34 protein-coding genes are annotated in these 41,135 nt (G+C 69.6%); 18 read left to right on the plus strand and 16 right to left on the minus strand.

Going from position 1 to position 41,135, the window contains the following annotated elements; all coding sequences use genetic code 11:
• Positions 1-199: 199 nt before the first annotated feature.
• Together D5S19_RS23210 and D5S19_RS23215 are read left to right on the plus strand one after the other, a co-directional pair.
• Positions 200-598 (plus strand): hypothetical protein, encoded by a 399-nt coding sequence (locus tag D5S19_RS23210; RefSeq protein WP_147397494.1) that lies wholly within the window; start codon positions 200-202, stop codon positions 596-598.
• 14 nt (positions 599-612) lie between these two features.
• Positions 613-1,848 (plus strand): aminotransferase class I/II-fold pyridoxal phosphate-dependent enzyme, encoded by a 1,236-nt coding sequence (locus D5S19_RS23215; protein WP_120025523.1) that lies wholly within the window; start codon positions 613-615, stop codon positions 1,846-1,848.
• A gap of 151 nt (positions 1,849-1,999) precedes the next feature.
• Here the strand turns inward: D5S19_RS23215 and D5S19_RS31800 are convergent, their stop codons facing one another.
• Both D5S19_RS31800 and D5S19_RS23220 read right to left on the minus strand, forming a co-directional pair.
• Positions 2,000-2,227, minus strand: a complete 228-nt coding sequence (locus tag D5S19_RS31800) for a hypothetical protein (RefSeq protein ID WP_147397495.1) — start codon at positions 2,225-2,227, stop codon at positions 2,000-2,002.
• 470 nt (positions 2,228-2,697) lie between these two features.
• On the minus strand, positions 2,698-3,660 hold the full coding sequence (locus D5S19_RS23220) for a 2-hydroxyacid dehydrogenase (protein ID WP_120025524.1): 963 nt from the start codon (positions 3,658-3,660) through the stop codon (positions 2,698-2,700).
• A 221-nt stretch (positions 3,661-3,881) separates the two neighbouring features.
• On the opposite strand from D5S19_RS23220, the gene D5S19_RS23225 reads away from it, so the two are divergent.
• The 9 genes from D5S19_RS23225 to D5S19_RS23265 are packed head-to-tail and all read left to right on the plus strand — an operon-like array spanning position 3,882 to position 11,545.
• A complete protein-coding gene (locus tag D5S19_RS23225; RefSeq protein ID WP_120025525.1) occupies positions 3,882-4,625 on the plus strand; it encodes an SDR family oxidoreductase in 744 nt (247 codons plus the stop codon).
• A gap of 1 nt (position 4,626) precedes the next feature.
• A complete protein-coding gene (locus D5S19_RS23230) occupies positions 4,627-5,631 on the plus strand; it encodes a 2-hydroxyacid dehydrogenase (RefSeq protein ID WP_120025526.1) in 1,005 nt (334 codons plus the stop codon).
• Positions 5,628-6,377: an SDR family NAD(P)-dependent oxidoreductase gene (locus D5S19_RS23235; RefSeq protein ID WP_120025527.1), complete on the plus strand. Its 750-nt coding sequence runs from the start codon at positions 5,628-5,630 to the stop codon at positions 6,375-6,377. The genes D5S19_RS23230 and D5S19_RS23235 overlap by 4 nt, the downstream gene beginning before the upstream one ends.
• On the plus strand, positions 6,370-7,359 hold the full coding sequence (locus D5S19_RS23240) for a sugar phosphate isomerase/epimerase family protein (RefSeq protein WP_199730651.1): 990 nt from the start codon (positions 6,370-6,372) through the stop codon (positions 7,357-7,359). The genes D5S19_RS23235 and D5S19_RS23240 overlap by 8 nt, the downstream gene beginning before the upstream one ends.
• 10 nt (positions 7,360-7,369) lie before the next feature.
• Positions 7,370-8,149, plus strand: coding sequence for an SDR family NAD(P)-dependent oxidoreductase (locus tag D5S19_RS23245; RefSeq protein WP_120025528.1), 780 nt, complete (start codon positions 7,370-7,372; stop codon positions 8,147-8,149).
• Between the two features lie 9 nt (positions 8,150-8,158).
• A complete protein-coding gene (locus D5S19_RS23250) occupies positions 8,159-8,926 on the plus strand; it encodes an SDR family NAD(P)-dependent oxidoreductase (RefSeq protein ID WP_233574109.1) in 768 nt (255 codons plus the stop codon).
• 25 nt (positions 8,927-8,951) lie between these two features.
• Positions 8,952-9,986: an alcohol dehydrogenase catalytic domain-containing protein gene (locus tag D5S19_RS23255; protein WP_120025529.1), complete on the plus strand. Its 1,035-nt coding sequence runs from the start codon at positions 8,952-8,954 to the stop codon at positions 9,984-9,986.
• Positions 9,987-9,995: 9 nt separating this feature from the next.
• The gene (locus D5S19_RS23260; RefSeq protein WP_120025530.1) at positions 9,996-10,673 is read left to right on the plus strand and encodes a 4-carboxy-4-hydroxy-2-oxoadipate aldolase/oxaloacetate decarboxylase; all 678 of its coding nucleotides are present in this window, start codon (positions 9,996-9,998) and stop codon (positions 10,671-10,673) included.
• Positions 10,670-11,545 (plus strand): NAD(P)-dependent oxidoreductase, encoded by an 876-nt coding sequence (locus D5S19_RS23265; RefSeq protein ID WP_147397496.1) that lies wholly within the window; start codon positions 10,670-10,672, stop codon positions 11,543-11,545. Before D5S19_RS23260 ends, D5S19_RS23265 begins: the two co-directional genes overlap by 4 nt.
• Before the next feature lie 490 nt (positions 11,546-12,035).
• On the opposite strand, the gene D5S19_RS31805 is transcribed toward D5S19_RS23265, so the two are convergent.
• Positions 12,036-12,980 carry a LysR substrate-binding domain-containing protein gene (locus tag D5S19_RS31805; protein WP_158605621.1) on the minus strand — a complete coding sequence of 315 codons (945 nt, stop codon included), beginning with the start codon at positions 12,978-12,980 and terminating at the stop codon, positions 12,036-12,038.
• 133 nt (positions 12,981-13,113) lie between these two features.
• Between D5S19_RS31805 and D5S19_RS23280 the strand changes: the two genes are divergently transcribed.
• From D5S19_RS23280 to D5S19_RS23310, 7 genes are all read left to right on the plus strand, one after another.
• On the plus strand, positions 13,114-13,896 hold the full coding sequence (locus tag D5S19_RS23280; protein ID WP_120025532.1) for a LamB/YcsF family protein: 783 nt from the start codon (positions 13,114-13,116) through the stop codon (positions 13,894-13,896).
• The gene (locus D5S19_RS23285; RefSeq protein ID WP_120025533.1) at positions 13,893-14,615 is read left to right on the plus strand and encodes a 5-oxoprolinase subunit B family protein; all 723 of its coding nucleotides are present in this window, start codon (positions 13,893-13,895) and stop codon (positions 14,613-14,615) included. The genes D5S19_RS23280 and D5S19_RS23285 overlap by 4 nt, the downstream gene beginning before the upstream one ends.
• Positions 14,608-15,594, plus strand: coding sequence for a 5-oxoprolinase subunit C family protein (locus tag D5S19_RS23290; protein WP_199730652.1), 987 nt, complete (start codon positions 14,608-14,610; stop codon positions 15,592-15,594). Before D5S19_RS23285 ends, D5S19_RS23290 begins: the two co-directional genes overlap by 8 nt.
• 3 nt (positions 15,595-15,597) lie before the next feature.
• Complete coding sequence (locus tag D5S19_RS23295; protein ID WP_120025535.1) at positions 15,598-16,821, plus strand: aminotransferase class I/II-fold pyridoxal phosphate-dependent enzyme; 1,224 nt, start codon at positions 15,598-15,600, stop codon at positions 16,819-16,821.
• A gap of 208 nt (positions 16,822-17,029) precedes the next feature.
• On the plus strand, positions 17,030-18,340 hold the full coding sequence (locus tag D5S19_RS23300; protein ID WP_199730653.1) for an MFS transporter: 1,311 nt from the start codon (positions 17,030-17,032) through the stop codon (positions 18,338-18,340).
• A gap of 30 nt (positions 18,341-18,370) precedes the next feature.
• The gene (locus tag D5S19_RS23305; RefSeq protein ID WP_120025536.1) at positions 18,371-19,348 is read left to right on the plus strand and encodes a M24 family metallopeptidase; all 978 of its coding nucleotides are present in this window, start codon (positions 18,371-18,373) and stop codon (positions 19,346-19,348) included.
• A gap of 35 nt (positions 19,349-19,383) precedes the next feature.
• Complete coding sequence (locus tag D5S19_RS23310; RefSeq protein ID WP_199730654.1) at positions 19,384-20,181, plus strand: aldo/keto reductase; 798 nt, start codon at positions 19,384-19,386, stop codon at positions 20,179-20,181.
• Between the two features lie 14 nt (positions 20,182-20,195).
• Here the strand turns inward: D5S19_RS23310 and argS are convergent, their stop codons facing one another.
• The 13 genes from argS to D5S19_RS23375 form a co-directional block, all read right to left on the minus strand.
• A complete protein-coding gene (gene argS, locus D5S19_RS23315; protein ID WP_120025537.1) occupies positions 20,196-21,971 on the minus strand; it encodes an arginine--tRNA ligase in 1,776 nt (591 codons plus the stop codon).
• Entirely contained in the window at positions 21,964-23,487 is a 1,524-nt protein-coding gene (locus tag D5S19_RS23320) for an MFS transporter (RefSeq protein ID WP_120025538.1), read from the minus strand. The genes argS and D5S19_RS23320 overlap by 8 nt, the downstream gene beginning before the upstream one ends.
• A gap of 7 nt (positions 23,488-23,494) precedes the next feature.
• A complete protein-coding gene (locus D5S19_RS23325; RefSeq protein ID WP_120025643.1) occupies positions 23,495-23,938 on the minus strand; it encodes an FAS1-like dehydratase domain-containing protein in 444 nt (147 codons plus the stop codon).
• Complete coding sequence (gene gntA / locus D5S19_RS23330) at positions 23,935-24,720, minus strand: guanitoxin biosynthesis heme-dependent pre-guanitoxin N-hydroxylase GntA (RefSeq protein ID WP_120025539.1); 786 nt, start codon at positions 24,718-24,720, stop codon at positions 23,935-23,937. The genes D5S19_RS23325 and gntA overlap by 4 nt, the downstream gene beginning before the upstream one ends.
• 86 nt (positions 24,721-24,806) lie before the next feature.
• The gene (locus D5S19_RS23335; RefSeq protein ID WP_120025540.1) at positions 24,807-25,052 is read right to left on the minus strand and encodes an acyl carrier protein; all 246 of its coding nucleotides are present in this window, start codon (positions 25,050-25,052) and stop codon (positions 24,807-24,809) included.
• Positions 25,053-25,099: 47 nt separating this feature from the next.
• Positions 25,100-26,359 (minus strand): beta-ketoacyl-ACP synthase II, encoded by a 1,260-nt coding sequence (fabF, locus tag D5S19_RS23340; RefSeq protein ID WP_120025541.1) that lies wholly within the window; start codon positions 26,357-26,359, stop codon positions 25,100-25,102.
• Positions 26,349-28,091, minus strand: a complete 1,743-nt coding sequence (locus D5S19_RS23345) for a thiamine pyrophosphate-binding protein (RefSeq protein ID WP_120025542.1) — start codon at positions 28,089-28,091, stop codon at positions 26,349-26,351. Before D5S19_RS23345 ends, fabF begins: the two co-directional genes overlap by 11 nt.
• Positions 28,088-30,736, minus strand: coding sequence for an aldehyde dehydrogenase family protein (locus tag D5S19_RS23350; protein ID WP_120025543.1), 2,649 nt, complete (start codon positions 30,734-30,736; stop codon positions 28,088-28,090). The genes D5S19_RS23345 and D5S19_RS23350 overlap by 4 nt, the downstream gene beginning before the upstream one ends.
• A 19-nt stretch (positions 30,737-30,755) precedes the next feature.
• Positions 30,756-32,975, minus strand: a complete 2,220-nt coding sequence (locus tag D5S19_RS23355) for an MMPL family transporter (RefSeq protein WP_120025544.1) — start codon at positions 32,973-32,975, stop codon at positions 30,756-30,758.
• A 46-nt stretch (positions 32,976-33,021) separates the two neighbouring features.
• Entirely contained in the window at positions 33,022-37,371 is a 4,350-nt protein-coding gene (locus tag D5S19_RS23360) for a type I polyketide synthase (protein ID WP_199730655.1), read from the minus strand.
• Positions 37,372-38,158: 787 nt separating this feature from the next.
• Positions 38,159-38,926, minus strand: a complete 768-nt coding sequence (gene fabI / locus D5S19_RS23365) for an enoyl-ACP reductase FabI (protein ID WP_199730656.1) — start codon at positions 38,924-38,926, stop codon at positions 38,159-38,161.
• The gene (fabG, locus tag D5S19_RS23370; protein ID WP_120025547.1) at positions 38,923-39,630 is read right to left on the minus strand and encodes a 3-oxoacyl-ACP reductase FabG; all 708 of its coding nucleotides are present in this window, start codon (positions 39,628-39,630) and stop codon (positions 38,923-38,925) included. The genes fabI and fabG overlap by 4 nt, the downstream gene beginning before the upstream one ends.
• Positions 39,631-40,304: 674 nt before the next feature.
• Positions 40,305-40,844 (minus strand): putative immunity protein, encoded by a 540-nt coding sequence (locus D5S19_RS23375; protein WP_120025548.1) that lies wholly within the window; start codon positions 40,842-40,844, stop codon positions 40,305-40,307.
• Positions 40,845-41,135 lie beyond the last annotated feature (291 nt).

Genomic DNA, 41,135 nt, shown 5'->3' on the forward strand with positions numbered 1-41,135 from the left:
AAAGTCGGTGTAGAGGTCTGTGAAGGGACCCTTCACGGACTCTGAGTCTGTGAAGGGTCCCTTCACAGACCCGAAACCGGTCCGGCGCACGCCACGAGGTGGTCGCACACACCTCCGCATCGCCCACCGCCGGGTCCCCGACCAACTTTGCCGACACCCTGGGGGGCTCACCCCGGCACAGATTGGCTTCGTTACGGCCATGGAATGTGCGGCAGCGGGGGCGCGGCTGTTGTCCGGGCTACCCATCCGGCTGGCCGGTCGGGTGGCCGCCTTCGTGCTCGTTGGCGTCGCGGTCCCGGCGGCGTCCCCCTTCCTGATGTCGACGCTGTTGCCGCGGCGGCAGATCGAGGCTGAGGCGCGAGCTGATCCGTCGGCTCCTCTCCGATTGTCGTCTCGTCGCTACGCCAATGTGTGGCCTGCTATTTTTCTGGTAGTGCTCGTTACCGCCTTCGGTCTGTTGGAAACGATGATTGCTCTCGGACTGATGGTTGGTTCCGTCGGCGCGGGGGCGCTGCTCAATAATTTTGGAAACCAGTGGCACTTTGTTGTCGCAGTCTGCGTGCTGGTTTCCATGAGATTTTTCGACGTTCCAAATTGAAAGGAAGAAACGAAGTGGCGTTATCGTTGACAGGCTCGGCTTTGGCCAAGTGGGGATTCTCTGAATGGGTTGAATCCAGCGTACAGAGCAACGAGTTGTATGACCCTCCTGTGCTCAACGGCGCCAATGACGCCATCGTCGACGTCGAGGGACGGGAGCTGGTCAACTTCAGCGGGATCGGTATCCTCGGCTGGCAGCGCGAGCCGGACGTGCTCGCCAACTTCACTGCGGCCGCTGCCGAATACGGCCTGGTTACCGGCGGGTCGAGGATGACAGCAGGCGTGTCTCACCCACACCGTGACCTCGAGTCGTTGCTGTGTGAGATCACTGGCAAAGAGCGAGCGCTGACCTTCGCATCGGGCCTGCTGGCCAACTTCGGTTTCGTCAACGCCATGAGCGCGCGCTTCTCGTTCGCCGGTGGCGTTGGGGTGGACAACTCCGACATGGTGTTCGTGCTCGACCGCAGCAGCCATTGGAGCATGTGGAAGGCGGCCGAGAAGTTCAACCTGGGACGCAACCTGCTGACCTTCCGGCATAATGATACGGATCATCTGCGTAAAGTGCTGGAGAAGGTTCGCGGCAGGCGAGTCGTCGTCGGCTTCGAGGTGGTCTACTCCGATGACGGCACGGTCGCGCCGGTGGGTGAGATCCTCGACCTGTGCGAGGAGTTCAATGCGGTCAGCTACGTCGATGATGCCACCGGATTCATGGTTTATGGCAACAGCCAGCGCCGTTTTGCGCAAGAATACGAGGACCTGCGCAGGGTCACGTTCCTGATGATGTCGTTCGCGAAGTCGGTCGGACTCGAGGGTGGTGCCTTGGTCGGCCCCGCCGACGCCATGCAAGCATTCGAGATGCTTTCCGGTTACTCGATTTTCACTGCGGCTATCCAGCCGCCGACGGCCAGTGCGATTGCCTACGTCTTGCGCCGGATGCTGCAGAATCCCACGGTGATCAACGACTACCTCGACCGTGTCGACTGGTTGCGCACGCAGTTGACCAGGATCGGCTGCACCATCAACGCGACACCGTCGTACGTCACCTCCATCGTGATCGGCTCCGACGAGGTCGCCGCTCAGTTGCGCGTGGACTTCGCCGAGCGTGGCTACCTGGTTCCGATTTTCCGCTACCCTGCGATGAAGAAGAATCACGCCGTCATCCGGCTGCTGCTCAACGCCAGGTCGTCCCGGGAACATCTGGACGGCTTCATCGAGACACTTGCCGAGCTCAAGAGAAAGTACGGCTTCTGATCCTGCGGTGCAGGGGTCCCGGTAGTGCTTACGTACATAGCGAATATGCGGGTCGACGACAACCTCATCGCCCAATGTCCCCTCGGGCGCGCTGATTGAGGCAGCGACCCGGCAGTCCGCTGAGGACTTCGCCATTTTGCTACCGGGACCTCTACGCGTGGATCATCGTGTCCGGTGCGGCGAACTCCGGCGCTGTGAACGCGGCTTTGTGTTCGTGGCGCAAGACAGTGGTGAGGGTGCGCTGCTGAAGATCCTTTGTGGACAGTCGGTGGCGCGATCCCTCTGCGGAAACGGGGACGGTCCTGGCCCGGGTAGGCGGTGAAGTAGACGTCAGCTGGGCGACCAGCTTTCCGTCCAGGTCGTAGCGGTATGCTTTCATCCCGAACGCTCGGACAGCAGGCACTGCGCGACGGATGACAACGCACCGGCCGGCTCCTGGCCCGGTTGTCGTAGCGGCCGAGCAGGGTCCGGAGGTGGTGGAAGATCTCGGTCCCCTCGCGAACAAGCGAGCTCGCAGGTCTGCGCGCCCGGCGAATTCCGCAGCTCGGCCCAGCGCGGCTGCTCCTGGTCGCATGACGTAACGCTAGTAGAAGTCGGCGTTTACGTAAAACTAAACGGTGGACATAGTCGACTGGAAGACGGCGCCGGGCCGTTCGGCACTGTCTTCCTGGGAAGGGGATCCCGATGACCACGCACTCGGCGCGGTGCCGGGCACGCCGGCCTGCGCAACCTCCACTGTGGACTCAAGCCGCTGCGTGCAGGCTTCGAATTCCCTGACAGGCGCTGGGAATACGATGTGGACGAGTGCCCGGGATTGCCAGGGTGGTGAGGGTCGTGGCGCGAGGAAGATCAGCCGGGTAGCGGAGTGCGGGCCGGTTCGCCGGCGAGTACGGCCAGCAGGTTGGCCACGGCGAGGTCGACCATGGCGGCGCGGGTCGCCTCGGTGGCCGAGCCGACGTGGGGGAGAGCCACCAGCCGGGACGCCGCGATCAGGTCCGCTACGTCCTCGCCGCGCGGCTCCTGTGCGAAGACGTCCAGGCCCGCGGAGTGCAGTGTGCCGTCGCGCAGTGCGGTGAGCAGGGCTGCTTCGTCGACGACGCCGCCGCGAGAGGTGTTGACGAGGGTTGCGGTCGGCTTCATCGCGCGGAGTTCCTTTGCGCCGATGAGGTGGCGGGTCGTGTCCGTAAGCGGTACGTGTAGCGACACGATGTCCGACTGGGCAAGCAGGGACTCGAAGCCGACCGGTTCGGCGAGGCCGTCTGCGGGAGCCGAGTACGGGTCGTGGCGCAGTACGCGCACGCCGAAGCCCGTGGCCCGCCGGGCGACGGCGCGGCCGATCTGCCCGTAGCCGACGAGGCCGAGTGTCGCCCCGTGCACGTCGAGGCCCAGGTGGTCGTCCATGCGGAAGGTGGCCCAGGTGCCGGCGTGGAGCCGGTCCCTAGCGGCGCCGAGACGGCGGCGGGCCATGAGGATCAGGGACCACGCGAGGTCGGCGGTGGTTTCCGCGAGCACGCCCGGGGTGTGCGTGACGACGACGCCGCGTTCGGCTGCCGCGGTCTGATCCACTGCGTCGAAGCCGGCGCTGGCGAGGCTGACGACCTGCAGTTGCGGTCCGGCCGCGTCCAGGAGCGCGGCATCGACGACGTCGTTGCCGAGACAGAGGATGCCCGCCGCGCCGGTGGCGAGTGCGTGCAGCTGCTCGGGCGTGGGCTTCTCGTCGGTGGGTCCCCTGACCAGGTCGACATAGCCGGCAAGCCGATCCAGGCCCGCGCCCGGCAGGGTCCCGCGGGTACTCAGCACGCGCTTTCCCATGGTGCTCCTCCTCGTGCGCCGGAACCGTGCGCGGGCACGGTATCCGGGCCGGAGGGCGGCGGGCCAACAGTGAATCGTGCTGGCGCCATCGGTGTTCCGGATGACGGCCGGTGACCGGCGGACATAAGCAGATCCGATGGCTCCAGCGGGAAACGCTGTTTGCCGGGCCGGTCCGCGGCGGCTTAGGTTCGGCCGGAGCCCGCCGAAAGGAGCCGCACACCATGCCCTTCTCCGACTACCGCACCGCCCTGGTCACCGGCGCGTCGACCGGGATCGGCGCCGTGGTCGTCGAGCGGCTGGCCGCGCGCGGGCTGCAGGTGCACGCGGTGGCCCGCGACGCCGAGCGCCTCGCGGAGCTGGCGGAGGCCACCGGCTGCCAGGCGCACGCGCTCGACCTCACCCAGACCGGTGCGCTCACCGATCTGGTGGCCGGGCTGGAGATCGACGTGCTGGTCAACAACGCCGGCGTGTCGCGCACCGGGAACATCCTGACCGCCGACGAATTCGCGGTCGACGAGCAGATCGCGGTCAACCTCCGTGCCGTGCTGCACCTCGTGCGGCTGGTCATGCCGGGCATGGTGGCACGCGACCTCGGGCACATCGTGAACATCAGTTCCATCGCCGGGGTCTACACCTTCGGCGGCAACACGATCTATCACGCGACCAAATCCGCGGTGCACACCCTTTCGCGGCAGTTGCGGGTCGACGGGTTCGGCAAGCGCATCCGGGTGACCGAGATCTGCCCCGGCCGGGTCGAAACGGAGATCTTCGGCCGGATCCTCGGTGATCCGGAGAAGGCCCGGCGCGAGTTGTTCGACGGGTACGAATCGCTCAAACCGGCCGACATCGCCGGCGCGATCGAGTTCGCCATCGAGTCGCCGCGGCACGTGAACGTCGGGCACATCGAGATCCTGCCGACCTTCCAGGTGCCCGGCGGTCTCGAATTCGAGCGGAGGGTGAGCTGACGTGTCCGGCTATCAGGTCGTGATCACCCGCGGCTACGCCGAACCCGACGGCAGCACCGTTTTCGGGGACATCGGGCTTTCCCGGCTCACCGAAGCAGGGTTGTCGTGGCGGGTACTCGACGACGCGGTGGAGGAGCTGCGCCCGGACCAGCTCGACGGCGCGGACGCGGTGCTGGTGCTGGGGCACGAGCGCGTCACCGCGGCGTCGATCCCGGCGTCCGGGCGGTTGCGTCATGTCGCACGGTTCGGTGCCGGGTTCGACGCGGTGGACGTCGACGCTTGCACACGGCGTGGCGTCGTCGTGACCACGACGCCGGAGGCGGTACGCGGGCCGGTCGCCGATTCGGTGGTCGCGCTGCTGTATGCGTTGTCGCACAACCTGGTCATGAAAGACCGGCTGGTTCGTGAGGGCCGTTGGGGCGAGCGAAGGGCGTGGCAGGGTTCTGGTCTCGAAGGCGCGACGGTGGGCATCGTCGGGCTGGGCGGGGTCGGGATGGAGACGGCGCGACGCGTGCGGGTGCTCGGGTTGCGCGTGCTCGGGTACAACCGCAGCGACCGCAGCCGGGCCGCGGCGGAGCTGGGCGTGGAGACGCTGCCGCTCGCGGATGTGCTGGGGCAGAGCGACTACGTCGTGGTCACTGTCGCCGGGAACCCCGGTACCAGGAACCTGATCGGTGAAGCGGAACTCGCGCTGATGCGACCGTCGGCGCGGCTGATCAACGTCGCGCGCGGGTCCGTGGTCGACGAGGAAGCGCTCATCGCACGGTTGCGGGACGGAAGGCTCGCGGGCGCGGGGCTCGACGTGTTCGCCGAGGAGCCGCTGAAACCCGGCAGCCCACTGACCACTTTGGACACTGTTGTGCTCGCCCCGCATTCCCTCTGCTGGACCGACCGGTTCAGCGCCGCGGTGTCCGCGAGCGCCCTGGACTCGCTCATCGCGGTCAGCCGCGGGCAGCGGCCGGGCACCGCGTTGAACACCCCGGAAAGCGAAAGGACCACACGATGACAGGCACCGCGATCATCACCGGCGCGGCGTCGGAACGCGGGATCGGCCGTGCCCTGGCGGAGCGCCTCGCCCCGGCCGGCTGGCACCTCGGGCTGCTCGACGTCGACCCGGCGGTCACGGACGTCGCGGCGGAGCTGGCCGCCCGCCACGGCGTCTCCGCGCGCGGGGCGACCGCCGACATCGCCGATCCCGAGGCCGTGGACGCGGCGGTGTCGGCGTTCGAAAGCGCGCTGCCGCCGATCACGGCGCTGGTCAACATCGCGGGCGTCAGCTCCCCGGTTTCCTTGCTGGAAGCGGATCTCGCGACGTGGGAGCGCGTCATGCGGATCAACACGACCGGTGTGTTCGTGGTGTGCAAGCGCATCATGCCCGGCCTGGTGGAACGCGGCTACGGCCGGGTGGTCAGCCTCGGCTCGACCGCCGCGCAGAACGGCGGCGGCACCTACAGCAAGTCGACCTACGCCGCGTCCAAGGGCGCGATCGAGGGCTTCAGCCGGGGGCTGGCGCTGGAGGTCGCGCCGAACGGGGTCACGGTCAACGTCATCGCCCCGGCCACGATCGACACCGACATCATGGGCGGCCGCATCACCGACGAGCGCAAACCCGCCTTCCTGGCGCAGCTGCCGGTGGGCCGGCTGGGCACCACGCGCGAGGTCGCCGCGCTCGCGGAGTTCCTGATCGGCGAGGACGCGGGCTACATCACCGGCGCGACCTACAACCTCAACGGAGGAATCCGCATTGGCTGAGCCCGTGACCGTGCACGAAGAACGGCCGTCGCTGGTCTGTTCCGGCGCCGTCGTGCCGCCGTATCCGCCCGAGGAATGGCCGATCGCAGCAGCCATGTTGCAGTTCCCGCCGCACCACGCGGACGGCACGCCCATGGCCGAGCTGAACCCGGCCGAGTGGCGGGCGCAGCTGCAGGCGGTGGTCGACGCCGGGTTCACGCACCTGGAACTGTCCACGGCGTGGCTGCCGCTCGGTGATCTCGAACCGGCGCGGCTGAAGGAACTGGCCGCGGTGCTGGACGACGCCGGGCTGTCCGTGCCGGGTGTCGGCGTGGTGCGGCAGAGCGTGATCCAGCCGGAGCGCGGGGAAGCGAATCTCGCGTTCACCCACCGCACTGTGGACGCGGCTGCGGAGCTGGGCGCGGGCGTCGTCTGCCTTGGCCTGCACGACGTCCTGACCTCGGAGCAACGGCGTGTCCTGTGGTTCTGGACCTTGCCGCAGGACGAGCGTCCGGCCGATCCCGAGGTCTACGCCTTGGCCGTGCGCCGGTTCCGCGAGCTGGGCGAGCACGCGGCGTCGCTCGGGCTGGAGATCTCGCTGGAGCTGTACGAGAACACCTACCTCGGCAGTGCCGACGAGGCGATCCGCTTCCTCGATGAGATCGGCCACGACGCGGTGGGGCTCAACCCCGACCTCGGAAACCTGATCCGGCAGCAGGGACCGGCGGACTCGTGGGAGTACCTCGTCTCGGTCACCGCGCCGCGCACGAACTATTGGCACGTCAAGAACTACGCTCGTCTGGAGGACCCGGCGACCGGCACCGTGCTCACGCATCCGACGTCGCTCGAACTCGGCGTCATCGACTATCGGGCGGCCGTGCGGTACGCGATCGTGCACGGCTTCCGTGGTGCGTTCGTCACCGAGCACTACGGCGGGGACGGGCTGAGCGTGGGCGCCACGAACGCCGCCTACCTCCGCCGGATTCTCCCGCGCACGAAGTGACAGGAGCACCATGAGCACGTCTGCCGCCGAATTCCCCCGCGACCGCACCGCGATCGTCACGGGGGCGGCGTCCGAACGCGGGATCGGCCGCGCGATCGCCGGTTCGCTCGTCGCCCAGGGCTGGTCGGTCGCGGTGTTCGACGTCGACCAGGGGGCGAGCGAGGACCTGGCCGCGCGGCTGCAGGAGGAACACGGCAGACCGTGCTTCGGCGCGGGAGTCGACATCCGCGACCGGGACGCCGTGTTCGCCGCCGTGGCGCAGGTCGAGCAGCAGTTGCCGCAGCTGACCGGGCTCGTGAACAACGCCGGTGTCAGCTCGCCTGTCCCGTTCCTGGAGGTCACCGACGAGGAGTGGCGTCGCGTGATCGAGGTGAACCTGCACGGCACCTTCCACGTCACGCAGGCCGCCGCGAGGGTGATGGCGCGCCACCGTGTGGGCCGGATCGTGCACATCTCGTCGACGTCGGCCGAGCGCGGCGGGGGAGTGTACGGCCGGGCCGCGTACTCGGCGGCGAAGGCGGCGCTGCTCGGCTTCGCCCGGACGCTGGCCCGTGAGCTGGGACCGGTCGGGATCACGGCGAATTCCGTCGCGCCGGGCTCGATCGACACCGACATCATGGGCGGGCGCCTGTCCGAGGAGCGGAAGGCCGTGTTGATCGAGGATCTGCCGGTCGGGCGGATCGGGACGGTGCACGACGTCGCCGCGGTGGTCTCGTTCCTGCTGAGCGAAGCCGCGGGCTACCTGACCGGCGTGACGTACGACGTCAACGGCGGATCGCACATCGCATGACCACCGAGCATGACCACCGAGCAGAAGGGCAGCACCGGCATGGCCGCTCCGTTCACCGCCGACCTGACCGGCAAGACCGCCGTGGTGACCGGGGCCAGCTCCGGCATCGGCCGCGCGATCGCCGAGGAGTACCTGCGCAACGGCGCCACGGTCGTCGGCCTGCATCGGCGCCCGGTCACCACGTTCGGCGGGAAGTACGTGCCGGTGCTGGCCGATCTCGGTGACCCGGCGCAGGTGCGGGCCGCGGCGGCGGGAGTGCTGCGTGCGCACCGGGTGGACATCCTGGTGAACAACGCGGGGCTCAATCTGCGGCACCCGTTCGAGGATTTTCCTTTCGAGGACTGGGATCGGGTGCAGCAGCTCAACGTCCGGACCGTGGTCGAGCTGACTCAGCTGTTCGGGCGCCCGATGCTGGAACGCGGGTCCGGGGTGATCGTGAACCTCGCTTCGATGCTCTCGTTCACCGGTGGGTTCACCGCGTCCGCGTACGCGGCTTCGAAGGGCGCGGTCGCCCAGTTCACCAAGTCCGTCGCGAACGAATGGGCGGGGAAGGGCGTGCGCGTCAATGCGATCGCGCCGGGATTCATCAGCACGGAGATGAACGTGGCGCTCGTGGCGGACGAGACCCGCAACCGCCAGATTCTCGAACGTATCCCCGCGGGCCGGTGGGGATGCGCCGAGGACATCGCCGGGGCCGCGCTCTTCCTCGCCTCGGACGCGGCGGGCTTCGTGCACGGCACGGTGCTGCCCGTCGACGGCGGCTATCTGGCCCGCTGAACTCCTTGCGAGAGAAGGGATTCCTGTGAAAGCAGTGGTCGTCCACGGCGCGAACGACCTGCGCGTCGACGAGGTGCCCGCCCCGCGTCCGGCGGACGATCGGGTCACGGTGCGCATCGTCTACGGCGGGATCTGCGGTTCCGACCTGCACTACGCGGCCGACGGGCAGAACGGTCCGTACCGCGTGCGTGAACCGCTGGTGCTCGGGCACGAAGTGGTCGGCGTCGTCGCCGAATCCGTCGCGGGCGCGCCGAAGGCCGGGACGCCGGTGGCGATTCACCCGGCGACCCCGTGCGCCGCCGCCGGGGCCGCCGAGCCGACCGGCCTGCACCTGCGGCCGGGAACCTACCTCGGCAGTGCTTCGACCGAGCCGCACACGCAGGGCGGTTTCGCGGAGATCCTGGCCGTCCAGCCCGCGCAGCTCCGCCCGTTGCCCGCAGGACTGCCGTTGCGACGGGCCGTGCTGGCCGAGCCGTTTTCGGTGGCACTGCACGGGATTCGGCGACTGGGGGAGCGGGTCCGCGGTGCGCGCGCGTTGGTCAGCGGCGCCGGGCCGATCGGCGCGCTCGCCGTCGCCGCGCTGCGGCACGCCGGGGCCGCCGAGATCGTGGCAGCCGACCTGCGGAGTTTCCCGCTGAAGGTCGCGGCCGCGGTCGGCGCGGGGACGACGGTCAACCTGGCCGAAGGTGGCGAGATCGAGGAATCCGCATTCGATGTCGTGGTCGAGGCAGCGGGCGCCGTCGCGTCCCTGGGCGCGGCCGCGACCGCCGCGCGGCCCGGCGGCGCGGTGCTGCAGCTGGGGATGCTGCCCAGCGGGCCGGTGCCGGTGGCGATGTCGTCGGTGATCGCCAAAGAGCTGACCGTGTTCGGCTCGCAGCGTTTCGACGTCGAGCTGGACGAGGCGATCGCGCTGCTGGCCGCCGACGAGTCGCTGGAAACCGTGGTGAGCCATGAATTCGCGCTGGACGACGCGGTGGCCGCGTTCGCGTGCGCGGCCGACTCGTCCCGTTCGTCGAAGACCGTGCTGCGCGTCTCCGCCGATCCGCAGCGTAAACCTTAGGGAGCACCGATGATCCACGTACGCACGAAGATCGACCGGCCGTCGCCCGAGGTGGTGGCCGCGCTGGGGCAGTTCTCCGCCGCCACCATCCACGAGGCGCAGGGCCGCAAGGGCGCGCTTTCGCACCGGTTGAAGCCGGTCGACCCGGCGATGTCGTTCTGCGGACCGGCGTTCACCGTCCAGGCACAGGCCGGGGACAACATCATGGTCCAGGTCGGGATCTCCTACGCGCGGCCCGGCGACGTCGTGATCGTCGCGGCCGGGGAGTTCGCGCAGGCCGGCGGCTTCGGGGACGTGCTCGCCACGGCGTGCCAGAGCAAGGGGCTGGCCGCGTTCGTCACCGACTCGGGGGTGCGGGACAGCGCGGACCTCAAAGCGCTCGGGTTCCCGGTGTTCTCCGGCTCGATCTGCATGGAGGGCACGGTGAAGGAGACCCTGGGGCCGATCAACCGGCCGCTCGCGGTCGGCGGGCAGATCGTGCGGCCCGGCGACATCCTGCGCGGTGATGCCGACGGCATCGTGGTGGTCGATCCCGCGGAGGCCGAGGACGTCGTCCGCCGTTGCCGGGAGCGCGAGGACCACGAGGCCGGAGTCCGCGCCGAGCACCGCCGCGGCGAGCGGACCCTGATCGAGGTGCACGGCCTCGTCGAGAAGCTCAAGGCGAAGGGCCTGGTCGTCGAAGAGTGAGCACACCCGTGGTGGGGGTGATCGGCCTCGGCCCGATGGGCGCGCCGGTCGCCGGGCACATCGCCCGAGCCGGATTCCCGGTGCGGGTGTGGAACCGCACCCGCGCGAAGGCCGCGGCGTTCGCCGCCGCCGACCACCCGGCGGACCTGAGCGCTGACGTGGTGCTGTCCGCCCTCCCGGACGTCGACCAGCTGGAACGGATCGCTCCCGACTCGGTCGTCGACACGTGGGCGAGCCGGGGCACCACGCATCTGGTGGTCCTGAGCACGACGTCCCCGGACAAGGTCCGCGACCTGGCGGCCCGGCTCGCCCGGTTTGGCATCGCGGTCCTCGACGCCCCGATGAGCGGCGGCGACACCGGGGCGCGTGCCGGCGCCCTGAGCCTGATGGTCGGCGGCGCCGCGGAGGATTTCGCCGCAGTGGAGCCGATTCTGCGGACGTTTTCGTCCACTGTGGAGCACATGGGGCCGGTCGGCGCGGGGACTGCGGCGAAGCTGTGCAACCAGATCATCGTGGCCACCACACTCGTGGGGCTCGCCGAATCGCTGGACCTGGCGCGGCGCGCGGGGCTTTCCGGGCCACAGCTGGTTCGCGTGCTCGAAGGCGGTCTGGCGTCGAGCGCGGTGCTGGACGCGAAGGCGGCGAAGATCCTGCACCGCGAGTACAGCCTGGGCGGGAGCACGGACAATCAGGTCAAGGACCTCCGCTACGCCCTCGCTCTGGCCGACCGCCTCGGCGCCCGGCTGACCCAGACCCGCGAGGTGGCGGCGCTGTTCGAGGAGACCGTCCGAAGTGGACTGGGTGGGGCTGATCACTCGGCGGTCTTCGAGACGGTGTCCGAGGATCGGTATCCGCGGACGTCGCCTTCCTGATCTCGGGTGAAAGTCCGAAGTGGACTCCGGGTGGTCGCTCTGTGGTCTAGGTGCGGCGGTCTGTGGACCCGCACCCGCGCTGCCCGCCTGGCCTGCGCGACGTCGGCTGGCTCTGCAGGGGCGGAGAACTGTCACCGCCACCGGCCGCCGGATGCGGTTTTCTCTTACCTCGCAACGTAACTCGACTCTCTCCCCCGGTCGCACCCTGGCACGAAGGGCTGTGAAGGGAACCTTCACGGACCCAGAGGCCAGGGTCCCGGCAAAGTTGGTCGAGGACCCGGCAGTGGGCGATGCGGAGGTGTGCGGCCACCTCGTGGGCGTGCGCCGGACCGGTTTCGGGTCTGTGAAGGGACCCTTCACAGACTCAGAGTCCGTGAAGGGTCCCTTCACGGACCTCTACACCGACTTTGCCGGAACCCTGGACCCAGAGGCCGTGAAGGTTCCCTTCACAGCCTTGTCCGAAGTGGACTCTGCGCGGCCGGTCCGCTGTCTACGAGCCGCCGTCCGTCGACCGGTACCCGCGCACGCCGCCCTCCGGAAGCTCGGCCACCAACCCGCGCATCACCCCCGCCACGACCTCCGCCGGTTCCGACAGGGGCTGCACCTCGGAGGTGCACAACGCCATCCCGGTCCGCATCCGCGCGTCGCTGAACCGGTACGCGCGCACCTCGTCCGGCGCGAAGTACGCCCGGACCGCCGACAGGGGCAGGATCGTCGCGCCCAGTCCGGCCACGACGGCTTCCCGCAGGACCATGCTCGGTTCGATCTCCGCGGCGATCGAGCAGTGCAGCCCGGCCGCGTGGAAGGCGGCGTCGGTGATCCGCCGCACGGTGTGCACCTCGCTGGGCAGCAGGAAGTCCAGCGCGGCCGCCTGCCGCAGCGTGACCTCGTCGCCCCGCGGCGTCACCCGTGGCGCCCGCGCGCCGGTGATCAGGTGGAAATCCTCCTCGACCATCCGCTCGAACGCGACGCCCTTCACGTGGCCGGGGTCGTAGATCAGGGCCATGTCGACCTGCCCCAGCAGCACGGCCTGGCTCATCACCACGGTCAGGTTCTGGATCAGCTGCAGCTGGATGGCCGGGAATTGCTCGCGCACCGCGCGCAGCAGCGGGATGGCCACGCCCGAGGCCATGCTGTAGGACGCGAGCCCGACCGTGACCAGCCCGGCCGGCGAGCCGCCGCCGTCGCGCAGGTCGATGCGCGCGGCCTTCTCCAGCCGCAGGATCCCTTGCGCGTAGCGGTAGAGCGACCGGCCGGGGCCGGTCACCGTGACGCCCCGCCCGGTGCGTTCGAGCAGGCGCGTCCGGAACTCGGTCTCCAGCCCGGAGATGTGCTGGCTCAGCGCGGACTGCGTGATGTGCAGCGATTCCGCGGCGCGGGTGATGTTCCCGATGTCGACCACCCGCACGAAGTAGCCGAGCCTGCGCGTGTCCATTGTCCCTCCCGGCGGAGATCCCATCGGCAAACCCGATGAGGCCATGGCCCTTCCTGATGAGGCTTCGCCCCGGTCCGCACCGGAACTACCGTCTCGCTGGAGAACATAACCCGTTACGGGGGAAGGAGTCCCGATGGTGCCTGCGGTCGATCTGGTGGCCGATCTCGGCGAGAGCTTCGGCGCGTACACCATGGGTGACGACGCCGCGCTGCTGGACCTGCTGACCTCCGCGAACGTCGCGTGCGGGTTCCACGCGGGCGATCCTCGCGTAATGGACACGACGGTACGCGCCTGCGTCGAGCGCGGCGTCCGGGTCGGCGCGCACCCGAGTTTCCCGGACCTCGCCGGCTTCGGCCGCCGGGCGATGGACCTGACGGAGAACGAGGTCCGCACGGACGTGCTGTACCAGCTCGGCGCGCTCTCGGCGTTCACCCGGGCGCACGGCACGCGCATCGCGCACCTCGCGCCGCACGGCAAGCTCGGCAACCTCGTGGTCACGCGGCGTGACTACGCCCGCGCGGTGGCCGACGCCGTGGAGGCGTTCGACCCGGAGATCGTGATCCTGCTGCAGGAGGGTGAGCTGGCGGTGGAGTGCCGTGCCCGCGGGCTGCGGATGGCGATGGTCGGCCTGGCCGACCGCGCTTACGAGGACGACGGCACGCTCGTGCCGCGCTCCGAGCCCGGCGCCGTCCTGTCCGACCCGGATGAGGTCACCGCCCGGACCGTCCGGATGGTCACCCAGGGCGTGCTGACCAGCCGGCACGGCCGTGACCTGCCGGTTCGTACCGATTGCGTGCAGCTGCACGGCGACGGGCCGGAGGCGCTGCGGCTGGCCACCCGCATCCGCGCCGAGCTGCAGGCGGCCGGGGTCCGGCTGGCGCCGCTGGACCAGGTGCTGGACGCACCCGCCGCATGACGGGTGTCCGGACCGCGGCGAAGCTCGACGTCTCTCCGTGCGGCGACGCGGCCGTCCGCATCACCGTTGACGGCGCGGGCACCGAGGAGGTGTGGGGCACCGTGCATCACCTCGCGCGACGCCTCAACGACGGCGAGGTGCCCGGAGTGCTCTCGGCCGTGCCCACCTACGACGCGATCCTGGTCGAGTTCGATCCGTGCGTGACCACCGCGGACACGGTGATGTTCCAGCTGTTGTCCTGGGAAGCACCCGACGCCCTCGCGGCGCTGCCGTCGCGAGGGCTCGACGTGCCGGTGCTCTTCGGAGGCGAGGCAGGGCCAGATCTGACGTGGGTCGCCGGGGTGGTTGGTCTCCCGGCGGCCCGCGTTGTCGAGCTGATGTGTGAGACGGAGCTGTTGATCCGCTGTCTCGGTGGCCCGGCCGCATCGGCGATGACCGACGGCCCGGACTTCGGCGAGCCCGTGCCACGCCTGGCCACGCCGCGGTTGCGCGTCCCGCCGGGCGCGGTGTCGCTGGCCGGGCGGCAGGCGGTGCTCGGCCCGGTCGCCGCGCCGAGCGGCTGGCGGCAGATCGGCCGGACCCCGCTCACGGTGCTGCAGACCGACACCGAGGCAGTCGTGCCCTACCGGCCCGGTGACCGGCTTCGCTACTACGCGATCGACGAAGCCACGTACGCGCGTCTGCGCGGTGAGCCGATGCGGTACCGGGCTGATGACTGAGCGTCCCTGCCTCCTCGTCGACGCTGCCCGCGCTTGCGTGGTCACCGACCTCGGCCGCACCGCGGGACCCGCCCGTGGCCTGGCGATCAACGGCGCGCTCGACCAGTTCGCGGCCCGCGCGGCCAACGCACTGGCCGCCAATTCCCCGAACGACCCGCTGCTTGAGGCCACCGGATTCGGCGTGACCTTCCGGCCCACCCACGACGTCCTGATCGCCGTCACCGGCGCGCCCGCACAGCCCTCGATCGACGGCCGCCCGCACTCCGCGTGGTCGCCGCTGTCGGTGCGCGCCGGGCAGACCGTGCACGTCGGGGTGTCCGAGGCCGGGCTGCGGGCGTATGTGGCTGTCCACGGCGGGTTCGCGGTGCCGAGCCTGCTGGGCAGCGTCGCCCCGGACTCGATGATCGGATTCGGCACCGAAGCCGTGCCCGGCGCCGGACTTCCGCTGCTGCGTTCCCGGCCGCCGCTGGTCAACCCGGTCTTCGGGGCCACGATCTTCCACTTCGGCGTGCCACGGCAGCCCCGGGTGCCGACCGTGCTGGACGTGATCGACGGACCGGACGCGGGCGAATTCGGCGACGAGCTGGATAAGCTGTTCGCCTCGCCCTACTGCGTCACCCCGCGGATCAACCACGTCGGCATGCGGGTGGCCGGTCCGGTGCCGCAGCGTTCGGTCACCGGGGAAGTGCTCTCCCGCGGCGTACCGGTCGGGGCTATCGAGGCGCCCGCCGGTGACGAGCTGCTGGTGCTGATGCGGGGCCGCGGAATCACCGCGGGGTACCCCGTGCTCGCCGTGCTCACCTCGGCCGCCCAGGACGTCGCCGGGCAGTTGCGGCCCGGCCAGCGGATCCGTTTCCGCCGCACCACGGCCGCCGCCGCGACGGCCGTCCATCTCGAACGACGGCGGCAGCTCGACCGGATCGCGACCCGCGCGCGTTCCGCCTTCGCCGCTCACGCATTTTTCACGAAAGGACGCTGAGCCATGACCGTTACCGAGACGCCGCTGCTGGCCGAGCGGATGTCGTGGATCGAGGAAAGTCCCAGCTCACGAGTCGCCGACCGGGTGCGTGCCTTCCAGGCGGCCGGAAAACCGGTGCTCCCGCTGACCATCGGCGAACCCGACTTCGACACCCCCGAGCACGTCAAGGAGGCCGCGATCGCGGCAATCCGGGCAGGGGAGACGAAATACACCTCGGCCACCGGCACACCCGCGTTGCAGACCGCGATCCGGGCGCGGTTGGCGCGCAAGACCGGGCAGTCCTACGGCCCCGGCGAGATCGCGCTGGGCGGTGGCGCGAAACAGCTGATCTTCCTGGCGTTCCTCGCCACGCTCGATGCCGGCGACGAGGTGATCGTGCCCGCCCCGCACTGGGTGTCCTATCCGGACATGGTGGCGCTCAACGGAGGCCGTCCCGTGCTCGTCGGGGCGGGCGCGGACACCGGGTACAAGCTCACCCCCGGGCTGCTGCGCGGCGCCGTCACGGACCGGACCAAGTGGCTCGTGCTCAACACCCCGAACAATCCGACCGGCGCCGTGTACAGCCGCGACGAACTGGCCGGGCTCGCCGAGGTGCTGCGCGAACATTCGCGGATTTCCGTGCTGTGCGACGAAATCTACGACGAGATCAACTTCGGCACCGAGCCCGTGCCCAGCCTGGTGTCCGTCGCGCCCGACCTGCGGGAGCGGATCTTCCTGGCCAACGGCGTGTCGAAGGCCTACGCGATGACCGGGTGGCGGATCGGCTACGCGGCCGGCCCGGCGACGCTGTGCGCGGCGATCTCCACGCTCCAGTCACAGAGTTCGTCGTGCCCGTCCTCGATCAGCCAGGCCGCCGCGGCCGCCGCCCTGGACGGGGACCAGTCGTTCATCACCGAAACCGTCGCGGTCTACGCCGAACGCCGGGACCTGCTCGTGTCCGGTCTCGCCGCGATCGACGGGCTTCGCCCGGTCCGTCCGGACGGCGGATTCTACGTCTGGACCGACGCGTCCCGCCTGATTGGCGCGATCACGCCCGGGGGACGGCGGATCGCCACCGACGCGGATCTGGCCGAGCATTTCCTGGAAACCTCCGGGGTCGTCGTGATCACCGGCGAGTCCTACGGCTGCCCCGGTCACTTCCGGGCGAGTTTCGCCCTGGATTCGGAGACCATTCGGAAAGCCGTTTCCGGGCTGGCTTCGGCGGTTTCCGCACTGCGTTTTGCATGATCCGTTCTTCGCCGGCGGCCCCGCGCGGCCCGCGGCGATAAGCATTTCCGATGGGGTGACCGGGAAAACCACTGGTGGTGGTAACCCGCGTGTCGTCCGAGGTAATGTCCCGGCAACAGCGGGGAGTCATCGTTGCGGCGGATCGGTGACCAGGCTCAGCGCAGCCCTTCCGGTGACGACGACGTCACCCGTGAGAAAGGTAGTCCTCGTGAACAGTGCTTCCTCCCCGGTCGTGGCGCACCCACCGGTCCGGGCCAAGAAGTCCTCCATCTTCGGCGGGCTCGTCGGCGTCTTCATCGAACTGTACGACAACGCCGTCTACGGTTTCGTGGCCGGCACCCTGGCCGTCGTGTTCTTCCCCGGCGACGAACCGGCCACCGGTGTATTGCTGACCTTCGTCGCGTTCGCGATCCCGTTCTTCTTCCGCCCGCTCGGTGCCGCCGTGGCCGGCTCGTGGGGCGACCGGTTCGGCCGCAAACGGGTCCTGCTCGGGCTCATCACGCTGATGACGCTGTCGACCGGGCTGGTCGGCGCGCTGCCCGGATACGGTGCGGCCGGGGTCTTCGCCCCGATCGCGCTGGTCGTGCTGCGCGTCCTGCAGGGGTTCGCGATGGGCGGCGAGCCGGGCAACGGCAATTCCTTCCTCGCCGAGCACGCCGGGGAGGGCCGTCGTGGCCGGGTGGTGAGCTACGCCAACGCCGCCACGTTCATCGCGATGCTGCTGGGCACGCTGTTCGCGGCGCTGCTCAACGCGACGCTGACGCAGGCGGCGATGGAGAGCTGGGGCTGGCGCCTGCCGTTCCTGCTCGCCCTGCCGATGGGCCTGATCGGGCTGGCCATCCGGCGTGCCGCCGACGAGTCCCCGGAGTTCACCGCCGCCGAGGTCGAGGGCGAGGTCACGCGCAGCCCCCTGCGCGAGGCGTTCGGTTCCCGCGAAACCGTGCGCGGCATGCTGATGGCGGTCGTGCTGCCGCTGTTCAACAGCTCCGGCTACTTCATCCTGTTCATCTACATGCCCTCATTCATGAAGAACGACATGCACTTCTCCACCGTGCAGGGCCTGATGGTCACCGGGATCATGCTCGCCGTAGGCACGTTCGGCGTGCTCTACGCGGGACGGCTTTCGGACCGGGTGGGCCGCAAGAAGATGCTCGCCACGTCGGCGTTCCTGATGGTGGCGCTCGGATTCCCGTGTTACTGGCTGCTCACCCAGGGTTCGTTCCTGCTCGCGACCCTCGGTGCCGTGGTGATGGCGCTGTGCTTCTCCGGGACCAACGGGGTCATGCAGGTGACGCTGGCGGAGCTGTTCCCCACGCGGGTCCGGACCGTGGCCTACGGCGTGGGCTACAACGTCGGCACCGCGATTTTCGGCGGCGCCGCGCCGCTGGTCGTCTCGGCGCTGATCGTGGCGACCGGCAGCACCTGGGTGCCCGCCTTCTACCTCGTGCTGACCTCGGTCGTCGCCGGTATCGCCGCGCTGCGCATCCGTGAGACCGCGTTCGCCCCGCTCAAGCGCTGAACTCCTGCGATCCTGAAAGGACGGTGCCCCATGACACGGACCGCCGCCGCACCGGCCGGGCCCGATCTCGACCGGCTCCGCGCCGCGATGACCGAAGCCGGTTTCGAAGCCTTGCTGCTCACCTCGGAGGCGGCCCGTGGCCACGTCCTCGGCGCCGAACACGCCGTCGTCGTGCTCACCGCGGCCGGCACGGTGGCCGGGGGATCCGATCCGGCCGGCGCCCTGCGTGCGGCCGGGGCGGGCACCGGACCGGCCGGGTTCGAGGACGACCTGCCGTGGGAGGTGTTCGGCCGCCTCTCGAACACCGGAATCACCCTTCGCCCCGCCGCCGACCTGATCTTCGGTGAGCTGATCCGGGGCGCGGACGCGGAATCGGCCGCCGAGCTGGCCGCGGTGGGCTATACGGCCGTGATGGACCACCTGCACGTCGGCATGGACGTCCGGGAGATCACCGCCAACGTCGACCGATCCCTCCGCCGTGCGGGCGGTCTGCTGGGCTGGTACCCGCCGGGCGCGGGCGTGGGTTCGGACCTGGTCACGATGCACGGGCACGACCCGCGCACCGCGCAGCTGAGGGCCACCAGCCCGCTCCGTTACACGCTGCATCCCGTGCTGGACGGGTGCCAGGGCTTCGCCACCGCCACCGCCGTGCTGAGCAAAGCCACGCCGGCGTTGCGTGACGCGGCGGAATCCTGTTCCACGGCAATGGAATCGCTCATCGCCGCAGTGCGCCCGGGCGCGCCGTTGCGGGACGGTCTCGCCGCTGCCGAGCGGGAATTCGGTGAACGGCCGGGGTCGAGCCGGATCCTCGCGTTGCGCGGCGGAAGCGCGCTGCCCCTCGGGCCGTCGAGTGAACTGCTCGGCGAGCCGGGCACCGTCCTCGGCGTGCGGGCAACAGTCGCGGCGCCCGAAGGGGGAGCGGTGGAGCTGGCCGAGACCGTCCTGATCACCGGCAGCGGACCACAGCGGCTCGTGAAGACGCCGCTGCGTCTCGTCGAGCTGTACTGACCATTGACCGCCACACCGCAGGAGGAGGACCTTTCGTGCCCGGACAGTCCGAAGTGGACCGAGTGCCCGTCGCCGATCTCGGTGGCCGCGCCATGCCGCTGCTCGGCTACGGTACCCACCCGATGCGCGGCGGGCAGGCCACCGAAGCGGTGCTCGCCGCGCTGGAGGTGGGCTACCGCCTCGTCGACACCGCCACGCGCTACCGCAACGAGGAAGCGATCGGCGCCGCACTCGCCCAGACCGCCGTTCCGCGCGGCGAGCTGTTCGTCACCACGAAGATGCCGCCCGACTGCGTCGGCATCGAGCGGCGCACGCTGGAGGAGAGCCTCACCGCGCTCGGCACCGATCACGTGGACCTCTGGCTGATCCACTGGCCGCCCGGCGGGTACCCGGGTGTCACCAGCTGGCGTGCGTTCGCCCAGGCGCGCGAGGAGGGGCTCGTGCGCGCGATCGGCGTCAGCAACTACTCGATCGAGCTGATCGACGCGCTGTACGAGGCCACTGGCGAGTATCCGGCGGTGAACCAGCGGCAGTGGGGTCCGGGGGATTACGACGCCGGATACGCCGGGGCGCTCGCGGCCCGCGGGATCGTGTTGAGTGCACACAGTCCGTTGCGCAGCACCGATTTGAACGACCCGGTGCTCGTGTCGGTCGCGCAGGCGCATGGTCGCAGCGTGCACGAGGTGGTCGTCGCCTGGAACCTGCACCACGGCGTTGCGGTGACGGTGAAGTCCGCCCACCGGGACCGGATGGTGCGCAACCTGTCCGCCGCGGGTCTCACGCTGACCGAGGAAGAGGTCGCGGCGATCGATCGGCTGGGCGCCGGTCTGTGACGTTCTCCAGGTGCCTACAGCCGTTCCGGCGCCTCGATCCCCAGCAGGGACAGCCCCAGCGTCAGCACCCTTGACGTGAGCAGGACCAGCACCAGCCGCGAGTCACGCAGGTCCGGCGCCGCCGTGAGGATCGGGCAGCTTTCGTAGAAGCCGGAGAAGGCTCGCGCCGTGTCGTACAGGTAGGTGCACAGCCGATGCGGCGCACGCTCGGTGACCGCTCGGTCGAAAGCCTGCGGGAACTGCAGAATCTTCAGCATCAGCCGACGTTCGGCAGGGTCGGCGAGCACCACCGGAGTCCCGGCGGGCGGGGCCGCTTTGCGCAGGATGGACCGGATCCGGGCGTTGGCGTACTGGAGATACACGGCGGTGTTGCCGTCCATCGCCAGCATCCGGTCCCAGTCGAAGGTGTAGTCCTTGCCGCGGTTGCCGGACAGGTCGGCGTACTTGACCGCGCCGATGCCGACCGCGCGGGCCACTTCGGCCGCATCGTCGCCGGCCAGTCCGCCGCGTTCGGCGACGAGGGCGGCGGCCCGTTCGACGGCTTCGCGGAGCAGATCGATCAGTTTCACCGAGCCGCCGGCCCTGGAGCGGATGGTTTTGCCGTCATCGCCGAGGATCGAGCCGAAGCCGATGTGCTCGGCCCGCTGGTCCTCGCTCAGCCACCCGGCTTCTCGCAGCAAGGTGAAGATCATCGCGAAGTGCTGTGCCTGAGGATTGCCGACCACGTAAAGCAATTCCTCGGCACCGCGGTTGTCGATCCAGTAGCGGGCGGTCGCCAGATCGGTGATCGCGTAGCCGTAACCGCCGCCACGTTTGCGCACGATCAGCGGCGACCGCTCGCCGTCCCGGTTGAAGAAGCCGGCCGGGAACGCGCAGATCGCGCCGTCGCTGGATTCGGTCAGCCCCTGCACGGTCAGATCACGGACGACACCGGCGAGATAGGGATGGTAGAAGCTTTCCCCATAGCTGTCGTCCGGGGTGAGGCCGACGCCGAGCAGGTCGTACACCTGCTCGAAATGCCGCGTGGACTCGTCGACGAGGAGCCGCCAGAACGCGGTCGACTGTTCGTCGCCGCCTTGGAGAAGGACGACGCGACGACGCGCGCGGAGGGCGAAATCCGGGTCGGCGTCGAACTTCTTGCGGGCTTCCAGGTAGAACCCGTCGAGGTCGACGATCGTGTGCCCGGCCGAGGCGGAGCCGGTCCAGCCCTCTTCGACCAGGTGCTCGATGAGCATGCCGAACGGCGTGCCCCAGTCGCCGAGGTGGTTGTGCGGAGTCACGTCGTGGCCGGCGAAGCGCAGCATCCGCGCGAGTGCGTCGCCGATGATCGACGAACGCAGATGCCCGACGTGCATTTGCTTGGCGACATTGGGGCTTGAGTAATCGATGGCGATCCGCCGGGGACGCTCCGCTGGTGCGACGCCGATCCGGGCGTCCTCCAGCAACGCGGTCGCGCGCTGTTCGAGCCATTCCCGGCGCAGCACCAGGTTGAGGAATCCGGGGCCGCCGATCTCGGGTGGTTCCAGGAGATCGGCGGTGTCCAGTTCGGCTGCGATCCCGGCCGCGATCTCCTGGGGGTCGCCGCCCTGCTCGCTCGCCAGGCTCAGCGCGATGGTGCTCTGGTAGTCGACGCCGGGGCGGCCGGAGACCCGGATCGCCACGTCTGCCGGGTCGCAGCCCACGGCCTGGGACGTTTCCACCGCGGCGGCGATCCGGCCCGCCAGCTCCCGACCGACATCACCGTGCACCACGTGGCCGACCTCCGTATTGAACGCTCGTCGTTCACGCATCGGCCACCTCGCCGACCGGAGCGGTCACGCGCCGCAGCATCACCAGCGCGATCAGGCCGAACCCGGCGGCCACCGCGGCACACGCGATGGTGGCGACCTCGATGCCGCTCACGAACGCCTCCTTCGCCGCCTGGCTGACCGCCGCCGCGGAGTCCGGCGGCAGCGACCGCGCCGCTTCCAACGCGCCGCCGAGCGATTCGCGGACCTGGACCGCGGTCGAGCCGGACAGTCCGTCCGGGGCGCCGAGCCGGGCGTGGTAAACGCCGCTGAGCACGCTCCCGATCACCGCGATCCCTGATGCGCCACCGAGTTCGAACGCGGTCTCCGAGATCGCGGCGGCCGATCCGGAGCGTTCCGTCGGGACACTCGCCAGGACCGTGTCGCTCGCGACCGTGACCGCGAGACCGGTGCCGAAGCCGAAAAGGACCATCGGCACCAGCAGCAGCTCGTAGCGGGCGGTCGTCTCCACCGTCGAGTACAGGAGACAGCCGAGCGCGATCAAGCCGAACCCGGAAGCGACGACGCGTGAACGCCCCCAGACGGCGGCCAGCGGAGCGGCGGCGAGTCCGCCCGCCACCGCCGCGATCGCGCCGGGCAGGCTCGCGGCTCCGGCGGCCAGCGGCGTCCATCCGAGCACCAGCTGGAAATACTGGGCGAAGATGAGGGAGATCGCGGTGGTCCCGAACATCGCGACGAGCGCGCCCCCGACCGACATCGAGAACTCGGCGCGACGGAACTGGCGGAAGTCGATGAGCGGTTCGGCCAGCCGGGCCTGCCGCCGCCCGAACAGGACCAGCCCGCCGATCCCGGCGACCGCGGCCACGATGACCGGTAGCCGGCCCGGTCCGCCGCGGATGCTTTCGGTGATCGCATAGATCGTGGAGACCAGGCCCACCACCGAAAGCGGAATGCTGAGCAGGTCGAGCCGCGCCGGACGGGGGTTGCGCGATTCGGGCAGCACCCGCAGGCCCGCCAGCACGATCAGCGCGGCCGCCGGCACGTTGATCAGGAAGACCGACCCCCACCAGAAATGGGCGAGCAGCGCACCGCCGATGAGCGGCCCGACCGCGAAACCGGCGGTGACAGTGCCGCTCCACAGACCGATCGCGGCCGCGCGCTCGCGCGGATCGGCGAAGACCTGCCGGATGATCGACAGCGTTGACGGCATCACCGTGGCGCCGGCGACTCCCAGTAACGCCCGGGCGGCGATCAACAGCTCCGGGTTCGGCGCGTACGCGGTCGCCAGCGAAAACAGGCCGAAGGCGGACAATCCGATGACCAGCAGCCGTTTCCGGCCGATGCGGTCGCCGACCGTGCCCATCGTGAGCAGCAAGCCGCCGAGGACGAAGCCGTAGACGTCGGCGATCCACAGCAGTTGACCGGCCGACGGGGCGAGCGCCTCGGTCAGCGCGGGAACGGCCAGGTGGAGCACCGTCAGGTCGATACCGAGCAGCAGCGACGCCAGGCAGCAGATCGCCAGCGTCGCCCAGCGCCGGCCGGTGGGGGACTCGTTCACCTCGCCCTCACTCGGCCCGCACGACGATGGTCGACCAGTCCGTCAGCACCGCTTCGCCCGCGACGGAGCGCACCTCGGTGCGCATCGTGATCTGGAGATTGCCGGCCAGCAGCTTGATGTTCTCGATCGCGACCGCGCAGGTCAGCCGGTCGCCCGCGCAGATCGGCCGCTGGTAGGTGAACCGCTGCCCGCCGTGCACGACCCGGCTGAAGTCGACGCCGACGTCCGGGTCGTCCACGACCTGCTGGGTCGCGGCGAAGGTGAACACGACCGGAAAGGTCGGCGGCGCAACGACATCCGGGTGCCCCAGTGCCCGCGCGGCTTCGGGCTGCCGGTAGACGGGAGAGTCGTCGCCGATGGCGTCGGCGAACGCCCGGATGTGCTCCCGGCCGACCTCGTACGGCGCGGTCGGCGGGTAGGTCCGGCCCACGAGGGCCTCGAAGCCGGTCACGGGTTCACCGGCGCGCCGGGCGCGATGTGCAGCGGGCATTTCCAGCCGTCCTCGGGCAGCCGTCCGGAATACATGACCGTCTCGGGATGGTCGCCGTCGAAATACCGCAGCGCCGGGTTCTCGTGTCCTTGCATTTCGCGATCACGCGCGCGGATCGCTCCGGTGATCGGCGCCATCCGGCCGGTCTCGCGGAGAATGTCGAACTGCTCGTGCGCATTGAAGACCAGGGTGGGCCGGGCGCCCCGGCGCGCCCAGCGGGAGGACGCCGGGTGCATGCCGACGACGAAGAAGGCGCGGCCGGAGAAGCTGAAGGAGAAGCCCTTCGCGTTGGGATCTGAGCCGACGCCGGAATTCCATTCGTGATGTTCCCGGTCGGCGTCGTGCATGAGCTGCAGATGGGACCAGAGCACCTGCTCGAACTGCGCCTCGTCCGCGCAGATCGGCCCGTCGAAGCTGGCGACGAACGAGGCGAAATGGTCCGCGCGGATGGGAAAGTCGTGGATGAACTGCCAGAGGTCGGCAGCGGCCGCTTGCGCGGCTTCCGCGCTGCCCAGAGCGGCGTAGGCGCCGAACCGGTAGTCGCCGCGGCGCAGCACGCCGCGGGAGACCAGGCAGGGATAAGGCTCGCTCAGCACCATCGCCCGGAAGGCCTCGTGGGCGAGCACCGCCGCCGGGGCCGGCGGACCGGCCTGCGGCCACAGCTTCGCGAACCGGCCGTCGTGCAGTCCGTGGTAGGAGCGCCCGGCTTCACCGGACGCCGGCGCAAAGGGGTTCTGCTCCATGACCTTCCTTCATCGATGACCGGGGGTTCGCGGGTGGAACGGGTGGGGCACCGCAGGCGGGGGAGGGAGGCGGTGCCCCACCCGGGTCATACGGCGGCGAGATTGCCCTGGATGAGCCCGACGATGTCGCCGACGGTGGTCACCTTCGCCAGGCTGTCCTCGGGAATGCTGACGCCGAACCGGTCTTCGGCGGCGACTACGACCTCCACCATCAGCAGCGAGTCGATGTCGAGTTCCTCGAACGAGCGTTCCATCGTGACCTCGTCCACGTCGGTGCCGGCGACCTCGTCGAGGATGGCGGCGAAACCGGTGCGGATCTCTTCGTCGTTCATGTGCTTCCCTTTCGTTTCAGGCGGATTCTTCGGGGGTGAGAGGAGGATCAGGGGCGCCAGGACCGGACGAGGGCGACCGCGTTGTGCCCGGCGAAGCCGAACGAATTGCTCATCGCGACCTCGACCCGGTGTTCCCGCGGGCGGTGCGGCACGTAGTCGAGTCCGGTGTCCTCGGGGTCGTCGCAGTTGATCGTCGGCGGGACGACCCCGTCGCGGATGGCGTGGATGCACGCGATCAGCTCGACCGAACCGGCGGCGCCGATCATGTGCCCGGTCATCGACTTGGTCGAGCTGATCGGGATCCGGGTCGCGTGCTCGCCGAGCACCTTGCGGATCGCGAGGGATTCGGTGCGGTCGTTGAGTTTCGTGCTGGTGCCGTGGGCGTTGACGTAATCCACAGTGGACGGATCGATCCCGGCGTCGGTGAGGGCGCCCTTGATGGCCAGCTCCGCGCCGAGACCTTCGGGATGCGGCGCGGTCGGGTGGTGGGCGTCGCTGCTCGCGCCGTACCCGATGAGTTCGGCGAGAATCGGCGCACCACGGCGCATCGCGCGTTCGGCTTCTTCCAGCACCAGCATCCCGGCGCCCTCGGCCATGACGAAGCCACTGCGCTCGTTGTCGAACGGCCGGGAGGCCTTCTCCGGCTCATCGTTGCGACGGGACAGCGCACGGGCGGAGCAGGCCGAGGCGATGTCCGATCCGGTCACCGAGGCGTCGGCGCCACCGGCGAGCACGACGTCGGCGTAGCCGTGCTGAATCCAGCGCATCGCCTCGCCGACGCTGGACGTGCCGCTCGCGCACGCCGTGCTGATCGCTCCGGAGGAACCCATGATCCCGAAGCGAAGCGCCACCTCGCCCGCGGCGTTGTCGATCGCCGACGCCGCCGCGGTGAACGGGCCGACCGCCCGGTGTCCTTTGTGCTCCAGCGTCAGGGACACGTGCGTCTGTGTCTGGCTCGCGCCGTAGCCGGACCCGATCAGCACCCCGGCCCGCGGCGCCAGCTCGTCGTCGATCGTCAGCTTCGCCGCTTCGACCGCCTCGATCGCGGCGGCCAGCGCGTACCGGGCGAACGGGTCGATCCGCCGGTGCACCCGCTTGGGCATGAACCGCTCGGGGTCGAACCCCCGGATCTCGCCGGCGATCCGGGTCGGCAGCTCGGTGGCGTCGAACGACTCGATCGGCGCCACACCGCTGCGGCCGGCGAGCAGGGACTGCCAGAAGTCCGCGGCGTTCAGGCCGACCGGCGAGATCACGCCACAGCCGGTGACCACGACCCGGCGCCGATGCGCCCGGTACTCAGCGCTCATGAGTGTCGGCTCCATTCTCCGTAACAGGGGTCGGCGGTGCGTTGACTGCGGCGCCGGGGAAGTCTCCGTCGAGTTCCTCGATGCCGGGCGGGACGTCGTCGATGGTCAGGGGGACTTCGAGCACGGCGACGCGGCCTTTCGAACTCTCCAGCAACCCCTGGCCGAGCGCCTCGGCGAAGCCGGCCTTCTCGGCGACGACCGTGTGCCAGACGGCCGGATGCGCAGGCACGGTCAGCGCGGCGTCCTGGCTCAGGAACCGGAACCGCGTCGCCGCGTCACCGTGCTGGTCCAGCTGGGACTGCAACCAGCCGTAGCCGCGGTTGCGCAGCACGATGTACAGCACTCCGACGCCGTGTTCGGCGAGCGTCGCCACGTCGGCGGCGACCATGGCGAACGCGCCGTCCCCGACGAACGCGACGACCGGACGTGCCCCGGCGGCCAGCTTGACCCCGCCGGCCGCGGCCGTGCCGAAGCCCAGCGTCGTCTGTTCCGAAGGCACGATCGATCCGGCGCCCGCGGGGATCGTCCAGTACGGGAAGAAGTAGGACCACATGTCCTGCAACCCGTTCTCCTGCACCAAAATCCGGTCCGGCGGCGCGGTCCGGTCCAGCGTGGCGAGGATCTCCGCGACGTGCAGCCGGCCCGATTCGGCCAGCTCGCCGAGCCGGTTCGCGACGGCCGTCTGCGCGCCGGTCCGGCAAGCGGCGACCGTGGTCCGCCATTCGGCGTTCGCCGGATCGGACCCCAGCGCGCGTTGCCAGCTCGCCACCACCGCGGCTCCTTCGCCGAGCACGGTGGCGCCGGGAAGGTCCGTCGACATTCCGGCCGCATCCAGGTTGACCTGCAGTACCGGCACTCCGGGGGAGGCGAAGCCACTGCCGTAGGTCGCGGTCTCTTCGAGGCGGCTGCCGACCGTGACCAGCAGGTCCGTGTTCCGCCAGACCGGCCCGGCTTCGGCCGGCGAGTACAGCCCGGCAAGCCCGCAGAACGCCGGGTGGTCCTCGTCGACGACGCCGCGGCCGGACGCGGTCGTGAAGATCGCCGCGCCGATCCGGTCGGCGAACGCTTCGAGCCGTCCGTCGGCATTGCGTCCGCGCATCCCGCCACCGACCAGCAGCACCGGCCGTCGCGACGCACGGAGCAACTCCAGCGCCTGGTCCGTGGCCTCCACTTCCGCAGCGACCTCCGGCATCGACGCCCAAGGGCGGTTGCGGACGATCTCGCCGCTGGTCAGCTCGTCCGGGATCTCCAGGTAGACCGGCCCCGGTGCGCCGCTGCCGGCCATCAGGAAAGCCTTCTCCAGCAACGGGATCAGCCGGTCCGGATGGTCGACCCGCGCCGCCCACTTGACCAGCGGCGTGACCAGAGGAAGCTGGTCGAGTTCCTGGAAAGCCGCGGCATCGCGGCGAGCGGCGGCAGTGCCGCCCGCCAGGACGACCACCGGTACCCCGGAGCTGCGTGCTTCCAGCAGACCGGTCAGCACGTTGGTCAGCGCCGGTCCCTTACCGACCACGCACACGCCGGTGGTGCCGGATTGCATGGCATATCCGGTCGCCATGAACATCGCGCCGCGCTGATCGCGGCACAGGATCATGCGCACGTCGGTGCTTTCGAGCGCATGAAGCAGGCCGAGATCGTCGCCGGGCAACCCGAACACCGTGCTTACCGCGCGGTGCACGAGCAACCCGACTGCTGCGTGCCAAGGGCTGGCGTACATTGTGGACACAGTCATACCCCGATGCCGAACTGGGCGACCGTCTTCGAGACCAGCAGCGGCTCGGCGACCCGGCGTCCCTGGTACGCCGCGTAGTTCGCCATGACCCCGCGCCCGCCGAACGGATGGTTGCCGCTGTCGGCCTCCAGAAGCGTGGAGTCGATCGTCACGGTGTGGCGTTTACGCAGCTTGTGCGCCAGCACATCGCCGGTGCCGTACAGCATCGCGGCCATCGCGCGTTCGGCGAAATACGGCGAGGCGAGTGCGTCGTTGAGCTGCTTCTCGTCTTCGTAGACCACGATGTTGAAGATCGGCGAGAAGAACTCGCTGATGTCGAGCGAGTCGCCGATATCGCGCACCAGGACCGTCGGCTGCACGTGTCCGGTGCGGAAATCGACCTCGCCGCCGGCCAGCACGTGTTCCCGGTTGCGCAGCAGGTACTCGGTCGCCGAGCGGAGCGCGGTGTCGTAGAACAGGGCGCCGTAGTCGGTGTCCGGGTCGGAATAGTCGCCGTAACGCTGTTCGGCGAGCCGCTTCATGACGCCGCGGACGAAACGTTCCCGCATCGAGCTGTGCACGAAGTACACGTCCGGGCCGAAGCAGTCCTGCCCGGAGTTGAGCAGCCGGATCCGGATGGCGTCCTCGATCGCGCGTTCACCGTCGGCGTCCGGGCCGACGACGAACGGGTTGATGCCCTGCCCGAAGAACAGCAGCAGCTGGTCCGGGCGCAGCTTGCCCCGCAGCTCTTCGGCGTTGGCATACGCCCCGGTGAACACCAGCACCTGGGCGTTCGCCGCCGGGCCGGTGACGAACGCCCGCTGGCCCGCCCGCGACATCTCCACCGGCAGGCCGTGCACCGGCGCGAGCAGCTCGTGCAGCCGATGGGTCTGCGCGGCCACCTGGCTGGAGGGCCGGGCCACGATCCGCTCGGTGAACAGCGACGGGACCAGCGCGTGCAGCACGTAGGAGTAGAGGATGATGTTCGAGGACATGAACACCGCGAGCTGCGAGATGCGCTTGGGCCGGTAGCGGTCGATCTCGTCGGCCGCGCCCTCCAGCGTGCGGATGGACGATTCGATCTCCTCGTCCACGGATCTGCGGATCGAGATCTCGGTGAGAATGTCGGCCACCTGGTCCGGCCGGTCCTTGAGGAATCCGATCACGTCGTGGATCGCGCGCAGCCGCTCGGGCAGCGGCACCGAGGTCAGCGCCAGCGCGGTGGTGGGCACCATCGGCCGGGCGGAGCCCTCGCCGAGGCGCTGCCGGGTGAGCCGGCGCAGCTCCACCATGTCCGGTTTCCCATTGCCGTTGAGCGGGAACTGCTCGACCACCAGCACCCGGTTCGGCTGCTCGTAGGCCGGCAGCAGCGCGTCGATCTCCCGCCGCCACAGCTGGGCGCTGGAGCCGTCCGGATCGGCGACCACGAACACCAGCTGGCAGCCGCGGCGCTCGTCCTCCAGCACGACGATCTTCACCGGCCGCCCGCACGCCTCGGCGCGGCGCTCGATCGCCTCGGGGTAGAGCGTGTGGCCGAGCCGGTGCACGGCGTACTTGCGGCCCACCACGTAGAGGTTGCCTTCGGTGTCCCAGTACCCGAGGTCGTCGGTCCGATACAGGTCGGACTCGATCGGCGCGATCGAACCGTCGTCGGCGAGGTAGCCGACCATCATCGCCGGGCTGCGCACCACGATCTCGCCGGTGCTGCCGATCGAGACCGGATTGCCGTCCGCGCCGACGATCGTGACCTCCACCCCGTCCAGCGGGCGGCCGGAGCCGACCGGGTTGTCCGGGGAGGCGAGCGCGATGTTGCCCGCTTCGTTGCTGCCGTAGCCGTCCAGCAGCGGGAGCCCGAACACCGACGCGAAGCGATCCGCGAAGGTGCTGCTCAGCGGCGCCCCGCCGACGCACCACATACGCACCGAGGACAGCTCCACCAGGTACTGCGGACGGCGCTCGGTCAGGTTCAGGATGCTGTGCAAAGTGGACGGTGTCGCGTCGACCACCGTCGCACCGGCCTCGGTCCCGACGCGCAACGCCTGGTCCAGCCGGCTGGTCGGCGTGACGACCAGGGTCGCGCCGATCCGCCACCAGATGAGCACCAGGGTGAGCCCGTAGAAGTGCGAGAGTGGCACGAGCGGGAGGAAGACGTCGCTGTCGCGGTAGCCCATCCGCGCCCGGGACCGTTCCAGATCGTCGGCCAGTACCTGCCCGGACCGGACGATGCCCTTGGGCAGCCCGGTCGAGCCCGAGGACCAGGTGATGAGCGCGTCCTGGCGCCGGTGCCAGGCGGTGAAGTCGAGTTCGGTCTCGTCGGCCGGGCCGGACAACCCGTCCGGCTCGTCCGTCGGAAGGTGGCGCACGCCTTCGGCCAGGTCGCCGTCCTGGCCGCCGAGCGCCCAGCGGGCCTTCGACACGACGGTGACGCGGGCGCATTCCTCGGCGGTCTGGCGGTCGTCGAGCAGGACGATCGACGCGTCGAGATGGATCAGCGCGAGCAGCGCGGTCACCGACTCCAGCGAGTTGTCCGCCTTGAGCAGGACGCGCTCGCCGGGGCGGAGCCCGGCCCGGCGCAACCGGCCGGCCAGGGCCAGCGCGTCGCGCGCCAGTTCCGTTCCGCTCCGGATCGCCGATCCGGTCACGAGCGTGGCATTCGGTGCATCCACTGGATCTCCTCAGTTCGGTTCAGCGATGGCCGACAGTCCCGGAAATGCGGTCGGTGAGCTTCTGCACCGCCGGCGGCACCCACCAGGCGGCGCGGCCGGCGATCTTCAGGAACGCGGGCACCAGCACCCCGCGGATCAGCAGGGCGTCCACCAGCACGGCGAGTCCGGTCCCGATCCCGAACAGCTTCGCCAGCGAGACGCCGGAAATGGCGGTGGAGAAAAAGGACACGGCGAGGATCGCGGCCGCGGCACTGATGATCGGGCCGCTCCCGCCGAGTCCTTTCCGGACCGACAGCACGGGATCGCCGGTCTCGTCGAAGCTCTCCTTGATGCGGGAGAGCAGGAACATCTCGTAGTCCATCGACAGCGCGTAGGCGATCACCAGCAAAAGCACCGGAATCGTCACCGCGATCGGCGCGGGCGTGACGCCGAACAGATCGGCCAGGTGGCCGTCCTGGAACACCCACACCATCGCGCCCAGCACCGCCAGCAGACCGAGGACGTTGCACACCACCGCCTTGATCGGCAGCAGGATGCTCCCGGTCGCGGCACCGAGCAGCAGGAACGTCAGCAGCGCGGCCAGCCCGACCCCCAGCGGCAGCCGGTCGCCGATCGACGCCGTGACATCGAGGTACTGGGCGGGCAGCCCGCCGACGGCCACTCGGTGATCGCCCGGCACCGGCACTGCGCGCACTGCCTGCACCAGCTGTTCGCCGTCGGTCGAGAACGGCTCCACGTCGTGGTTGACCTGCAACAACGTCGCTCCGCCCGAACTGGAGCCAGGCCCCGCCGGGCCGACCTGCCTGCCCTGTACGAACTGACCCGCGGCACTGGCGACGCCGGTCACGTGCGGCACTTCCGACAGCTTCGCCGCGTAACCGGCCAGATCGCCGGAGCCGCCCGGCCAATCCGGGCTGACCACCGACAGCGCAGCTTCGGTGTCGCCGGTGAACTGGGTCCGCACAACGTCGGTGACCACGCGGCTTTCCGTGCCCTGCGGCAGCGCACGCTCGTCGGGCACGCCGAACTGCGCGCCGAAGATCGGCACCGCCAGAACCGCGAGCAGCACGACCACGAGGAGCCCGAACAGTCCGGGGCGGCGCATCGTCGCACCGGCGATCCGGCCCCACATCCGGTCCTCCTCGGCCGGGCGCTCGGGCCGGGGCTTGGCAAACGACCACTTGTCGATCCGGTCGCCGAGCAGCAGAAGCGCGGCAGGCAAGGGGAAAAGCACGCACAGCAGGGTGATCGCCACGACCGCGACGCCCGCGTAGGCGAAGGAGCTGAGGAAGTACTGCCGGAACACCAGCAGCGTGGTCAGCACCGCGGCCACGATCACGCCGCTGAAGATCACCGTGCGCCCGGCGGTCCGCAAGGTCGCGAGGATCGCCTCCGGTCCTGCCAGCCCGCGACTTCGTTCCTCGCGGTACCGGGACACGATCAGCAGGCTGTAGTCGACCGCCAGCCCCAGGCCGAGCGCGGTGATCAGGTTGACGGAGAAGACCGACACCGAGATCGTCTGGCCGAGTCCGTAGAGGAAGGCCAGCGAACCGGAGATCGACAGCACGCCGACGAGCACCGGGAGCAGCGCCGCGATCAGTCCCCGGAAGACGAAGAACAGGAGGATCAGCGTCAACGGGAGCGCGATCAGTTCCGACAGCGCCACGTCGTTGTCGGTCTGCTCGGTCAGGTCGTTGTTGATCTGGGCCAGGCCACCGAAACGCACGGTGACCGGACCGTCGGCCTTGGCCAGCCGGTCGTGCAACCGGCTCGTCGTCCGGCCGACCGCGTCTTCGTCGCCCGCCGCGTGCACGAGCGTCAAGGCGCTGTGCCCGTCCTTGGACCGCAGGCTCGGATCGCCGCCGGCGAAGTAGCTGCCCACGAGCTGCGCGTCTCGTTCGCCGGCCAGCGTCGCCAGCACCCGGCGGCCGGTCTCCGCGGCCGTGTCGACCGGACCGTCGTCATTGCGTACCACCAGCACCAGATTCGGCTGTGCGGCAGGGAACTTCTGCGCGATCAGGTTCGCCGCGAAGGCGGAGTCCGAGTTCGGGTCGTCGAAACCGCCGTTCTTCAGCACCGACGACGCACCACCGGCCAGCGCACCGGTCACGATCAGGAACAACAGACCGAGCACCAGCACCCAGCGCGGGCGGCGCAGCGCGAACGGCAACCTCGGCGAGGGCCGGACGTCGTCCGGTTCGGACCCCGTGTCGGTGGCAGCGGTGGGTGGTGAAGACACAGAACGACTCCTGACAGTCTTTGGTGGATGCCGGGTGTTCGGGTGGTCAGTTCGCGCGCAGCCGCTGGAGTTCCTCGGCGACCACCGAAACCGTCCTGGTGATCTGCTCGGCGGTGTGCTCGGAGGTGATGAAGAACCGCAGGCGCGCTTCGTGCTCGGGCACCGCGGGGTACATGATCGGATTCACGCTGATCCCGCGCTCGAACAGCACTTCGGCCAGCCGCAGCGTCAGCGCGGAGTCGCCGACGACGCAGGGCACCACGGGCGATCCCTCGCTCGGCCCGGTGTTCAAACCCGCCTTGCGTGCCGCGTCGAGGAACAGCGCGGCGTTGCTGCGCAGGCGCGCCAGCCGCTCCGGTTCCTCGCGCAGGACACGGAGCGAGGCCAGGGCCGCCGCCGTGTTCGTCGGGGTCAATCCGACGCTGTAGACGAATCCGGGAACGCTGTACTTCAAGTACTGCACCACATTCGCCGAACCGGCGACGTACCCGCCACAGCTGGACAGCGACTTCGACAACGTGCCGGACCACAGGTCGATCGCAGACCGGTCGACGTCGAAGTGATCACCGACGCCACCGCCGTTCGGCCCGACGGTCCCGACGCTGTGCGCCTCGTCGACCATGACCAGCACGCCGTGCCGCTGCTTGACCTCGATGAGCCTGGGCAGGTCGACCAGGTCACCGTCCATGCTGTACACGCCTTCGACCACGACCAGCGCGCGCCGGTACTGCTTGCGGGCGCGGGTAAGCAGGGCGTCCAGCTCGGCCATGTCGTTGTGCGGGAAGGGAAGCCGGCGGGCGCCGGACAGCTTGCAGCCCTGGAGAATGCTGTCGTGCGCGAGTTCGTCGTGCACGACCAGGTCCTGCGGCCCGAGCAGGTGCCCGATCACCGACACGTTCGTCGCATGGCCGCTGACCAGCACGATCGCGTCCTCGGTGCCCAGCAGGCGGGCCAGCTCGGCCTCAAGGTGCTGGTGCACCGGACGGTCACCGGAGAGGAACCGGCTCGCCGACACGGAACTGCCGTAGGTGTCGAGCGCATCCGTGACCGCCTGCTTGATCACCGGATGGCCGGTCAGCCCGAGGTAGTTGTAGCTGGAGAAGCACACCAGCTCACGGCCGTCGATGCGGGTCGTGCCGGACGCCGTGCCTTCGTGCAGCAGGAAGTACGGGTTGTGCTCGGGGGAGCTGAGTTGCGACGCGAGCAGCTGCGCCTCGGGGAAGTCCTCGATGCGGTACTCCGGGGCGACCGTCGTGTCGCCGGGTTCGGGTTTCGCCGGCGCGGGCGTGGGGGAGAGGTTCAGCATGCCGCCGACCGTCGACACGATCTCGGCGATCGTCGGGCGCGGGGCGATGGCACCGGCCTTGAGCTGGTCGCTCACCTGCGGCCAGGTCTTCTGCACCGACCCGACCAGCTCGGTGAGCATCAGCGAGTCGAAGCCGAGTTCCTGCACGACCAGGTGCTCGTCGTGCAGCTGATCGATGGGGAAAGCGCTGATCCGGGAGATGTGGTCGTACACAGTGGACCGAACACGGTCGAACTCACCGGCGGCGGGCGGGGCGGCCTTCGCGGGCTCGGGGAGCGGGGCCGGGGCCGCTGGGACTGCAACGGGATCGAAAGCCTGCAGCACAGCCAGCTGTTCGCGCAGCAGGGTCACGACGTCGCTCATGGGGTGCTCCTTCACGGCTTCGGGGGCGGGCTCGGACGTGTGCTGGTGACGGGCCTCGTCCTGCTGGACCCAGTAGCGGCGCGTCCGCAACGGCGAGGCCGGCAGGCTCAGCAGCGCCTCCGCGGGGTCGAACAACGGCATCGGATCGACGGGGACGCCGAGCACCGCGAGCAGGCCCAGCGCGCCGAGGAAAGTGCGGCCGTCATCGGGTTCCTCGGCGCTCAGCTCGACGTAGTGCGCGTCGTCGTGCTCGCGCAGGTTCTGCCGCATCGTGGCCAGCACCGTGTGGCCGCCGAGCACCTGGACGAAAATCCGCGCGCCCGCCGCGTAGGCGGCTTCGGCGGCGGCGGCGAATCGGATCGGCGCGACGGCGTGCGAGGCCCACAGCTCCCGGAGTTCCTCGGGGTTCTCGCAGGCGAGACCGCTGACCGACGAGACGTAGCGCAGTCCGGGCGCGACGATGGGCGCGCTGGCCAGGTCTTTCGCGATGCCTTCGCCGGTTCCGGCCAGCAGCGGCGAGTGGAAGCCGTTGGAGACTTCCAGCTGGTGGGCATCGATCTCTTCGGCAGCGCACCGCCGTGCGACCTCGGCCAGGCCGTCCGCCCGGCCGCTGACCACTGTCTGCCGCGGGTGGTTGTACCCGGACAGCCACGCGCCCTCGACGCCCTGCAGCAGCTGTTCTGTCTGCTCGGCACTGGCGCGCAGCGCGAGCATTCCGCCGCTTTCCGCCTGTTCCGCCTTGCGCATCCGGGCACCCCGGAGGGCGAGCAGGCGAACGACCTCCTCATCGGACAGTGCACCGGCCACCGCCGCGGCCGGGAACTCGCCAACGCTGTGGCCGAGCGTGAGCATCGGCGCCACGCCCAGGGCGGTCACCGTCCGCGCCGCAGCGAGTCCGAGCACGCCGAGCGAGGGCTGGCAGACGTCTGTGCCGGTGAGACGGGCACGTCCCGGTTCAGTCGCCGCATCCGGCCCGTAGACCGCTTCCAGCCCGGAAAAGCCGGCCTCGCGGCGGAGAACGGCGTCCAGCGTGTCGGCACGTTCGCGGAGCGCGGCGAACCGCTGATACAGATCGCCGAGCATGCCGGGCCGCTGGCTGCCCTGCCCGGGAAACAGGAACGCGACCGCCCGCTTGGTCAGCGGCAGCGGGGTTTTGCCCGCGTAGCCCGCGTCGCCGAGGTGGCCGAGACGACCCTGCTCCAGCGACCGTTTGGCGTCGATCAGGCGTGTCCGCAGTTCCTCCCGATCACCGGCGACGACCGCCAGCCGGGCCGGGAGCAGCCGCCGCGAAGCGAGCGTGTGGGCGACGGCGCGGTGCGACACGGTCGGCATCGCCGCGAGTTCGTCGAGGACTTCGCCGACGTGCTGGGCGAGCAAAGCCGGGGTCGCCGCGGAGAACAGGAACAGTTCCGGCCGATCCGGCACTGCCGCCGTGGCCACAGTGGACAGTCCTTCTTCGAGTACGATGTGCGCGTTGGTACCGCCGAACCCGAAACCGCTCACACTCGCCCGCCGCGGCGAGCCGTTCGCCTCCCAAGGCGTGGGCTCGGCCGGAATCCGCAGCCCGGCCTCGGCGAGACCCGCTTCCGGATCGACCTCGGTCTCCGGCTGCGGGACGATCGTGCGATAGTGCAGGACCAGCGCCGCCTTGATCAGGCTAGCCATCCCGGACGCGCTGAGGCTGTGCCCGATCAGGCTCTTCACCGACGAAAGGTAGGCGGTGCCTTCGGGTTGCTCGTCGTCGGTCGCGCGGATCCGTTTGAGCGCTTCGAGTTCCACGCGGTCGCCCACCACGGTCGCCGTGCCGTGCGCCTCGATGAAGCCGACCGACCTCGGGTTCACCTCGGCATCGGCATACGCCCGCTCCAGCGCGAGGACCTGCCCCTCGGTGCGGGGCGTCATCGGCCCGTCCGTGGTGCCGTCGTTGGACACGCCGATGCCGCGCACCACCGCATAAACACGATCGCCCGCTGCGACGGCCTCGTCGAGCGGGCGGAGCACGATCGTGCCGATTCCTTCACCGAGCACGAATCCGTCGGCTCTCCGGTCGAACGGCCGGCACACGCCGGCCATCGACAGCGCGCCGACCTTCGCGAAGCCCACCAGGCCGACCGGCGCGAGGGCCAGATAGGCGCCGCCGACGAGCGCCGCGCTGCAGTGCCCGGCACGCAGGTGCGTGACGGCTTCCTGCAGCGCGATCAAGCTGGAGGAGCAGGCCGCGTCCACGGTGAAACTGGGACCGCCGAGGTCGAAGTACTGGCTGACCGTGGCCGCCGCCATGTTCAGCAGGCCACCGGGCACCGTGAACGGCTGGATCGTGCGGACGTCGGGCGAAAGCTCCATGTACTCCGAGGAACTCATCCCGAAGAAGACCCCGGTGCCGTGGCGGTCGAAGGGCTTGCGCTCCCAGCCCGCGTCCTGCAGCGCCTCGCGCGAGGTCTGCAGCAGCAGCCGGTGCTGCGGGTCCATCGCCTGTACGCGGCGGGGCGACATCCGGAAGTGCGCGGCGTCGAACTGGTCGACCTCGTCGAGCACCGCGATCCGGTCGGTGTAGGAGCGTTTCGACGCCCGTTTGTCGTCGGGGTCGTAGTAAGCGGAATGGTCCCAGCGCTCCGGCGGAACCGCCGAGAACCGGCGGCGTCCGGCCACCAGCAGCCGCCAATATTCCTGGAGGTTTCGCGCCCCCGGGAAACGGCACCCCATACCCACGATCGCTATGTCGCGCACCGGCCACCTCAATGTCGAGTCATGCCTGGCTCGTTGACTGTGCGGGCAGCGCAAGAGAAGGATCGCGATGCATTCGAGCGCACCGCGGTCACGTGATTCGATCTTCCCCAGAACCGACCGGTAGTCACACTCTCACACGATCGAGTGAGCGGTCAATGCGCGTGACAGCTGGGTCACAGCAGTGTTTCCGCAGCTCGAAGAGGTGTTTTCATCGGGGAAAGATCGAAGTACCCGGTAATTTGAACTCCGTTCAAGGTTTACCGTGGGTCGTCCCGGCGGGCAATTCGGGCGAAGGTTTCAAACGGCGATTCCGGAGTGTGGAAAGCGAGCGCGGCCGGAGCCTACTGTCCAGTAATGATGAATTTATTTCCTACTCCGATGGAAGATCGACTTCGCGACCCCCGGCGCGGGATTTGCCGTCGATTTACCTTTCGCGACCCCGCATGATTCAGCCGTTCCCGGGAGCCGCCGTCCGGGCAGGGTGTCGGCAAAGTCGGTGTGAAGGGTCGTGCGCAGACTGCGGAAACAGGTCCGGCACACACCACGAGGTGGTCGCGCACTTCGAACACAACCGCATCGCCCGCTGCCAGGCGCAATCGATCGAGATGGCAGGCACCGCCCATGATGACGCGGGAGCCACGGTTCTCTGCTGATCACAGGCCCTTCGACCAACTTTGCCGGGACCCTGCGCCGTCCGGGTGAAAATGGGGAAAACGAAAACGGTCCGGGCGTGCGCGGTACTGCCCGCGCCCGCCCGGACCGTTTCTTCCGGGTCAGTCGGCCTTCGTCAGTCACCCATCGCGTGATAGCCGCCGTCGGCGTGCACGATCTCGCCCGTCGTGGCCGGGAACCAATCGGAGAGGAGCCCGACGCAGGCTCGTGCGGCCGGCTCGATCTCGGTCGCCTTCCAGCCCAGCGGGGCGCGGCTGTGCCACGTGTGCTCGAAGTCCTCGAAGCCGGGAATGCCCTTGGCCGCCACCGTGCGCAGCGGCCCGGCCGCGACCAGGTTGACCCGGACGCCGCGCGGCCCCAGATGCCTGGCCAGGTACCGGGAACACGATTCCAGCCCCGCCTTGGCCACACCCATCCAGTCGTACGCCGACCAGGACACCGTGGCGTCGAAGTCGAGACCCACGATCGAGGCGCCCTCGCGCAGCAGCGGCATCGTCGCCGTGGCCAGCGCCTGCATCGAATACGTCGAGATGTGCAGCGCCGTCGAGACGTCGGCCCACGAGGCGTTCAGGAAGTTGCCGCCCAGCGCCGCCTCCGGCGCGAACCCGATCGCGTGCACCACCCCGTCGAGCCCGTCCACATGCGCGCGAACCCGCTCGGCCAGCGACGCGCACTGCCCTTCGTCGGTCACGTCGAGCTCCAGCACCGGCGGCGGCACCGGCAGCCGTTTGGCGATGCGCTCGACCAGGCTCATCCGGCCGAAGCCGGTGAGCACCACTTCGGCGCCCTGCTCCTGCGCGAGCCTGGCCACGTGGAACGCGATCGAGTCGGTGGTCAGCACCCCCGTCACGAGAATCTGCTTGCCGGCGAGGATGCCCATCAATACCCCATTCCCATACCACCGTCGACCGGGACGATCGCCCCGGTCAGGTACGCGGCTTCGTCACTGGCCAGAAACCGCACGACACGCGCGACGTCGTCCGCGTCGCCGTACCGGCCCAGTGGGATGCCCGCGAGTGCCGCTTCTTTGACCTTGTCCGGCAGGTCCTTGGTCATGTCCGTCGTGATGAACCCCGGCGTCACCACGTTGACGGTGATCCCGCGGCCACCCACCTCCCGGGCCAGCGACCGCGCGAGCCCGATCAGCCCCGCTTTCGACGCCCCGTAGTTCGCCTGCCCCCGCGCGCCCTGCATCGCCACGACGGAGGAGATCAACACAATCCGGCCTGTTCTGGCGCGGATCATGCCCCGCAACCCACGCCGGACCGTGCGGAAGACCCCCGTAAGGTTGGTGTCCAGGACCGAGGTGAACGCGCTCTCGGACATCATGGCGCCCAGCTGATCCATCGTCGTTCCCGCGTTGGCCACCATCACCTCGACCGGCCCGTGCGCCTTTTCCGCCGCCGTGAAAGCCGCATCGACGGACGCCGAATCGGTTACGTCACAAGGGATCCCGAGCAACCCGTCCGGCGGCTCCGCACTACGACAGGTGACCGCGACCGCGTCACCCCCTTCGGCCAGCGCCCGCGCGACGGCGAGCCCGATACCGCGGCCGCCACCGGTGACGAGCGCAGATCGCTTCCGCATCGAACCACCTTCTCGTGGGTGTTTCCTGGAACGGAAAATGCCGGTTACGAAATTGCCGGAGAGAAGCGATCGACGCTCACCAGTGCGGACCGCGACCTGGCCGTGTGAGCGCCGGTCGCGCATGGCCGTGAGACCACGTGTCGATCGCGTGCACAGGGTAGCAGGGAGGGGGTGGAGCGGCGGAGGTCGTGGAGAGGGGATGTGGTGATGTGGACCACGGTGGGGGCAGTCCCCCGAGGCCGACGACGAAGAGGACTTTCGTGCGGCGGGTTTCTCGCCTGAGGGCCGGGTTTTTGTCTACGCGTCGAACTGCTTCCGGCGTCTGGTGAAATACCTGCCGAATATGATCTCAGTGGTGAGTGACCAGGAAGATGCCTCCACAGACCGGATGGAGGAATACCTCTACGTCGTCAAGGACCTCTGATCGACGCTCTATGCGGTCGTCTCTTCGGCCTGATCTGGACCTGGCAGCTCGTCACCGCCATGGACATCGACCTGACCCAGGGCATCTCCGGGGCGCTCTCGCTGTCCTCGGCGTTGCAGGTGCCCTCTGGGCGTCGTTCCTCGGGCTCCGGCGGATGACGCAGCGTCAGCTCCTGGAGGGTCAAGGGCGCGCCGGCCTGGCCAAAGCCGATGTTCCGGCGGAGGTGACGCTCCTCGGCAATGGCCTTTGACTATCGCGCGAGCCGGAGCTGGGCGTCGAGACCTGCCATCAGCTGGGCGACTCGGCTCTGCCCCTGCGAGGCATCCGGATAGCGGCGCAGCACGTCGACAAGCAGCGGGGTGGCTCGCTCGACGGCCTGGTTGATCGAAGCCGTTCCAGCAGCAGGATCATCGCCGGCTTGAAGCTCTGCCACCCGCGCCGCGTTGGCCGCGGCCCGGAGAATATGTCCCACCTGGGTCGCCTTGGCCAGCGGATGCAGGTAAGCGGCGGCTGCAGCATCGCCCGCCGACTGAGCCGCGCAGGCAGCGGCCTCGCTCGTCGCCTCCTTCGCCGCACGGTGCGCATCTCGCGCCGCGACGCGCTGACGATTGCTGCGCGTCGCTCCGTTCACGAAGTCCCACGCCGCACCGATGGCGTCTCGGGGACGGGCGTCGTCGGGCTGGGAAAGTTCAAACACATCAACGACGCCCTGCGCGGCTTCGACCGCGTATCGCGTGACCTCGCGCAACTCGTCGATTGTCAGCACGAAGTCACCAGAGCTGTCCGTCACACCCACGATTTTCCCGCTCGGCTCCTTGGATCCGCCAGCCGCCCCGGGCGAACCTCGCAACGGAGCCGACGAGGTGCCGGGCCGCTTGCTGATTCCTGCCGTCACTTTCGACCCATGACACGACAATGCCCAGGCAAGAAACCTTCTCTCACCTGGGCAAACGTCGGGCTGACAGGATTTGAACCTGCGACCCCTTGTACTTACTCGGCTCGTGCCCGACCTGCGGCGGGTTCGGTATTTCCCTTGCTATCAAAGGAAATACCTGTCCGTGATCATGGTTGTCAGTCGTTG

Source organism: Amycolatopsis panacis, from assembly GCF_003600245.1.
GTDB classification, from domain to species: Bacteria; Actinomycetota; Actinomycetes; order Mycobacteriales; family Pseudonocardiaceae; genus Amycolatopsis; species Amycolatopsis sulphurea.

Bases quoted from the DNA above. Each gene is read 5' to 3' on its own strand.
- D5S19_RS23210 (WP_147397494.1), top strand. From the start codon at position 200: ATGGAATGTGCGGCAGCGGGGGCGCGGCTGTTGTCCGGGCTACCCATC.
- D5S19_RS31800 (WP_147397495.1), bottom strand. From the start codon at position 2,227: ATGAAAGCATACCGCTACGACCTGGACGGAAAGCTGGTCGCCCAGCTG.
- D5S19_RS23220 (WP_120025524.1), bottom strand. From the start codon at position 3,660: ATGGGAAAGCGCGTGCTGAGTACCCGCGGGACCCTGCCGGGCGCGGGC.
- D5S19_RS23225 (WP_120025525.1), top strand. From the start codon at position 3,882: ATGCCCTTCTCCGACTACCGCACCGCCCTGGTCACCGGCGCGTCGACC.
- D5S19_RS23235 (WP_120025527.1), top strand. From the start codon at position 5,628: ATGACAGGCACCGCGATCATCACCGGCGCGGCGTCGGAACGCGGGATC.
- D5S19_RS23245 (WP_120025528.1), top strand. From the start codon at position 7,370: ATGAGCACGTCTGCCGCCGAATTCCCCCGCGACCGCACCGCGATCGTC.
- D5S19_RS23250 (WP_233574109.1), top strand. From the start codon at position 8,159: ATGACCACCGAGCAGAAGGGCAGCACCGGCATGGCCGCTCCGTTCACC.
- D5S19_RS23260 (WP_120025530.1), top strand. From the start codon at position 9,996: ATGATCCACGTACGCACGAAGATCGACCGGCCGTCGCCCGAGGTGGTG.
- D5S19_RS31805 (WP_158605621.1), bottom strand. From the start codon at position 12,980: ATGGACACGCGCAGGCTCGGCTACTTCGTGCGGGTGGTCGACATCGGG.
- D5S19_RS23280 (WP_120025532.1), top strand. From the start codon at position 13,114: ATGGTGCCTGCGGTCGATCTGGTGGCCGATCTCGGCGAGAGCTTCGGC.
- D5S19_RS23285 (WP_120025533.1), top strand. From the start codon at position 13,893: ATGACGGGTGTCCGGACCGCGGCGAAGCTCGACGTCTCTCCGTGCGGC.
- D5S19_RS23290 (WP_199730652.1), top strand. From the start codon at position 14,608: ATGACTGAGCGTCCCTGCCTCCTCGTCGACGCTGCCCGCGCTTGCGTG.
- D5S19_RS23295 (WP_120025535.1), top strand. From the start codon at position 15,598: ATGACCGTTACCGAGACGCCGCTGCTGGCCGAGCGGATGTCGTGGATC.
- D5S19_RS23305 (WP_120025536.1), top strand. From the start codon at position 18,371: ATGACACGGACCGCCGCCGCACCGGCCGGGCCCGATCTCGACCGGCTC.
- argS (WP_120025537.1), bottom strand. From the start codon at position 21,971: ATGCGTGAACGACGAGCGTTCAATACGGAGGTCGGCCACGTGGTGCAC.
- gntA (WP_120025539.1), bottom strand. From the start codon at position 24,720: ATGGAGCAGAACCCCTTTGCGCCGGCGTCCGGTGAAGCCGGGCGCTCC.
- D5S19_RS23335 (WP_120025540.1), bottom strand. From the start codon at position 25,052: ATGAACGACGAAGAGATCCGCACCGGTTTCGCCGCCATCCTCGACGAG.
- fabF (WP_120025541.1), bottom strand. From the start codon at position 26,359: ATGAGCGCTGAGTACCGGGCGCATCGGCGCCGGGTCGTGGTCACCGGC.
- D5S19_RS23345 (WP_120025542.1), bottom strand. From the start codon at position 28,091: ATGACTGTGTCCACAATGTACGCCAGCCCTTGGCACGCAGCAGTCGGG.
- fabG (WP_120025547.1), bottom strand. From the start codon at position 39,630: ATGCGGAAGCGATCTGCGCTCGTCACCGGTGGCGGCCGCGGTATCGGG.